This is a genomic window from Micromonospora sonchi (assembly GCF_014646235.1).
Classification (GTDB): domain Bacteria; phylum Actinomycetota; class Actinomycetes; order Mycobacteriales; family Micromonosporaceae; genus Micromonospora; species Micromonospora sonchi.
Genome location: NZ_BMNB01000024.1, coordinates 1 through 56094, shown reverse-complemented (window position 1 = coordinate 56094; position 56094 = coordinate 1). Strand labels below are relative to the sequence as shown.

Annotated in this window: 54 protein-coding genes and 1 pseudogene; 44 read left to right on the top strand and 11 right to left on the bottom strand. The window is 68.9% G+C overall.

The window, feature by feature from the left end; translation table 11 throughout:
- Positions 1 to 621: 621 nt before the first annotated feature.
- A pseudogene (locus IEY61_RS22475) lies at positions 622 to 981 on the top strand (alpha/beta hydrolase family protein); the annotation flags it as partial.
- A 57-nt stretch (positions 982 to 1038) separates the two neighbouring features.
- Here the strand turns inward: IEY61_RS22475 and IEY61_RS22470 are convergent.
- Positions 1039 to 1770 (bottom strand): phosphotransferase enzyme family protein, encoded by a 732-nt coding sequence (locus IEY61_RS22470; RefSeq protein WP_189047520.1) that lies wholly within the window; start codon positions 1768 to 1770, stop codon positions 1039 to 1041.
- A gap of 297 nt (positions 1771 to 2067) precedes the next feature.
- Here IEY61_RS22470 and IEY61_RS22465 point away from each other — a divergent pair, with 297 nt between their 5' ends.
- Entirely contained in the window at positions 2068 to 2487 is a 420-nt protein-coding gene (locus IEY61_RS22465) for an NUDIX domain-containing protein (protein WP_229706332.1), read from the top strand.
- A gap of 99 nt (positions 2488 to 2586) precedes the next feature.
- The gene (locus IEY61_RS22460; RefSeq protein ID WP_189047516.1) at positions 2587 to 3210 is read left to right on the top strand and encodes an AAA family ATPase; all 624 of its coding nucleotides are present in this window, start codon (positions 2587 to 2589) and stop codon (positions 3208 to 3210) included.
- Positions 3211 to 3380: 170 nt separating this feature from the next.
- Here IEY61_RS22460 and IEY61_RS22455 read toward each other — a convergent pair whose 3' ends face one another.
- Entirely contained in the window at positions 3381 to 3758 is a 378-nt protein-coding gene (locus IEY61_RS22455; protein ID WP_229706331.1) for a hypothetical protein, read from the bottom strand.
- Between the two features lie 404 nt (positions 3759 to 4162).
- Here IEY61_RS22455 and IEY61_RS22450 point away from each other — a divergent pair, with 404 nt between their 5' ends.
- From IEY61_RS22450 to IEY61_RS22435, 4 genes are all read left to right on the top strand, one after another.
- Positions 4163 to 4795 carry a cyclase family protein gene (locus tag IEY61_RS22450; RefSeq protein WP_229706330.1) on the top strand — a complete coding sequence of 211 codons (633 nt, stop codon included), beginning with the start codon at positions 4163 to 4165 and terminating at the stop codon, positions 4793 to 4795.
- Positions 4796 to 5066: 271 nt separating this feature from the next.
- Entirely contained in the window at positions 5067 to 5330 is a 264-nt protein-coding gene (locus tag IEY61_RS22445; protein ID WP_189047514.1) for a hypothetical protein, read from the top strand.
- A 10-nt stretch (positions 5331 to 5340) separates the two neighbouring features.
- Positions 5341 to 6498 (top strand): acyl-CoA dehydrogenase family protein, encoded by a 1158-nt coding sequence (locus IEY61_RS22440; RefSeq protein WP_229706329.1) that lies wholly within the window; start codon positions 5341 to 5343, stop codon positions 6496 to 6498.
- Positions 6495 to 7211: an enoyl-CoA hydratase/isomerase family protein gene (locus IEY61_RS22435; RefSeq protein WP_189047510.1), complete on the top strand. Its 717-nt coding sequence runs from the start codon at positions 6495 to 6497 to the stop codon at positions 7209 to 7211. The genes IEY61_RS22440 and IEY61_RS22435 overlap by 4 nt, the downstream gene beginning before the upstream one ends.
- 193 nt (positions 7212 to 7404) lie before the next feature.
- On the opposite strand, the gene IEY61_RS22430 is transcribed toward IEY61_RS22435, so the two are convergent.
- The 4 genes from IEY61_RS22430 to IEY61_RS22415 are packed head-to-tail and all read right to left on the bottom strand — an operon-like array spanning position 7405 to position 12026.
- Positions 7405 to 8778 (bottom strand): amidase, encoded by a 1374-nt coding sequence (locus tag IEY61_RS22430; RefSeq protein WP_189047508.1) that lies wholly within the window; start codon positions 8776 to 8778, stop codon positions 7405 to 7407.
- Positions 8775 to 9950 carry an MFS transporter gene (locus IEY61_RS22425; RefSeq protein WP_189047506.1) on the bottom strand — a complete coding sequence of 392 codons (1176 nt, stop codon included), beginning with the start codon at positions 9948 to 9950 and terminating at the stop codon, positions 8775 to 8777. The genes IEY61_RS22430 and IEY61_RS22425 overlap by 4 nt, the downstream gene beginning before the upstream one ends.
- Position 9951: 1 nt before the next feature.
- A complete protein-coding gene (locus IEY61_RS22420) occupies positions 9952 to 10860 on the bottom strand; it encodes a VOC family protein (RefSeq protein ID WP_189047504.1) in 909 nt (302 codons plus the stop codon).
- Positions 10860 to 12026 carry an acyl-CoA dehydrogenase family protein gene (locus IEY61_RS22415; RefSeq protein WP_268240682.1) on the bottom strand — a complete coding sequence of 389 codons (1167 nt, stop codon included), beginning with the start codon at positions 12024 to 12026 and terminating at the stop codon, positions 10860 to 10862. The genes IEY61_RS22420 and IEY61_RS22415 overlap by 1 nt, the downstream gene beginning before the upstream one ends.
- Positions 12027 to 12250: 224 nt before the next feature.
- Here IEY61_RS22415 and IEY61_RS22410 point away from each other — a divergent pair, with 224 nt between their 5' ends.
- The 28 genes from IEY61_RS22410 to IEY61_RS22275 all read left to right on the top strand — a co-directional run bounded on the left by IEY61_RS22410 (position 12251) and on the right by IEY61_RS22275 (position 37882).
- The gene (locus IEY61_RS22410) at positions 12251 to 13870 is read left to right on the top strand and encodes an ABC transporter substrate-binding protein (RefSeq protein WP_189047499.1); all 1620 of its coding nucleotides are present in this window, start codon (positions 12251 to 12253) and stop codon (positions 13868 to 13870) included.
- 5 nt (positions 13871 to 13875) lie between these two features.
- The gene (locus tag IEY61_RS22405; RefSeq protein WP_189047497.1) at positions 13876 to 14940 is read left to right on the top strand and encodes an ABC transporter permease; all 1065 of its coding nucleotides are present in this window, start codon (positions 13876 to 13878) and stop codon (positions 14938 to 14940) included.
- Complete coding sequence (locus IEY61_RS22400; RefSeq protein ID WP_229706328.1) at positions 14933 to 15784, top strand: ABC transporter permease; 852 nt, start codon at positions 14933 to 14935, stop codon at positions 15782 to 15784. The genes IEY61_RS22405 and IEY61_RS22400 overlap by 8 nt, the downstream gene beginning before the upstream one ends.
- Positions 15781 to 16611 (top strand): ABC transporter ATP-binding protein, encoded by an 831-nt coding sequence (locus IEY61_RS22395; RefSeq protein WP_189047495.1) that lies wholly within the window; start codon positions 15781 to 15783, stop codon positions 16609 to 16611. Before IEY61_RS22400 ends, IEY61_RS22395 begins: the two co-directional genes overlap by 4 nt.
- Positions 16598 to 17452 (top strand): ATP-binding cassette domain-containing protein, encoded by an 855-nt coding sequence (locus IEY61_RS22390; RefSeq protein WP_189047493.1) that lies wholly within the window; start codon positions 16598 to 16600, stop codon positions 17450 to 17452. Before IEY61_RS22395 ends, IEY61_RS22390 begins: the two co-directional genes overlap by 14 nt.
- Positions 17449 to 18288 (top strand): cupin domain-containing protein, encoded by an 840-nt coding sequence (locus IEY61_RS22385; RefSeq protein WP_189047491.1) that lies wholly within the window; start codon positions 17449 to 17451, stop codon positions 18286 to 18288. The genes IEY61_RS22390 and IEY61_RS22385 overlap by 4 nt, the downstream gene beginning before the upstream one ends.
- A complete protein-coding gene (locus IEY61_RS22380; RefSeq protein WP_189047489.1) occupies positions 18285 to 19085 on the top strand; it encodes an alpha/beta fold hydrolase in 801 nt (266 codons plus the stop codon). Before IEY61_RS22385 ends, IEY61_RS22380 begins: the two co-directional genes overlap by 4 nt.
- Positions 19082 to 19888, top strand: a complete 807-nt coding sequence (locus IEY61_RS22375; protein WP_189047487.1) for an enoyl-CoA hydratase/isomerase family protein — start codon at positions 19082 to 19084, stop codon at positions 19886 to 19888. The genes IEY61_RS22380 and IEY61_RS22375 overlap by 4 nt, the downstream gene beginning before the upstream one ends.
- Entirely contained in the window at positions 19869 to 20288 is a 420-nt protein-coding gene (locus IEY61_RS22370; RefSeq protein ID WP_189047485.1) for a hypothetical protein, read from the top strand. The genes IEY61_RS22375 and IEY61_RS22370 overlap by 20 nt, the downstream gene beginning before the upstream one ends.
- 3 nt (positions 20289 to 20291) lie before the next feature.
- A complete protein-coding gene (locus tag IEY61_RS22365; RefSeq protein ID WP_229706327.1) occupies positions 20292 to 21854 on the top strand; it encodes a class I adenylate-forming enzyme family protein in 1563 nt (520 codons plus the stop codon).
- The gene (locus IEY61_RS22360) at positions 21851 to 22600 is read left to right on the top strand and encodes a FadR/GntR family transcriptional regulator (RefSeq protein ID WP_189047483.1); all 750 of its coding nucleotides are present in this window, start codon (positions 21851 to 21853) and stop codon (positions 22598 to 22600) included. Before IEY61_RS22365 ends, IEY61_RS22360 begins: the two co-directional genes overlap by 4 nt.
- Positions 22601 to 22777: 177 nt before the next feature.
- Positions 22778 to 23302: a MaoC family dehydratase gene (locus IEY61_RS22355; RefSeq protein ID WP_189047481.1), complete on the top strand. Its 525-nt coding sequence runs from the start codon at positions 22778 to 22780 to the stop codon at positions 23300 to 23302.
- 5 nt (positions 23303 to 23307) lie between these two features.
- On the top strand, positions 23308 to 24342 hold the full coding sequence (locus IEY61_RS22350) for an LLM class flavin-dependent oxidoreductase (RefSeq protein WP_189047478.1): 1035 nt from the start codon (positions 23308 to 23310) through the stop codon (positions 24340 to 24342).
- Positions 24339 to 25589, top strand: coding sequence for a CaiB/BaiF CoA transferase family protein (locus tag IEY61_RS22345; RefSeq protein WP_189047476.1), 1251 nt, complete (start codon positions 24339 to 24341; stop codon positions 25587 to 25589). Before IEY61_RS22350 ends, IEY61_RS22345 begins: the two co-directional genes overlap by 4 nt.
- The gene (locus IEY61_RS22340; RefSeq protein ID WP_189047474.1) at positions 25586 to 26959 is read left to right on the top strand and encodes an MmgE/PrpD family protein; all 1374 of its coding nucleotides are present in this window, start codon (positions 25586 to 25588) and stop codon (positions 26957 to 26959) included. Before IEY61_RS22345 ends, IEY61_RS22340 begins: the two co-directional genes overlap by 4 nt.
- The gene (locus tag IEY61_RS22335) at positions 26956 to 28179 is read left to right on the top strand and encodes a RidA family protein (RefSeq protein WP_189047472.1); all 1224 of its coding nucleotides are present in this window, start codon (positions 26956 to 26958) and stop codon (positions 28177 to 28179) included. Before IEY61_RS22340 ends, IEY61_RS22335 begins: the two co-directional genes overlap by 4 nt.
- Complete coding sequence (locus IEY61_RS22330) at positions 28176 to 28676, top strand: FAS1-like dehydratase domain-containing protein (protein WP_189047470.1); 501 nt, start codon at positions 28176 to 28178, stop codon at positions 28674 to 28676. The genes IEY61_RS22335 and IEY61_RS22330 overlap by 4 nt, the downstream gene beginning before the upstream one ends.
- A complete protein-coding gene (locus IEY61_RS22325) occupies positions 28673 to 29113 on the top strand; it encodes a MaoC family dehydratase (protein WP_189047468.1) in 441 nt (146 codons plus the stop codon). The genes IEY61_RS22330 and IEY61_RS22325 overlap by 4 nt, the downstream gene beginning before the upstream one ends.
- Complete coding sequence (locus IEY61_RS22320) at positions 29110 to 30261, top strand: acetyl-CoA acetyltransferase (RefSeq protein WP_189047466.1); 1152 nt, start codon at positions 29110 to 29112, stop codon at positions 30259 to 30261. Before IEY61_RS22325 ends, IEY61_RS22320 begins: the two co-directional genes overlap by 4 nt.
- A complete protein-coding gene (locus tag IEY61_RS22315) occupies positions 30258 to 30662 on the top strand; it encodes a Zn-ribbon domain-containing OB-fold protein (protein WP_189047464.1) in 405 nt (134 codons plus the stop codon). Before IEY61_RS22320 ends, IEY61_RS22315 begins: the two co-directional genes overlap by 4 nt.
- A 45-nt stretch (positions 30663 to 30707) precedes the next feature.
- The gene (locus IEY61_RS22310) at positions 30708 to 31868 is read left to right on the top strand and encodes an acyl-CoA dehydrogenase family protein (RefSeq protein ID WP_189047462.1); all 1161 of its coding nucleotides are present in this window, start codon (positions 30708 to 30710) and stop codon (positions 31866 to 31868) included.
- Positions 31865 to 32728 (top strand): HpcH/HpaI aldolase/citrate lyase family protein, encoded by an 864-nt coding sequence (locus IEY61_RS22305; protein WP_189047459.1) that lies wholly within the window; start codon positions 31865 to 31867, stop codon positions 32726 to 32728. The genes IEY61_RS22310 and IEY61_RS22305 overlap by 4 nt, the downstream gene beginning before the upstream one ends.
- Complete coding sequence (locus IEY61_RS22300; protein WP_189047457.1) at positions 32728 to 33315, top strand: cupin domain-containing protein; 588 nt, start codon at positions 32728 to 32730, stop codon at positions 33313 to 33315. The genes IEY61_RS22305 and IEY61_RS22300 overlap by 1 nt, the downstream gene beginning before the upstream one ends.
- Positions 33308 to 34057: a thioesterase family protein gene (locus IEY61_RS22295; RefSeq protein WP_189047455.1), complete on the top strand. Its 750-nt coding sequence runs from the start codon at positions 33308 to 33310 to the stop codon at positions 34055 to 34057. Before IEY61_RS22300 ends, IEY61_RS22295 begins: the two co-directional genes overlap by 8 nt.
- A gap of 113 nt (positions 34058 to 34170) precedes the next feature.
- A complete protein-coding gene (locus tag IEY61_RS22290) occupies positions 34171 to 34950 on the top strand; it encodes an electron transfer flavoprotein subunit beta/FixA family protein (RefSeq protein ID WP_189047452.1) in 780 nt (259 codons plus the stop codon).
- 12 nt (positions 34951 to 34962) lie between these two features.
- Positions 34963 to 35922: an electron transfer flavoprotein subunit alpha/FixB family protein gene (locus IEY61_RS22285; RefSeq protein ID WP_189047450.1), complete on the top strand. Its 960-nt coding sequence runs from the start codon at positions 34963 to 34965 to the stop codon at positions 35920 to 35922.
- 71 nt (positions 35923 to 35993) lie between these two features.
- Positions 35994 to 36674, top strand: a complete 681-nt coding sequence (gene npdG, locus IEY61_RS22280; RefSeq protein WP_189047448.1) for an NADPH-dependent F420 reductase — start codon at positions 35994 to 35996, stop codon at positions 36672 to 36674.
- A gap of 245 nt (positions 36675 to 36919) precedes the next feature.
- On the top strand, positions 36920 to 37882 hold the full coding sequence (locus IEY61_RS22275) for a DMT family transporter (RefSeq protein WP_189047446.1): 963 nt from the start codon (positions 36920 to 36922) through the stop codon (positions 37880 to 37882).
- A 231-nt stretch (positions 37883 to 38113) separates the two neighbouring features.
- Here the strand turns inward: IEY61_RS22275 and IEY61_RS22270 are convergent, their stop codons facing one another.
- Positions 38114 to 38701: a GIY-YIG nuclease family protein gene (locus tag IEY61_RS22270; RefSeq protein WP_229706326.1), complete on the bottom strand. Its 588-nt coding sequence runs from the start codon at positions 38699 to 38701 to the stop codon at positions 38114 to 38116.
- Between the two features lie 321 nt (positions 38702 to 39022).
- On the bottom strand, positions 39023 to 40777 hold the full coding sequence (locus tag IEY61_RS22265; protein WP_189047444.1) for a family 43 glycosylhydrolase: 1755 nt from the start codon (positions 40775 to 40777) through the stop codon (positions 39023 to 39025).
- A gap of 531 nt (positions 40778 to 41308) precedes the next feature.
- On the opposite strand from IEY61_RS22265, the gene IEY61_RS22260 reads away from it, so the two are divergent.
- The 4 genes from IEY61_RS22260 to IEY61_RS22245 all read left to right on the top strand — a co-directional run bounded on the left by IEY61_RS22260 (position 41309) and on the right by IEY61_RS22245 (position 46065).
- Positions 41309 to 42100: an SCO2525 family SAM-dependent methyltransferase gene (locus IEY61_RS22260; RefSeq protein WP_189047442.1), complete on the top strand. Its 792-nt coding sequence runs from the start codon at positions 41309 to 41311 to the stop codon at positions 42098 to 42100.
- Between the two features lie 232 nt (positions 42101 to 42332).
- Entirely contained in the window at positions 42333 to 44174 is a 1842-nt protein-coding gene (locus IEY61_RS22255; protein ID WP_189047440.1) for an SCO2524 family protein, read from the top strand.
- The gene (locus IEY61_RS22250) at positions 44174 to 45103 is read left to right on the top strand and encodes an SCO2523 family variant P-loop protein (RefSeq protein WP_189047438.1); all 930 of its coding nucleotides are present in this window, start codon (positions 44174 to 44176) and stop codon (positions 45101 to 45103) included. The genes IEY61_RS22255 and IEY61_RS22250 overlap by 1 nt, the downstream gene beginning before the upstream one ends.
- Entirely contained in the window at positions 45088 to 46065 is a 978-nt protein-coding gene (locus IEY61_RS22245; RefSeq protein ID WP_229706325.1) for an SCO2522 family protein, read from the top strand. The genes IEY61_RS22250 and IEY61_RS22245 overlap by 16 nt, the downstream gene beginning before the upstream one ends.
- On the opposite strand, the gene IEY61_RS22240 is transcribed toward IEY61_RS22245, so the two are convergent.
- The gene (locus IEY61_RS22240; RefSeq protein WP_189047436.1) at positions 46044 to 47027 is read right to left on the bottom strand and encodes an SCO2521 family protein; all 984 of its coding nucleotides are present in this window, start codon (positions 47025 to 47027) and stop codon (positions 46044 to 46046) included. The two genes, IEY61_RS22245 and IEY61_RS22240, sit on opposite strands and share 22 nt — an antisense overlap.
- 278 nt (positions 47028 to 47305) lie before the next feature.
- Between IEY61_RS22240 and IEY61_RS22235 the strand changes: the two genes are divergently transcribed.
- The 3 genes from IEY61_RS22235 to IEY61_RS22225 all read left to right on the top strand — a co-directional run bounded on the left by IEY61_RS22235 (position 47306) and on the right by IEY61_RS22225 (position 53586).
- Positions 47306 to 51523, top strand: coding sequence for a HEAT repeat domain-containing protein (locus IEY61_RS22235; protein ID WP_189047433.1), 4218 nt, complete (start codon positions 47306 to 47308; stop codon positions 51521 to 51523).
- A gap of 135 nt (positions 51524 to 51658) precedes the next feature.
- Positions 51659 to 51928: a hypothetical protein gene (locus IEY61_RS22230; protein ID WP_189047431.1), complete on the top strand. Its 270-nt coding sequence runs from the start codon at positions 51659 to 51661 to the stop codon at positions 51926 to 51928.
- A gap of 749 nt (positions 51929 to 52677) precedes the next feature.
- Positions 52678 to 53586: a DUF6528 family protein gene (locus tag IEY61_RS22225; RefSeq protein ID WP_189047429.1), complete on the top strand. Its 909-nt coding sequence runs from the start codon at positions 52678 to 52680 to the stop codon at positions 53584 to 53586.
- Positions 53587 to 53631: 45 nt separating this feature from the next.
- Here the strand turns inward: IEY61_RS22225 and IEY61_RS22220 are convergent, their stop codons facing one another.
- Complete coding sequence (locus IEY61_RS22220; RefSeq protein ID WP_189047427.1) at positions 53632 to 54072, bottom strand: hypothetical protein; 441 nt, start codon at positions 54070 to 54072, stop codon at positions 53632 to 53634.
- Positions 54073 to 54092: 20 nt separating this feature from the next.
- Between IEY61_RS22220 and IEY61_RS22215 the strand changes: the two genes are divergently transcribed.
- On the top strand, positions 54093 to 54428 hold the full coding sequence (locus tag IEY61_RS22215; RefSeq protein WP_189047425.1) for a hypothetical protein: 336 nt from the start codon (positions 54093 to 54095) through the stop codon (positions 54426 to 54428).
- Between the two features lie 43 nt (positions 54429 to 54471).
- Positions 54472 to 54768, top strand: a complete 297-nt coding sequence (locus IEY61_RS22210) for a DUF4326 domain-containing protein (RefSeq protein ID WP_229706323.1) — start codon at positions 54472 to 54474, stop codon at positions 54766 to 54768.
- Here IEY61_RS22210 and IEY61_RS22205 read toward each other — a convergent pair.
- Positions 54758 to 55651: a DUF8757 domain-containing protein gene (locus IEY61_RS22205; RefSeq protein ID WP_189047423.1), complete on the bottom strand. Its 894-nt coding sequence runs from the start codon at positions 55649 to 55651 to the stop codon at positions 54758 to 54760. The two genes, IEY61_RS22210 and IEY61_RS22205, sit on opposite strands and share 11 nt — an antisense overlap.
- Between the last annotated feature and the right edge of the window lie 443 nt (positions 55652 to 56094).

Below are 56094 nucleotides of genomic sequence, written 5' to 3'. Positions count from 1 at the left end.
GGAGCGGCACGCGAAGAATACCGCGCAGAAGAACAGCAGCCACGCGGCATGCATGATCCCGGTCAGGGTCGGTGTACGCACTCGACAGCCTCTGGCGAGCCGGTCGATGAATGTGCTCATTTGCCGCCAATCGGGCGTCGTGTTGGTGATAGACGCCGGGGCGGGTGGTCGAGACCGGGATAGCCCTGGGAGGGCACCGTAGACATGCTGCGGCGTGTTGCGGCTGCGGTTGGCCGCCGTAGGAGTTGATCGATACTGTGCGTCGGTGGCCCGTACACAGCTCACCGCCCAGTTGGTGGTTGACGGTCGGGTTCCGCAGGCATTGGCGCTGTCGCCGGAGGTAGGTGGGCGGCCTACGTGGTCGCCCCGGTCGGGCGGGTTGGTGATCATCCGGTCAGCGAACTTTGGGTCGTCGCCGTCGACGGGACCGGGTCTCCGCGACGATTGACTTCGGGTGAGGCGTACGATTCGGCGCCCCGGTGGGCCGGGGATTCGCTGTTGATCTATTTTCTCTCCGACCGCGCCGAGCGTGGCACGGCGCAACTGCACCGGGTGGGGCTGGTCGACGGTGTTGTGCAGGCGGTCACGTGCTGGGCCGGTGGTGTGTCCGGGCACCTCCCACTGACCGGCGCCGGAATCAGCGACTGGGGAATGCTCGCCGCAACCGGAGAGCAGGGGCCGTTCGAGGCTGCCCTCGGCGGCAGCAGCGGCTGGGAAGGACCGGATCCACACCGCCACGACCGGCTCAGCCCGATCTCGTACGCCTCAAGGGTCCGCACGCCGATGCTGATCATGCACGGCGAGAACGACACCAACGTTCCGGTATCACAGGCGGAGTTCTTCCACCGCGCGCTACGTAGGTTCGGAGTCGAGCACGAGTACGTCGTCTACCCGCGGGAGAACCACTCGATCCGCGAACGCAACCACCAGCTCGACGTGCTCCGCCGCACCCACGCATGGCTCGACCGGTGGCTCGGATGACCCCAACGTCCGACCGCCACGACCGCTATCGCTGAGCGCGGCAGGCCAGACCACCTGTCAGACCGCTCGAACTTCGGCGAGCCGCCTGACGGCGTACTCGTCGTCCCAGCAGACAGCGGCCTCCCATGCGGCCGACGCTTGCCCGGCGATATCGAGCGCGCCGTCGTCGAGGCCGGCGGCGTTGTCGGGCAGCACGAGGTCGAGGTCGGGAACATCGACATGCGCCTCGTCCGAGTCGATCAGCCCGACCTGGCTCGCGGTCATGCGGATGTTGCCAGGGTTGGGATCGCCGTGCACGACGCATGTCTGACGCCCGGCGAGCCGCGCCCACGCTGCCCGGCATCGAGCAACGCTCTCAGGGGGCATCGCGCCGAGGTCGATCTTCGTCCCGGTCTCGGCGTGCAGGAGGTCGGTCGACGATCGCCAGCCTGGGCGCTGCGGCCAGCCCTGCGTCAGCCGATGCAGCTTGCGGAGCGTGCCGGCCACGCGATGCCAGTCGGCCTGCGTCTCGGGCGGTCCGCCATCCAGGTAGGTCATCACCACCAGACCGTCGGCGAACAGCCGGCCGTCCGTAGTCGGGATCGGGACCGGCGCGGTCAGACCTTCACGGTCGAGGTGTTGGAGAAGCGCTGTCTCCCAGGCAAGATCAGCGTCGCTCCTGGTGCCGAGACGACCGACCGCGAGGTGCCCGTTGACGCGTACGCTCCACACGTCGTTAGCGACTCCGCCAGCGAGCGGTTCGATGCGAGCGACGTCGTCACCCCATTGCCCGAGTGCCTCCCACCCCATTGGCCACATGTTACGGGGCTCCGAACATCACTGTTCTCGGCGCATCCCGCCCACAAGCACACTCGGCAGCAGCGAATCATGGTGCTCGTCTCCGTCTCGCCCTCAGGGCGATGCGTAGTTGATCAGCGGTGCCTATGAGCTGGGATTTGTCACGTACCCGCTGTCAGTCGACGTACCCGGCGGACTCGACACCGCCGCGCGCGTGGCATGGATTGTCTGGCGGGTCGACCCGCTGCTTCCGGGATTGTCCGGCTAACCTCGGCCGGCGTGGCCCTCCCACCTACGCACCCGGTAGACGTGCTGCTCCTGCTCACCCACGCCGATTACATCCTGCTCGCACTCCGCGAGGGCACCGGCTACGCGGATGGGCAGTGGAACCTGCCATCCGGCAAGCTGGAACACGGTGAACATGCCATCACCGCCATCGTCCGCGAGACACGCGAAGAGATCGGCGTGTGCCTCGATCCTTCGGAGCCGCTGATGGTCACGACCGTGCACCACCGCAATTCCGGCGGCCTCGCCCGAATTGGCCTCGCCTTCGCCGTGGCCTTCGACCCGATCCTGCACGGCGAGCCGGTCAATGCCGAGCCGCACAAGTGCGCCCAGATCGAATGGTTTCCCGCTGACCTCCTGCCGTCGAACACCTACCCCTATACCGCCGCCTGCGTACGAGCATTCCGAGACCGGGCACCTTTCGCGCTCAGCGGCTGGTCATAGCCGCACACGTCCCGTTCGGCCCACCGGCATACGCGGCAGCCGGAGCGAATCCGCCGCACCACTGCCCCGACGGACCGCAACCGCCTGAAAGAGCACGCCATGACGACGTCGAATCCAACACGACCGACCTCACCCACGTTGGTCATCCTCAGGGGCAACTCCGCCAGCGGAAAGACCACCGCCGCCCGCGAGGTCCGGCGCCGCTTCGGACGCGGCGCCGCCCTGCTGGAACAGGACTACCTACGCAGAACCCTGCTCCGGGAACACGACAGCGCCCACATCCAACCGGTCGCCCCCGCATTCATCACCGCGGCCGCCCGCACCGCGCTCGACCTCGGTTACCACGTCATCCTCGAAGGCATCCTGCACACCGAACGCTACGGCACCGCCCTGCACCACCTCATCGACAACCACCCCGGGCCGGTCGCCGTGTTCTACCTGGACGTGTCCTTCGACGAAACCGTCAACCGCCACCTCAACCGCAACGAACCCATCCCCGTCACCCCCGACGAGATGCGCACCTGGTACACCCACCGCGACCTGCTCGGCATCCCCAACGAAACCCTCATCAGCGAGACCAGCGCCCTCGAACAGACCGTCACCACCATCCTGCACACCAGCGGCCTCACCACCGTCGACCCGCAGACGCCCTGCCCCCGGCGCTGCCGCCACTGTGCCCGCGAATCCGCACAACCACATGCCGCAGAGGCGACGGTTCCATGACGCCGCAGACAACCCACGTCACGCCGAAGCTCCGGTACTTCAGACCCACTTCCCCTTCGCCTTCAAGCGTGACGGGAACCGGTCACCAGAAAAACGAGGCGCATTGATGAGGAGCACGACACTGTGGGGGCTACCAGTGGGCCGTCCTCGCATACCTCGGCGGGGTGGCGTCAGCCGGCGCGAGTGCCGTTCGGCACGGATCGCTCCGGCACCGCGAGCACTGGGACGACCTTGTCGGCATACCCGATGTCGAACATCATCGCCTCGGATACCTCGCCCATCATTTTCCGAGGTTCGAGGTTGACGACGAAGAGCGCCTGCAGCCCCTCGATCTCCGCTGGGTTGTCGCGTTCCTTCTTCATTCCGACGAGGACGTTTCTTTGGTGGTCGCCGAAATCCACGATGAGGCGCACCAGCTTGTCCGACTTCTCGACGTCTTCCACCTTGGCGATGGTGCCTACCCTGACATCGATCTGCGCCAGCGTTTCGTAGGACATCGTGGGCTTGATTGGCGCCGGGTGGAACATACCTGCTTCGGTCATCGACATTTCGATACTGTACGTGACGACTCGCGGTGCCCGGTCCAACGTTCAGCGATACCCGAGCCGGTCAGGACGGTGGCCTGGCCCAGCAACGGTCGCAGCCGGCTGTTGACCCGCGAGAGCGTGGCCGGCGAACATCCGAATAAGCCTCGATCCGTGGATCGGCTTCGGGTGATCCGGTGATCGATTGGGCGAATTCCGCTCTAACTTGCCGGCTGCCGCTTGCGACTCGTTGCGGCGCATCAGGAACAGGGCCACCACCACCGCTCAAGACAGCCACAGCACCCCGCCGCCTGCCCCAGAACCGGCTGCCACACCCCGCCCAGCAAGACCTCGTCCTCGGGCTCCGGATCCGGATCCACTGCGGCGAGGGAGGCAGGCTCGCTGCGCTATTCCCGGCAGCCTCAACGTTGGCCGGCCAGGAAGCGGTGCGCCGCACCGCCGGCACAATCGAGAACGACGGGTACTACGAGCAGGAATGGCGCATCAACGAGCACGCCGGCACGCATGTCGACGCGCCCGCTCATTTCACGGCGGGCGGCCGCACGGCGCCGGAGCTGCAGCCGTCCGAACTGGTCACCCCGGCCGTGGTCATCGGCATCGCGGTCCGCGCTGCCCGAAACTCCGATGCGGTGGTGACCGTGGATGACATCCGGGCGTTCGAGCGCCAGTACGGACGCATCCCGGACGACGCGGCCGTCCTGATGTACTCCGGCTGGGGTGCCAAGGTCAGTGATCCGGATGCGTATCGGGGCACCGACGCGGCGGGCACGCTGCATTTCCCCGGCTTCGGCCAGGACGCGTGCGAGTGGCTGCTGCGCCATCGCAGGATCCGCAGCCTCGGCGTCGATACGCTCAGCATCGACCCGGGCAACTCGGCGACGTTCGACACGCATCTGATCCTCACCGGCGCCGACCGCTACGGGTTGGAGAACCTCGCCAACCTCGATCGCATTCCACGGAACGGCGCGACGATCTTCGTGGGTCTCATCCCGTACGAGCGCGGTTCCGGTGGTCAGGCCCGCGTGCTCGCCACCTGGTAAAGCCGGCAGAGTCCTGTCGTGACGAGCCGGCTGGCGTGAAGCGCCAGGGCTACGGCAAGCGCTCGCCCCGTACGGATTCGTCAGACCTCTGGTGGCGGGTTAGATTGCCAGCGAAAAGTGGCGGTTGGCGGGATCTTGACTGCCCCAGAGTCAATACATCATACTTTTCGCGGAGGTGACCATCCATGGTCGTGACGACCCCCATCCACGTTGCGGCGCGGTCATGCAGTCGGCCATCCGCATTCGCCCCCACAGCGTGAGGGGCGGCCGCATGGCAGATCTGAAGCACCTCGCGATGCTGAATTCCGACGGCAAGGCCCGTCCGCCGCTCAGGGACCCTGCCGGCGTCAAGACGGCTCTGGTCGACTTGAGGGCGCGCGTGCTCGCCCGAACGCCCTACGACCGGTTGAGTGCCCGGCCACGCACCACCCGCTGGGGCCAAGCCCGCGACCTTGTCGACCTCTGGCTGCGGCACGACACCGCGGCGACCGAATCCGACATCTGTGACGTCTGCGTCATCGGCAAGCATGCCTGAAAGGATCCCCGTGACCGCCACCGCAGGAACCGAGGAGCTCGACGCCCTCCGGGTCGCCGTACGCAGGCTGTGCGAGAAGTACGGCCACGACTACTACCTACGGACCAGCGAGGAGGCGGGGAATGCCCGCGAGTTCTGGGAGGAACTCGGCGACCTCGGTGCGCTGGGCGTCGCGATTCCGGAGGAGTACGGCGGCGGAGGGCAAGGAATCGAGGCCCTCGCCGTCGTCGCCGAGGAGATCGCCGCCTGCGGCCTACCTCTCATGCTCATCGCACTGTCACCAGCGGTGTGCGCGAAGATGTTGATCGACTACGGGTCCGACGAGCAGCGTGCGTTCTGGCTCCCCGGCCTCGCCGACGGTTCCCGCGTGCTCGCGTTTGCCATCACCGAACCTGACGCAGGCTCCAACGCGCACAACATCTCCACGCGCGCCGTTTTCGAGGACGGCGACTGGATCATCACCGGCCAGAAGTACTACGTCTCCCACGTCGACAACGCGGACGCGATGGTAGTCATCGCCAATGCCGCGGGAGGTCCCGACAACCTTCCGCCCGGCCCCAAGGCCTTCCTGGTACCCACTGACGCGCCGAGTTTGGCCCGCACCCCGATCCCTGTGGAGATCATCTCGCCGGAGCGGCAGTACTCCCTGTTCCTTGATGCGGTCCGGGTGCCCGCGGACGCCATCGTTGGAGGCGAGCACGGCCTGCGCGTGCTCTTCACCGGGCTCAACCCCGAGCGCATCCTCAGCGCCGCCCTGCTCAACGGGATCGCGCGTTACGCGATCGACAAGGCCGCCGACTATGCCAGGACGAGAGTCGTCTGGAGCGAGCCGATCGGCACCCACCAAGCCATCGCGCACCCACTGGCACGAGCGGAGACCCGCCTGGCCGCGGCTCGGCTGCTCACCCTCGAGGCGGCACGGGCCGTGGACCGCGGGGAGACCGGCGGCGTCGCGGCCGCGATGGCGAAGGTGGAGGCGTCCGAGACGGCGTCCTACGCCCTCGACGTAGCCATCCAGACGCACGGTGGCAATGGGATGGCCCGGGAGTACGGCCTGGCCACACTCTCCGGCCTGGTCCGACTGTTCCGGATCGCTCCGGTGAGCACGGAGATGCTTCTCAACCACATCGCCCACCGGGCCCTGCAGCTGCCCCGCTCCTACCGATGAGCGGGCTCACCGTCACCACCGTCGGAGCTGTGGTCACTGTCCACTTCGACGGCAGCCGCGGCAATGCTCTGGACCACGAGCGGTACGCCGGCTTACGCGCGGCTGCCGAGTCGGTCACGGCCGACCAGGTGCTGGTCCTGCGTAGCGCTGGCCGGCACTTCTGCACCGGCCAAGACCTCCACCAGCATGAGGCCGCCGTAGCCGAAGGGCGTTTCATCGAGGAGTTGCGACACGGTGCCTCCGCCGTGTTGGCGGTCCTGCGCTGCCGTGGCCCCGTCGTCGTGGCCGCGCAGGGCGCGTGCGTCGGGGCGGGGGCGCTGCTGGTGGCCTGCGCCGACGTGGCGGTGCTCGCGGAGGACGGCTGGCTGCGGCTACCGGAGCTCGAACTCGGGCTCCCACTCGGCGCGGCGGTGGCCGAACGGCTCCTCCCGCCCCCGTTGGTGCGACGGATGATGCTCACCGGCGAACACGTGGAAGCGCGCATGCTCGGCTCGTCCGGCGCTGCCCGCGTCGTGCCGCGAAGCGACCTCGACGCAACCGTCACGCAGGTGGTGGACGCGCTCTGTCACCTCGATCCCGGCCGGAGGGCGGTAGCCCGTCGGCTATGGGGAGACGACGAGCGGGAGCGAGCGGCAAGCGCCTACGAACGCGAGGTGGCGGCGTCTGTGGCGCTGCTGGTCGGCCACGACTCAGCCGGGCGTCGCCGGGTCTGAGCATCCAGGTCGGCCGTGAGCCGGAATCCGAGCGCCGTCTCCTCCTCGTGGTCGATCGGGAAATCGTGAAGCCGCTGCAGCGCCGACCGCAGGGCCCGGTATCCCTTGACCGCTGCCCGGATCTCCTCCTCGGACGGCTGGAGACCAGCGACGGCAAGCAGCGCCCGTACACACTCGTCGGGGTCCGGAAACCTCATCGCTCGTCCTCTGTCAGGTCGGGTGTCCGCAGGTGATGGTCGGTAAGGTCCTGAAAGTGCCGTCCCGCGTCCAGGACCAGCTGGTCGGCGTGCGGGCGGCCGACGATCTGCAGGCCGACCGGCATGCCGTCGGTAAGACCCATGGGCACAGACAGCGCCGGGTTTCCGGTGGCGTTCCAGTACGCCGTCTGCAGCATCGCCACGACCTCGTCGAAGTCGAGCCCGTCGACCAGCGGTGCCGCCCGTGAGGCGGTGGGCGACAACACCAAGTCGATGCCGTCGAACAGGTCGGCCACGGCTCGCACGAGATGGCGGCGTACCCGCTGTACCTGCACGTAGTCGGCCGCCGACAGCAAGGCACCGGTGATGAGCGCCGACCTGGTCGGGCGGCCGTAGTCCTCCCATCGGCGGCGCAGATCGGTGCGATGGTAGGTCAGCGCCTCGGCGGCGAGGCCCAACATCGTGACGTCCACGCCCTCGGCGTAGTGCGGCAGCCTGATCTCGGTGACCACCGCTTCGGCCGCGGCGAACACCTCCGCCGCTTCCCGCGTCAGCCGGCACACCTCGGCTGTCGACATCTCCAGCGGGTCCACCGCCAGCGCGATGCGCAGTCCCCGCAACGGCCGCACCGGTTCAGGTGAGTACGCGAAGCCGTAACCGGTCGTGGTCGGGTCCTGCCCGTCGGGTCCCGCGATCACCGACAGAAGCAGGGCACAGTCTTCCGCGGTCCGCGCCAACGGTCCCACGTGGTCGTAGGTCCAGCCCAGCGGGAAGACACCGGTTCGGGGGACCATTCCGTACGTCGGCTTGTGCCCGGTGACGCCGCACCAGGCAGCAGGCATCCGTACCGATCCCGCGGTGTCGGTGCCTAGCCCGCCGAGGAAGAAGCCGGCGGCAATGCCCGAGCCGGTACCGGAGCTCGACCCACCGGTCCAGCGGCGCGGATCCCACGGGTTGCGTGGCATGGGGAATGGCTTGTCGGGATCGTTGAAGCCGAGCGCGTACTCCATGGTGCTGGTCTTGCCTGTGAGGACGGCACCAGCCGCTCGCAGCCGCGCGACCGTCGGTGCGTCGACTTTCGCATCACGCGCGATGAGGCTCTGTGCGGTCGTGGGAGCGCCGTACGTCGCGATGACGTCCTTGATCCCGAGCGGTATGCCGGCCAGCGGGCCCAGTACTTCACCGCGTTCCCGTCGTGCGTCGACCTGCTCGGCCTCTGCCCGGGCGGCCTGCCCGCTTCGGTACAGGTAAGCGCCCAACGACGAATCCCAGCGGTCGGCCGCGGCCTCGACCTCGTCGAGGAGTGCCACCGCCGTCAGGGCCCCGGACTGAAGGTCGTGGAGCGACTGGGTGATCGTACGGGGTGTCAAGCGAGCTCCTCCGTTGCGATGCGGCGGACGCCGGGAAGCACCCAGGCAGCCACGAGCGACGAGACCACGACAGCCGCGACCAGCACGGCCGCCAGCGGGAACCGGGTCAGCACCGGGCCGGCCGCCAGGGCGGTGCCCGCGAGGGTGCTGAACGCGACGACCAGGTACGCCGAGTAGATCTCTGCTTCTCGGCCCGGTGGGGAGATCACGCCGACGAGTGCGGCGCTCCCGAGCAGGCACAGCCCAGCGCCGAGGCCGAGCAGCGCCGATCCCAGCATCACGGCGACGGGGGAGAGGTTGGCGACACCGGCCGCCGTGGCGCTCCATCCGAGGAGGGCGAGGACCACGCCGAGTGCCATCGCCGCGGACCGCGACAGCCGCCGGCCGCCGAGCTGAGCCGCTATGACCGCGACCAGTGTCAGCGAGACGAGGCGACCGCTCGCGGCCTCCGATGTCCAACCCATCCGGTGCGCGATCTGCGGGCCGAACGCACCGAACAGGCCAAAACACATGTTGGTGGAGAAGACGGCCGCCGCGGCGACGGAGAAGCGACGCAGGAGGAGTCGAGGGACGCGCACGGCCTGCACGACACGTACGGACCCCGGGGCCGTCCGGTCGGTCCGGGAGCGCGCCAGCGGCGCGAGCGGAAGCAGGAGCAGGACGGCGATCACCAGGTAGGGGACCAGGAGCGGGCGATCAGAGGTACTGGCCAGGCTGCCTGCGACGAATGGCCCGATGGCGACCCCGAGCGACACGCACAATGTGTTGACGAAGGAGCCCCGGTCCGGACCGTCGGGATGGGACTCCATCAGAGCGGCCGCCGCCGAGCTGACCAGTAGTCCGGCGCCTGCGCCCTGGACAAGGCGGCCACTGATCAGGGCGACCAGGTTGCTGGCGAACCCGAGGACGAGCATGGCGGCAAGCAGCACCGCCAGTCCGAGCAGGAGCGTATCGCGGCGTCCGAGTCGGTCCGAGAGGCCGCCGAGGCCGATGAGCACCAGCACCACCCCGATGGGATAGCCGGCGAACACCAGGCCCACCTGGTCGTCTCCGATGCCCCACTCCGCTTGGTACCTGGGGTAGAGCGGGGTTGGTGTGAGGCTGGCCATCATCGCGATGACCAGCAAGAGGCAGGCTGCCCACAGCAGGGGATCCCGCCGCGCCGAAGCCACGTCAGAGCGGTTCGAAGAAGTCGAACGCGGCACCGTAGGACGAGGCGAGGCCCAGGTGGCGTACGCCGTCGACGGTGACCGGACCGATGGTCTCACCGTGATCGCCGCTCTTCACCAGGGTGTGCAGTGCGTCGAGGTCGGGCACAGCGCACGTGGCGACGACCCTCCGCACCAGGTCGGTGCGGGGTTCGCCGTCCGGTAGTACCTCAGCGAACTCGAGGCGCGCGTTGCGCGAGCCCGGGCCGCGGAAGAGCGCCGCCGCGAACCCCTCCCCGGGTGCCATACCGAGCATCTGTTCGACGGCCGGCCCGTCGAACCTGCCGGTGAAGTACTGCCGTGCGCCGAGCACGTCGCGGGCGAATGCCGTGGCCTCCTCGAACCGGTCGGTCATGAAGACCACGGCGACGACCTCGCTGGTGTCCTCCTGCCGGTCCTGGTCGATGACGCACCTGGTGCCGCGCGGGCGATACTGCACGACCGCGTGCAGTAGCCCGGAGAGGGGTTGATCGAGCATCCGCTCCCGTACCGGGATGTCGGTTCCTGGGAGGTTGTAGTACACCGCAGGTGTCCGGAACTCCCAGCCTCCTTCCTCGATCCGCTGTTCCACGGCGTCTGCATCCCGCAGGTAGAAGTCGAGCGCGTAGGGCCCGACCCGGTTCGGGCGCCGGGCCGGCGACGCAGGGGGCAGCCCGGGTACCTCGACGAGCCGGATCCAGCCCCCCGCGCTGCGCGGCTTGCCGAGCATCACGGATCGTGTCGGAGGAGCCGGGAGTTGCCACAGTTGCTGCCAGGCGGGATCGGGGTCGTCGTCCACTGCGACTTCGGTGAACCCGAAAAGTTCGACGTAGAGCCGGCGCAGCGGCTCGACGTCGGCGGCCGGCAGCACCACGTGGTCGATTCCGTCGAACATCAGTAGCTCCTCGGCAGGCCCAGCGATTCGCCCAGCAGGTTGCGAACCATCTCGTTGCTGATCGGGCTGAACAGTTGCAGCCGAGCATCGCGGAAGTACATCTGCATGGCCGACTCGTCAGCGAGGCCCATCGCGCCCATCGCGCGCATCCCTCGGTCGACGATGCGCGCCGCCGTCTCCGCCGTGAACAGCTTGGCCATGGCGGAGTACGCCAGTGCATCCTGTCCGGCCTCGATCATCGCTACGGTGGAGTTGATCAGCGCGCGGGCCGCCGAGAGCTCGGCGATGCTGTCGGCCGCGGGATGTTGGATTGCCTGGAAGGCCCCAATCGGTGTGCCGAACGCCTCCCGCTCCCGTGCGTAGGCGATGTGCAGGTCCAGCGCCCCCCGTGCGAGGCCGAGGCTGATCGCCGCGGCCATCACCCGCTCCACGTCGAGCGCCTTGGACAGCACCTGCATGCCACGGCCTCGTGCGCCGACGAGGTTCGCCAGGGGCGCAACGGCGTCGTCGAGGAAGACCTCGTATGTCATCGCTGCGCGCATGCCCGCGAGGCGGACGCGTCGCACGGCGACGCCAGGCTGGTCGGTCGGTACGGCGATGAGGCTCAGGCCGCGGGACCGTCGTCCCTTCTCGGCAGGGTCCGTTCGGCAGAGCACGAACACCTGATCGGCTTCGCCGGCCAGCGAGATCCACGTCTTCTGGCCGCTCACCCGCCACTCGCCGTCGACCTCGGTGGCCCGGGCGCGCAGGGCGAGTAGGTCGGTGCCACCGCCGGGCTCGCTGAGTCCGTACGAGCAGATCATGCGCCCGGCGGCCACCTCCGGGAGCCAGTCCGCGACCGGTCCGCAGTCCGGCTCCGCGAGCATCCGCATGGCCATGCCGCTGAGCACGTAGTCCACAGCGAGGCTGGGCAGCACCCGGGCCAGTTCCTCGGTCACCGCGACGGCGTCGCCGACGGTGCCGCCGCTGCCGCCGACCCGCTCCTCGGCGCCGATTCCGAGCAGGCCTGCCTCGCCGAGCCGGAGCCACAGCGAGCGGTCGAAGCTGCCCTCCCGGTCCGTAATCAGCGCCTGCTCCGTCGGCAGGTGCCTGCCGAGGAGCCCAGCGGTCATCTCGCGTAGCTCTCGCCGCGTGTCGGGCTCATTGATCGGACCCGTGCCGAGCATCTGCATCGCACCTGCCACACAAACGTCTGTGGATTGAAGCCCCGCCCCTGCGCCGGAGGTCGGCAACGGGTGGCGGCGCGCTGTTCGCACAGGCTAGCCGCCGGTCAGGCGATAGGCCAGGGTAAGACTTGCCGCTTCGGCTCTTGCGGGTGTGAGGGCCCTCACCTACCGTTGTCTGACGTATTGGCCTGGCCGTCAGGTCGGTGGACATGGCAGGAGACGAGATGCGTTCGCGAATTGCGCGCCGGGTCGCGGCAGTGACCGCAGCATCCGCGCTAGCGCTGGGATTTGCAGGCTGCGGTGGCGGTGGGGGAGCCAGCGGCAAGGGCTCGGCGTCGTCGGCGACCCTGCGGATCGCCTGGGCGTCCACGCCCACCCAGCTGGACCCCAATGAGTTCACCGGGCTCACTTGGGTCTACGGTCTGGACGGGTTCATGGAGACGCTGCTGGACTACGACACCAGCAAGGCTTCGGATGACCGAGCCCTCGGTGTGGACGCGCTGAAGCCCGCGCTCGCGGAGTCCTTCGAGGCCAACGGGGACAAGACGCAGTACACCTTCAAGCTGCGGCAGGGCGTCAAGAGCGAGTGGGGTAACGAGCTCGACGCGGACGACGTCATCTGGTCCTTCCAGCGGATGTACACGAACCCGCGGTCCCTGCAGGCGGGCGTGCTGCTCCCGGCCGCGAACGTCGACAAGCAGGAGCCGTGGACAAAGATCGACAAGTACACGGTCCGTTACAACCTCACCAGCCCGTCGGCGGTGAGCCTGTCGGTCCTGGCCTACCCGATTGACGGGATCATCGACTCCGACGAGGCGAAGAAGCACGCCACGAAGGAGGACCCCTGGGCCGCCGAGTGGCTGAAGACGAACAGCGCCAGCTTCGGCGCCTACAAGCTGAAGTCCCTCGACCCGGGCCGGGAGCTGCGCCTGGAGTACAACCCGAACTACTGGGGGCCGAGGCCGGCGTTCGAGGAGATCGTGATCAAGGCGGTCCCCGACGCGTCGTCCCGCGCCCAGCTGCTGATCTCCGGTGACGTGGATATGATCTCCGAGCCGCCGATCGACCAGCTCAAGAAGATCGACGAGAGCGCCAACGCGGCCGTGTCGCGCCAGCCCGACTCCAACCGGCACAACCTGTCGGTGAACGTGAAGGACCCGGCGTTGGGCAAGCCCAAGGTGCGGCAGGCGATCAGCCACGCGATCAACCGCGAGGCCATCGTCAACTCCATCTACCAGGGTTACGCGCAGTCCGCGCTGAGCCCGCAGGCGAGCGCGCTGCTCGCCGACCAGCCGAAGACCGGAAGCTACGACCCCGACCGGGCCAAGCAACTGCTGGCCGAGGCCGGGCACCCCAACGGCTTCGACATGACCGTGGCGTTCAACACCGCGCGGCCGGGCCCGTTCGCGGAGAACCTCGGCCGGCTGATCCAGTCCGACCTCCAGAAGGTCGGGATCAACGTCAACCTCAAGGCGATCCCGTCGGCCGCGGACTTCGAGGCCGCGGTGTCGAAGCAGGAGTACCAGGCCTACCTGTACAGCGAGCGCCCCTCGCAGCCGGACCCGGGCTTCTCGCTGTTCCTGTACCTCTACAGCGATTCGGCGCTGAACAAGAGCGGGTACAACAACGCCGAGTTCGACCGGCTGGTCACCGCCGCGCTCAAGCAGTCGGCCGGGCCGCAGCGCGATCAGGTCGTTAACCAGGCAATCGAGTTCCTGGTCGGGGAGGAGCCGATCATCTCGCTGGTCGAGGTGCCGGACCTGGTCGGTGTCGCCGAGAGCGTCAAGGGCTACGTCGCGTTGCCGACCGGTGGCGTGAAGTTCGACGAGCTGAAGCGGAGCTGAATTCCATGACCCTGAGCGCCACGCCCGGTTTGCCGGTCCGCAAGGCCCGCAAGGCCCGTGGACCCGTCAGGCTGGTCCTGGAGCGCCTCGGGTTCCTCATCGCCGCGACGTTCGGGGTGGTGACGCTGTCCTTCCTGCTGGTCAGCGTCACCCCCGGCGATCCGGCGAGGTTGATCGCCGGGCCGATGGCCAGCAACTCGCAGGTCGAGGCCATCTCGCAGGAGCTGGGGCTCGACAAACCGATCCTGGAGCGGTACGTCGACTACATGGGCGGACTCCTGCGGGGCGACCTCGGCGAGTCCTACTACTCCAAGCGTCCCGTGGCCACCGAGATCCTCGAGAAGCTGCCGGCGACGCTGGAGCTGATCATCCTGGCGGTCCTCTTCGCGGCGATGGTCGGCATCGCCTTCGGAGCGATCGCCGCCTACTTTCGGGGCCGGGCGCCCGACTGGATCAGCCGGCTGTTCACGGGGGTCTTTCAGGCGATCCCCGACTTCTTCCTCGGACTGCTGCTGATCTATGTCGTGTTCTTCCTGCTCGGCTGGGCGCCGGCGCCTGCGGGGCAGATCGGGTTCACGGAGAGCACGCCACCGAAGGTCACCGGGTTCATCCCGATCGACGCCCTGATCGCCGGTGACCCGGCGCTGGCCGGCTCCGCCCTCCAGCACCTGGCGCTGCCTGTGCTCACCCTGGGGCTGGTCTACGCGGCGTACTTCGCCAAGACCGCGCGGGCGACCCTGGGGCGGGCCCTCCACTCCCAGCAGGTCTTCTTCGCCCGGGCCATGGGCCTGCCGGAGCGGACCGTGCTGCGGTACGCGCTCGTCGAGTCCCGCACCACGATCGTGACCTACGCCGGCGTGATCTTCGCGTCGCTGCTCGGCGGCGAGGCGATCGTCGAACGGGTCTTCGCCTGGGACGGACTGGGGGCCTGGGCGCTGCAGGGCATCCTGCGGCTCGACGTCCCCGTGGTCCAAGGGATGGTGCTCATCGCCGGCGCCATCACGCTCATCACGTACACGCTGCTCGACATCGTCGTCGGGCTCCTCGACCCCAGGATCTCGCATGCATGACGACGTCTTTGCAGCACGGCGGGGCGTCCAGATGCGCCGGATGCTCCGGCAGCACCCGGGAGCGGCGCTCGGCGTGCTCTTCATCCTGGTCCTGCTGCTGGCCAGCCTCTTCGCGCCCCTGCCATACGACCCGATGGGCATCGACGGCGGGGCCACCCTGCGGTCGCCCGGCGGCGAGCACTGGTTCGGCACCGACGGCGCCGGCGGCGACGTCTTCTCCCGCGTCATCTACGCGGCGCGGGTGGACCTGTCGCTCGCCCTGGCCGGCACGGTGCTGTCGCTGGTCGTGGGCGTCCTGCTCGGCCTGGCCGCCAGCAGCAAGGGCAAGGGCAGCGAGCGGCTGGTCCGGGGGCTGGACGCCTTCCAGGCCTTCCCGCTGCTGATCCTGGCGCTCGCCCTGGTCTCCCTGTCGGGCAACAAGCTCTACATGGTCGTCGTGGCGATCGCGCTGATCAACGTGCCCCGGTTCATGCGGCTGCTGCGCAGCGAGGTGCTCTCGCTGCGCGAATCGCGGTTCATCGAGGCCGCGACCGCCACGGGCGCCTCGCCCCGGCGGATCATCTTCCGGCACCTGCTCCCGAACGTCTGGGGCATCGTGCTGGTGCAGACCTCGCTGACCGTCGCCAACGCCATCGTGGTGATCGCCTCGCTGTCGTTCCTGGGCATCGGCGTGAGCCCGCCGACCCCCTCGTGGGGCTCGATGATCCGCGACGGCGCCGGGAACATGAGTTCGGGCGAGTGGTGGATCGCCGGGTTCGCCGGCCTGGCCGTCGTGCTCTGTGTCCTGGCTTTCAACCAGCTCGCCGACGCGATCGGCGACCGCACCGCAAGGACCTACCGATGAACGCGCAGTCCGAAGAGCTGGCGCTGGAGGTGCGCAACCTCGCCGTCAGCATCAAGACTCCCCACGGCGTGGTCCACCCGGTCAAGGGCGTCGACCTCACCGTGCACAAGGGAGAGATCGTCGGCATCGTCGGCGAGTCCGGTTGCGGCAAGTCGACCACGATCAAGGGTCTGCTCCGGCTGCTTCCGGCCAACAGCACCGTCACCGCCGACAAGGCGCAGCTCGCCGGTTACGGCGACCTGCTCGCCACGCCGGTGCGGCGGATGCGCGAGGTGCGCGGGGCCAAGATCGGCTTCGTCGCGCAGAACCCCTTCGGGTCCCTCAACCCGATCTACAAGATCGAGCGGCAGTTCTACGAGCTGCAGAAGGCCCACAAGACCAAAGTCTCCCGCAAGGAGTCGCGGGAGATCGCGCTGCGAATGCTGGACGGGGTCGGCATCGTCAACCCGGCCCGGGTGCTCGACGGCTACGCCCACCAGCTCTCCGGCGGCATGGCCCAGCGGGTCGTGATCGCCCTGGCGACCACCCTGTCGCCACAGCTGTTGATCGCCGACGAGCCGACAACCGGGCTCGACGCCACGGTGCAGGCCCAGATCCTCGACCTGATCTCCGGGTTTGTCCATCAGGAGGGACGGTCGATGGTCCTGGTCACCCACGACCTGGGCGTCATCGCCCAGTACTGCCAGCGGGTGGTCGTGATGTACGACGGCCAGGTGGTCGAGCACGGATCCGTCATGGACGTGATGGTCGAGCCGCAGCACCCGTACACGCAGCGTCTGATCGCCTCCGTGCCGAAGCCAGGGGAGAAGCTCGATGTCTCTCGTTGAGATCGAAGATGTCCACAAGGTCTTCCCCGCGCGCCAGCGCGGAGGCGAGCCGGTCCACGCCCTCAAGGGGGTCTCCCTCCACGTCAACGAGGGCGAGACGCTGGCGGTGATCGGCGAGAGCGGCTCCGGCAAGTCGACGCTGGGCCGGGTCGCCCTGCGGCTGATCGACGTCGACTCGGGCGCGGTCCGCATCGACGGCAAGGACCTCGGGGCGATGGACGCCAACACGCTGCGCCGGCAGCGCGCGGACATGCAGCTCGTGTTCCAGGAGCCGTTCGAGTCGCTGAACCCGCGGATGGCGATCGGGGCGATCGTCGCCGAGCCGCTGCAGATCCACCAGCCGCAGCTCGGCACGACGGAGATCCGCCGGCAGGTGCTGAGCACCCTCGAACACGTCGGTCTGCCGCAGTCGTTCGCCGACCGGCTCCCCGGTGAGCTCTCCGGCGGCCAGCAGCAGCGGGTGGGCATCGCCCGGGCGATCATCAGTCGGCCGCGGTTCGTCGTGCTCGACGAGCCGACGTCGTCGCTGGACCTGTCGATCCGCGCCCAGATCCTCGCCCTCCTCGCGGAGCTGCAGCGCGAGTACTCGATGGCGTACCTGTTCGTCTCGCACGACATGCACACGGTCGAGTGGGTGAGCGACCGCATCGCGGTGATGTACCTGGGCGAGATCGTCGAGACGAAGCCGACCCGGGAGCTGTTCGACGCGCCGGAGCACCCGTACACGCAGACGCTGCTCTCCGCCCGGCTGTCGCCCGACCCCCGGGAACCCCACGCCTACAAGGCGTTTGCCGGCCATAAAACCGTGCGCGACGCCGTCGAGAACCAGGAGCCCGCATGAGTGCCAGTGCCAGTGTCGTGGACGGGTCGAGCCTGCCGTGGGTCAACGGGCGGTCCGTCTGGGAGAGCATGGAGCCGGCGTTCCGGGAGAACATCGGCAGCAGCCAGGAGGCCGCGCTCGACCTGTTGTCCCGCTACCACATGCGCAACCTGTGGCTCGATCCGGAGACCTCGCGCCGCATCGACCACATCCGCACCGACGCCGGCTACCGCGACCTGAGCGAGGCCTACCACGACAGCGTGGAGGAGGCCTACTTCATGGGCGGCGAGGTGGACCTCACCGCCGAGGGGCGGTTCGTGGCCGGTGACTACTTCTGGCGGCCGCCCGGCTGGGTGCACTCGGCCGCCTCCCCGGTCGGCTTCGAAGCCATCCTGATGATGGAGGGCGAGGACGCCGACGAGGGCAGCGACCGGGTCTCCCGGGTGGTGCGCCCGGACGAGGAGGCCGGGCGGCAAGCCCGGGCGGGCGACGTCGGGACGGTCGGCCCCCGCGGCTACGTCCGGCGCGCCGAGACGCGGTTCATGGTCTGGCGCCCGCACGACGATTCGGTCACCCGGCTCGGTGGGTCCGGCCCGCTCCGGTCCAAGGTGCTCAGCGAGAACGTGGACACCCGGTCGGCCTCGGTGCTCGTGCGCTCCGTGGCGGCCGACTGGGTCGCCCGGCCGGAGACGGTGGATCGGGAGCGGTTCATCATCAACGTCTCGGGCGCCGTGGTCGTCGACGGCCGGACGCTGGCGCAGCCCAGCCTGGTGCGCATCCCCGCCGGCGCCGGCGGACCACAGATAGCCGTCGCGAGCGAGACCGAGCTGCTGGTGAAGGTGGGAGGCCCGCGATGAGGGTGCGTGGCGGCTACGTCGAGTCCGACTGGGGACAGGTGCACTACCTCACCGCCGGCACGAGCGGACCCTGGGTGGCGCTGTTCCACGAGTCCCCGCTGTCCAGCCGCGTCTATCAGCAGGTGCTGCCGATTCTGGGACGGCACGCCCGGGTGGTCGCCTTCGACACCCCGGGGTACGGCGCCTCGGACCCGCCCCCGCGTAACGGCTTCGAGATTCCCGAGTACGCCGCGGTGCTGGCCCGGGCGGCGTCCGCGCTGGGCATGGCGGATGTCGTCTTCGGCGGCGTGCACACCGGCGCCTCGCTGGCCATCGAGGCCGCCCACGTGTTCGACCGCGGGGCCCGGGCGGTGGTGCTCTCCGGTGTCGCTCTGTTCACGCCCGAGGAGCGCGCGGACTTCCTGGCCAACTGGACGCCCCAGGCGCCGTACGACGTCGAGGGAGGCCAGTTCGCCTGGGCGGTCGAGCGGTACCGACGAATCTGGCCGAATCTGACCACGGACATGTTGCAGCTCGCCGTCACCGAGCTGATGCGTGTCGTCGACCGCTACGACTGGGGGTACCAGGCGGCGTTCCGCCACGACCCGGGCCTGCCGTTGGCCGCCCTCGACATCCCGGTGTTGCTGCTCGACGCCGAGTTCGACCTGCTGGCCGACAAGGACCCGGTCGCCCTGGAACTGGCGAAGCAGGCGCGCCTGGTGACGCTGCCGGGGCTGCCCGGCCAACCCCACCTGCGGGCGCCGGCGGAGTACGCCCACCAGATCGCCGAGTTTCTCCGGGAGGTGGCGGCGCGATGACCGCGGTGCACGTACGCACGGAGAACCAGGTGATGTATCTCCTGCTCGACGGCGGGGCCACGATGAACAGCCTGATCCCGTCGACCCTGGACGACTTCGAGCGGGCGCTGGACGCGGCGGAGGTGGACGAGGACCTGCGGGCGGTGGTGGTCACCGGCGCCGGCGAGAAGGCGTTCAGCGTCGGCATGGACATCACCTTTCTGGAGTCCTGCTTCGCCGACGTGCACGGGGTGTTCCTGCCGTTCCTCGACCGGCTGCACGCCCTGCTGCGCCGGATCGAGCTGCTTCCGGTGCCGGTGATCGCGCGGGTGAACGGTCTGGCCCGCGCCGGCGGCTTCGAGCTGCTGCTCGCCTGCGACCTCGTGGTCGCCGCCGAGAACGCGCGCGTGGGCGACATCCACCTTCAGTTCGGCGTCCCACCGGGGGCAGGCGCCAGTCAGCGGGCGGCGCGCAAGCTCGGCGACCAGAAGGCCAAGGCGCTCCTGCTGACCTCGTTGTGGCTGGACGGTCCCACCATGGTCGAGTGGGGACTGGCGTTCTCGGCTGTCCCCCGCGAACGGCTGGACGACGAGGTCGAGCGCCTGGTGGCCGCGGTGCGGGGGCGGTCGCGCCCGGCCATCGCGGTGACCAAGCTGGCGGTCGGGGCGGCGCAGAACCTGACGCTCGAGGAGGGGCTGCGCTACGAGCGTGAGCTTTTCGAGAAGATGCAGGTCAGCGCGGCGGACGCCGACGAGGGTTTTCGCGCGTACGTCGAGCGGCGCGATCCGCACTGGGGGAGTGCCGATGTCCGACAGCTACGTTGAGACCCCGGCCGTCGAGGTCACCGACGAGCTGATCAGGACGATCGTGTCGAGCGGCGGATACACGCATCCGCTGTTCAACCCGACGCCCTGGCAGCGCGCCGAGGGCGTCGACGCGCCGCTGCCGGGCCAGGGCGTGCTGCTGCTGGCCGGCGGCCTCGTCGAGCAGTCGGGGATTCTCGACCGCGCCATCGCCCTGCTCGAGCTGCGGTCGGTGGTGTTCCACTCGATGGTGCGTGCCGGTGCGTGGCTTCGCGTTCGGCTCACCCCCGGGCCGGTGCGGCACACCCGCAGCGGCAAGGCGATCCAGGAGTTCGCCTGGCAGGTCGTCGACGGGGCGGGGGCGGCGGTGGCCGAGGCGACGGCAGTGATGTTGATGGCTGACCCGGTGAAGGAACGGTAACTGGTGGGCACCGAACTGAACATGGCAAACGGCGTCCGGGAGTTCGCCCGGTCCGCTCCGAACCGCGTCGCCGTCGTGGACGGCGACCGTAGCCTCACATTCGCGGGGCTGCACGAGCGATCCAGCCGGCTGGCCGCCGGCCTGCTCGCCTCGGGCCTGCGCCCGGGCGACGCCGTCGCCGTGCTGTCGGCGAATCGCATGGAGTATTTCGAGGTCGCCACGGGGCTGGCCAAGGCCGGCCTACCGATGGTGCCGTTGAACTCGAAGAACGCCGCCGCGGACAACGAGTACATCGTCGGGCACTCGGGAGCGCGGGCCCTGATCATGGACTCCGCGCTGCACGGCAACATCGAGTCGATCGTGGATGGACTGGACCTCGTGCTCAGCTTCGACGGCCAGGTCGGGCGCGACTACGAGGCGTTCCTCGATCGGGCTGCCGCCCGTGACCCGCGGGTGGCCGTGGGCGAGCGGGACACCTTTTGCATCACCTACACGTCCGGCACGACGGGCGTGCCCAAGGGGGTCGTGCTGACCCACCGTGGGCGGGTGCTGACGGCGTACGGCACCGCGATCGAGTACGGGCTGGGACCCTCGCGGGTGACCATGGCCGTGGCGCCCCTGTACCACGGCGCAGGATTCTCGTTCGGCTACGCCGGCCCGCAGTTGGGTGGAGAGACGTGGGTGCTGCGCAAGTGGGACCCGGAGGAGTTCCTGCGTATGCTCGAACGGTCCCGCACCAGCACGGTGTTCCTGGTCCCCACGCACGCCCAGCAGATCCGGCGGCTCGTCGCCGAGCCCGCCGGGGCCTACGATCTGTCCGCCCTGCGGACCCTCTACTTCAACGCGGCCGCGCTGCCGGTCGAGCTGAAGGAGTGGGTGCACGAAGCCTTCCCTGGGGTCGGGGTCCACGAACTGTACGGTTCGACGGAGTGCTCGATCGTGACGAACCTCAGGCCGGAGGACTCGATGCGCAAGGCTGGCAGCGTGGGGCATCCGTGGTTCATGAACGACGTGCGGTTGCTCGACGACGAGGGCCGAGAGGTCCCGCCCGGCGTGCCCGGTGAGCTGTTCGCGCGCTCGCCGATGCTCATGGCCGGCTACCTCGGCGACGAGGCCGCCACCCGGCAGGCGACCACCACGGACGGCTTCATCACGGTGGGTGACATCGCGGTGCGTGACGACGAGGGCTTCATCTCCATTGTGGACCGCAAGAAGGATATGATCATCGCCGGCGGCGTGAATATCTTCCCACGGGAGATCGAAGAGGTGGTCGTCCGACACCACGACGTCAACGAGGTCGCCGTCATCGGTGTGCCGGACGAGACGTACGGCGAGCGGATCGCGGCGTTCGTGGTGCCCGCCGGGGGGCGCGAGGTGGACCTCGACTCCCTGGAGACGCACGTGCGGGCCAGCGTGGCGCGGTACAAGGTTCCGCGCGAGTGGCATGTAATCGACAACCTCCCCCGCAACGCGGGCGGCAAGATTCTCAAGCGGCAGCTACGCGACGAGTACGTCGCCCGCGCCGGAACACGGGCGTCAACGGCGAAGGAGAAGGGTCAGCCATGACCGGTAATCCCCTGAAAGAGATCCAGGGCGCCCGGGGCGGCTCCGGCAACCTGCCGGTGAGCAGGGTGCGGACCGCCTACCAGCAGGTGGCCGACCAACTGCGGGAGCTGATCCTCACGGGCTCCCTCTCCGCAGGGGACCGATTGCCGTCCGAGGCGGAGCTCGCCGCGACGTTCGGCGTCAGCCGGAGCACGGTGCGGGAGGCACTGCGGGTCCTGGCCTCGCGGGACCTCATCCGCACGACGCGGGGCACCACCGGCGGGACCTTCGTGAGCACGGTGAACTTCGAGCAGGTCAGCGACTATCTCGAAACCAGCATCGGGCTGATGTCCGGCAGCGCCTCGGTCACCGTCGGCGAGATGCTCGAGGCGCGCGAGGTGCTGGAGGTGCCCGCGGCGCGGCTGGCCGCGCTGCGCCGCGGGGACGACCATCTCAAGGCGCTGCGCGAGGCGATCGAGCGGGAGATGCTTACCCGGGGCCGCGGGGGCCGGTTCCGCGAGCACCGCAACTTCCACGCCATCATCGTCGAGGCCGCGGGCAACCGCCTGTTGAGCATGATGACCGAGCCAGTCTTCCGAGTGCTCCAAGCGAAGTTCCTCTCGCCGAGCGTCCCCGACGAGTTCTGGGCCGGCGTGGACCACGAGCACGAGGCGATCCTCGCCGCGATCGAGAACGGTGACGGTGAGGCGGCGGCGGCCGAGATGCTGAAGCATCTGATTGCCCTGCGCGAAGCGTACAGCGATTAGGCCCGCCGAAACGTCTGACATATAGCAGCGAGACCTCGCGTGCGGATTGTTCAGCGGGCGCTCATCCCTGCTCTCACCTGCTTAGACGAACCGCGTGGAACGCCCTTCCGGTGGTTGACATTCAAACGTCTGAGGTTTAACCTCGGGCCTACGGGATGATCGCTTGAGAGGCGCGGTATGACAGTCAAGCCGGGGTGGACGGGTCGCTTCTACGAGGACTTCGAGTTGGGTGACGTCTACAAGCACCCGCTGGGCCGCACAGTCACCGAGAACGACAACATCTGGTTCTCGCTGTTGACCATGAACACCAACCAGATGCACTTCAACTCCCTCTACGCGTCGCAGTCGGAGTTCAAGAAACCACTGGTGGTCTCCACGCTGACCGTGGCGATTGCGGTCGGCCAGAGCGTCACGGACATCACCCAGAACGCCTTCGCCAACCTCGGCTGGGACGAGATCCGGATGACCCACCCGGTCTTCGCCGGCGACACGTTGTTCAGCGAGTCGATCGTGCTGGAGAAGCGGGAGTCGGGCAGCCGCCCGCACGCCGGCATCGTCACCGTTCGCACCCGCACGCTGAACCAGCACGGCGACGAGGTCTGCTCGTTCAAGCGGACGTTCTACGTCTACAAGCGGGGGGCCGAGCAGATCGAAGGAATCTTCCCCGAGGGCAAGGCACCGTTGACGCTGGACCAGGAGTGAGTCGGATGCGCATCACCTACCAGCCCTGGGGCGAAACCCTCGAGGAGTTCGTCAACGCGGGGCGGCGCGCGGAGGAGGCCGGCGCCGAGGTCCTGTGGGTCTCGGAGCTGCACCGCAGCGCCACGATCACCGCGGCGGCGCTGGCGCAGGGCACCAGCCGCGCGAAGATCGGCACCTCGATCGCCCTGGCGTTCACCCGCAGCCCGATGATCACCGCCCTTGAGGCGTTGGATATCGACGAACTGTCGGACGGGCGTTTCGTGCTCGGGCTGGGGTCCGGTGTGCAGCGACTCAACGAGCAGTGGCACAACGCACGCTTCGGCAAGGCGGTGCCGCACATGCGGGAGACGGTCCGCAACATCCGGCACTTCTGGCGGACCTGCACCTCCGGCGAGCAGATCGCCCTCGACGGCGAGTACGAGCCGATGCACATCCGCGGCTACGAGCGGCCGTTCCCGGTCCTGCGGCAGCAGATCCCGGTCTACCTCGCCGCGATGGGGCCGGCAATGACGCGGCTGACCGGTCAAATCGGCGACGGCTGGATCAGCCACGAGCTCTGCTCGCCGCGCTACCTCGTCGAGCGAATCCTGCCCGAGCTGGAGGCCGGGATCGCCCGCACCGAGGGCAAGACGCGCCCCGACGTTGACGTCGTCGTCTCGGCCTGCTGCTCGGTGGACCCCGATCCCGTGCAGGCGCGCCGGAGGGTGGCGGGCCTGGTCGGCTTCTACGCCAGCGTGCGCACCTACGCCGACTTCTTCGACTTCCACGGGCTGAGCGAGCAGCAGCAGGCGGTGATCGACGCGTTCCGCGCCGGTCAGGGCGCGGACTACCTGGCCGACCAGGTCAGCGACGAGATGGTCGACGCGCTCACCCTCGCCGGCGACCGCGACCACGTGGCCGCGCGGATCGCCGCGTACGAGGGGAAGGCCGACTCGGTGAAGCTCAGCCCGCCCACCCACGGCATCGGCGCCGAGGACGTCCGCGTGGCGCAGAACGAGATTCTGGCCTTGATCGCAGAACTGACCGGAGGCAAGGCATGAGACCGCTGGAGGACGTGCGGATCATCTCGCTCGAGCAGTACGGGGCCGGCCCCTTCGGCAGCGTGCACCTGGCCGATCTCGGGGCCGAGGTCGTCAAGATCGAGGATCCCCGGGTCGGCGGAGACGTCGGCCGCTACGTTCCGCCGTACGCCGAGGGCGAGGACTCGCTCTTCTTCGAGACCTTCAACCGCAACAAGAAGAGCATCTCTCTCGACCTGACCACGCGCGCCGGCCGCGAGGTCTTCGAGGAGCTGGTGAAGGTCTCCGACGCCGTCTACTCCAACCTGCGCGGGGACGTGCCGGAGAAGATCGGCATCACCTACGACCAGCTCAAGCACCTCAACCCGGCGATCGTCTGCTGCTCGCTGACCGGGTTCGGCATGACCGGGCCGCGGAAGAACGAGCCCGGCTACGACTACGTGCTGCAGGGCCTGGCCGGCTGGATGGACCTCACCGGTGAGCCGGACGGTCCGCCGACCAAGTCGGGCCTGTCCCTGGTCGACTTCTCCGGTGGCTACGTCGCGGCGATCGCCCTGCTGGCGGGGCTGCACGCGGCGCGCCGGGACGGCGTGGGCATGGACTGCGACGTGAGCCTCTACGACACCGCGATCGCGATGTTGACCTACCCCGCGGCGTGGCACCTCAACGCCGGCTACCAGCCGGCCAGGACCCGCCACTCGGCGCACCCCTCGCTGGTGCCGTTCCAGGCGTTCCAGGCCAGCGACGGCTGGCTCGTGGTCGGCTGCGCGAAGGAGAAGTTCTGGGCCCGCCTGGCGGAGGTGATCGGCCACCCCGAGTGGGCGGCGCACGGGTCGCCGTACGCCAACTTCTCCGGGCGTCAGCAGCACCGTGAGGAGTTGCTGGCCAAGCTGGAGGAGATCTTCCGGCAGCGCACGGTCGACGAGTGGCTGTCGGTGCTCTACCCCGCGAGTATCCCCTGCGGCCCGATCAACGACGTGCCGGCGGCGCTCAAGGAGGCGCACACCCTCGCCCGCAACCTGGTCGTGACGACCGAGCACCCGCGGTTCGGCACCGTCCAGCAGGTCGCCTCGCCGGTGCGCGTCGGGGCGGAGCTCCCACAGTACCGCCGGGCGCCGCTGCGCAACGAGCACTTCGACGAGGTGCTGCGCGACATCGCCGGCCTCGACGACGGGAAGATCGCCGAGCTGCGCCGCGACGGCGCGTTCGGTGCCGAACCGGCGACCGGCCAGTCCGACGCCCCCGGCCCGGAGACCGGCTCCCGATGATCGCTCAAACGCTGGCCGAATGGGGACTCTCGGCCCGGGCCTTCCCGGCGGAGGTTCGCCGGGCGGCGCAGCGGCACCTGTTCGACGGGCTGGCCAACGTGGCCGGCGCGGTGCGCACCGGCGCGGTGTCGGCGGCGGTCACCGTGGCCGCGGAGCTGGGCGGCCCGCAGGGGGCGACGATCCTGGGCCGCGGGCTGCGGGTCTCCGCGCCCGCGGCGGCCCTCGCGAACGGGTCGCTCGTGCACGCCCTGGACTTCGACGACACCCACGCCGGCGGCCTCATCCACGCCACCGCGGTGGTGCTGCCGGCAGCCCTGGCCGTCGGCGAGCAGACCGCCGCGTCGGGCCCGGCGGTGCTCGACGCGGCGATCGTCGGGTATGAGGCCGCCTGCCGGATCGCGGCCGCGGTACCACACGGGTTCCACGCCCGCGGCCTGCACGCGACGATGGTGGCCGGTGTCTTCTCGTCGGCCCTGGTGGCAGCACGCCTGTCCGGGCTGGATGCCGAGCGCACCACCCACGCGCTCGGCATCGCCGGCAGCCAGGCGGGCGGGCTGCTCGCCTTCCTGGGCACCGGCGCCTCCACCAAGCAGCTGCACCCCGGCTTCGCCTCGCACGCCGGCATCCTCGCCGCCCGGCTCGCCGCCGCCGGGGCGACCGGACCCGAAACGGTGTTCGATGGTCCACACGGCATCTACGACGCGCTCGCGGAGGGGCACGCCGACCGGGCCTCAATCGTGCGCGACCTGGGGCAGCGGTGGGAGACCACCCGCATCGGGATCAAGCCGTACCCGGCCTGCCAGTTGTCCCACGCCACGCTCGACGCGACCGCGGCGGCGCTGGCGACGCGGCCGTTCCGGCCCGGCGACGTTGACCACATCGTGGCGCGCGTGCACCCGGATTCGGCTTCGGTGGTCTGCGACACCAGCCGCGACCTGACCCGCCCGGCGAGCGACTACGCCGCCAAGTTCTCGCTGCCGTGGAGCGTGGCGGCGCTGGTCGTCGACGGCCGGCTCGGGCTGGACACCTTCGAGCCGGACTCCATCCGCCGCCCGGAGGTCGCCGAGCTCGCGGGCCGGGTCCACGTCGAGATCAGCCCGAGCGACGGCGTCGCCGCCGACGCTCCCGGCGCAGTGCGGGTCGTCCTGCGCGACGGCGCCGAGATCCACGGGTCGGTGCCCCGCAGCGCGGGCGGACCCGACAACCCGCTCACCGACGAAGGCCTGGTCGCCAAGGCGACGGGGCTGGCCGGCCGGGATGCCACGCCCCTGTTCGACGCGGTACGGGAACTCGACCGGCACCCCGACCTGGCCCCCCTGCTCGACGCCCTGGCCCTCCTCCTGCCCAGCTCTGCGAAGGAACGCCCATGACATTGCACGCCATCAAGCCTGAATCCTTCCCGTGGTTCCCCTACGAGGGCTTCACCTTCTGCCTCGGCCTGGCGGAGGGGGACGTGGCCTGGACCTCCGGCCACACCGCGGCGGCGCACGACGCGGCGGTCGGCAAGATGGTGGTCAAGGGCAGCATGGAGGAGCAGGCCCGGACCGCTTACCAGAAGGTGCTCACCATCCTCGAGGGCGCCGGTCTCAGCACCGCGGACGTCACCCGGATCAGCGAGAACGTCACGCTCTCCGGCCTGCCCGAATACGAGGCGGCCGCCGCGGTGCGCCGGGAGCTCTTCGGTGAGCACACGCCCACCGTCCGCACGGTCGTCGTGGAGCGCCTGGTCCGGCGTACCGCGTTCCTCGAGGTCGAGCTGCACGCGGTCGGCGGCGGTGGCAAGCAGCTGCGGATCGCCAGCGAGGCGCGCGAGGCCGGCACCTGGCGGCGCTCCCCTGTGACCGAGGGCTACGACGGCGTCGTCTACCTGCCCACGATCGTGCCGATCGATGAGAACGGCGACGTCATCCACCCCGGCGACTTCGTCGGCCAGTACGCCTACTGCCTCGACCGGGCGGGCCAGCTCCTCGAGCAGGCCGGGCTGTCGTTGGACAACGCTGTCACCACCTACGACTACTCGACCCCCGAGACCCGCGACGTCTACCGCAAGAGCCACCGGATCCGTAAGGAGCGGCTCGGCGGGGCTGGCGTGTACCCGGGCGCGGGCGGCATCCTGATGAGCCGGCTGCACCTCCCCGAGCAGCTGGTCGCCATCGACGTCACTGCCTCCCGGCACTCCCTGGAGCTGGTGAACCCGGGCTGGAAGCGCTACGACACGTTGACCTACTCGCCGGGGATCAAGGCCGGCCGGATGCTGTTCATGTCCGGCTTCGCCGCGCTCGACATGGTGTCTCAGGAGGCCCTGCACCCGGGGGACATCGGCGCCCAGGCCGAGGTGACGTACGGCTCGATCCTGACGCTGCTGAAGCACGCCGGGCTCGGCCCGGCGGACCTGCTGGAAACCACGGAGTACTGCGTGGAGTCGGCGCTGCCGGACTACCGCGCGGTGGCCGCCGTGCGCGAGCGGCTGCTCAGCCCGCCGTGGCCGGCGTCCACCGGGGCGATCTGCAAGGGACTGCTGCGTCCGGAGTTCCTGCTGGAGGTCCTCCCGACGGCGCTGTACCCGGCCGAGACGGAGGGGCGGACATGAGCCTGCTGACCGAGAAGGTCCGCGCGCTGGAGGGGCGGACGAGGGTCTACACCGCGCCCGAGCCGTTCGGCGCCGCCGCTGGCCGCTACTTCGGCCTGGCCATCGGTGACGACAATCCGCTCTACTTCGACGCCGAGTACGCGCGGGCGCAGGGCCTCGCGGGGGTGACCCTGCCGCTGACGCTGGTGTGCGAGACCAACCAGTACGCCGGCCTGCCGATGGACCACGAGGGGTACCCCGGCCACACCTGGGGCCTGGACATCCCGGGGACCCGGCAGGTGCGGGGCGGCAACTCGTACGTCTTCCACCGGCGGATCCGACCGGAGGACGTGGTGACGGCCACCTGGCGTATCGAGGGCGTGACCGAGAAGGTCACCGGCTCGGGGCACGCGATGCTCATCGTCAGGTCCAAGGCCAGCTACACCAACCAGGACGGCGAGCTGCTCGCCGAGAACGAGGAGAGCCTCATCTTCGTGGCACTGGAGAAGTCGTCATGAGCATCACGGTCGGGCAGGTCGTGCCGCCCCTGGAGCGCACCATCCGGCTCACGGACATGGTCGCCTACGCCGGCGCCACCTGGGACTGGCACCGGCTCCACTACGACCCCGAGTACGTCGCGGAGAAGAAGCTGCCCGGGCCCGTCGTGGACGGTCAGGTCTTCGGGGCGCTGCTGGTCGAGCAGCTGCAGGACTGGCTGGGTCCGAAGTCGTTCGTGCACCGCCTCGACTTCACCTTCCGCAACCTCGTCTTCGCCGGCGAGACCGTGCGTTGCGAGGGCACGGTCACCGAAGCCGGCGACGAGCGGATCGTGTGCGACCTGAGGGTCGTCGTGGTCGGCGAGGGCACCTCCGTAGCCCGCACCGCGGTGGCGCCGGCCTCGGCGACCGTCCTGCTCGGACAGGCCGACGGCCCAGGAGCGGAGGCGGCGCGATGAACGGCACCGGTGTCGCTGTCGTCGGGGTCGCCGAGTCCGACCTCGGGGTGACCGATCAGCCCATCCTCGGCCTGCAGACCCAGGCGATCACCCGGGCCCTCGACGACGCCGGGCTCGCCCTGCGCGACGTCGACGGGCTGGCCACCACCGGCATCTCCCGGTTCTCCGCCACCCAACTGGCCGACTGGCTGGGCATCCAGCCGAAGTGGACCGACTCGACCTTCGCCGGCGGCTCGGCGTACGAGATGTACGTCGCCCGCGCGGCGCAGGCGATCCGGGCCGGGCAGGCCGAGACCGTGCTGGTCAGTTTCGCGTCGAACCAGCGTTCGGCGCGGTCCCGCTCGCTCGGCGGTGTGGTGGAGGCCCATACGCCCGAGGCGCAGTTCGAGACGCCGTACGCCCCGCTGTACCCGCTGTCCTACTACGCGATGGCGGCGCAGCGGTACCTGCACGAATTCGGCGCCACGCGCGATCAGCTGGCCGAGATCGCCGTGGCGGCCCGGGAGTGGGCGCTGCTCAACCCGAAGGCCTTCCGGTACGGCGCCGGCCCGCTGACGGTCGAGGACGTGCTCGCGTCCCCGATGATCTCCAGCCCGCTCACCACCGCGGACTGCTGCCTGGTCACCGACGGAGGCGGGGCCGTGGTGCTCACCTCCAGCGAGCGGGCCCGCGACCTGCGTAGAACGCCGGTCGAGGTGCTCGGTTACGGCGAGCGGACTACCAACACCTCGATGACCGCGGTGGACGACCTGACGCTCACGGGGGCGGTGGGTTCCTCGGCCGACGCCCTGGTCCGTGCCGGCCTTTCGATCTCCGACATCGACGTCATTGAGGTCTACGACTCGTTCACGATCACGGTGGCGCTGACGCTCGAGGCGCTCGGGGTCTGCGGTCGGGGCGAGGCGCTGGACTTCATCCAGGACGGCCGGATCCGCCCCGGCGGGCAGTTGCCGCTGAACACCAACGGCGGCGGCCTGTCCTACTGCCATCCCGGTCAGTACGGGGTGCTGCTGCTCGTCGAGGCCGTTCGTCAGCTGCGCGGCGAATGCGGGCCCCGCCAGGTGGCCGGCGCACGCACCGCGCTGGCGCACGGCACCGGGGGGATTCTGTCCACGCACGCGACTGTGATCTTGGGGGTCGACCGATGAAGGCGCCATCCGTGCCCCCCGCCGACGTCGTCACGGCCGGCTGGTGGGATGCGACCCGCGAGCACCGACTCACGGTGCAGCGGTGCGTGGAGTGTTCCGGCGTGCAGCACCCTCCGCGTTCGTTGTGTATCCACTGCGGACGCACCGACACGCTCCGGTTCGACACCGCCGCCGGCACCGGGGTCGTCGACTCGTTCACGGTCGTGTACCGCTCGCCGGTCCCCGACACGGACGTCCCCTACGTCATCGCCCGGGTCCGGCTGGACGAAGGCGTCATCTGCCTGACCCGGCTCGAGAACGCCGAGCCCGATGCCTGGCGCATCGGTGACCGCGTCGCCGTGGACTGGGTCGAGCTCGACGACGGGCGAGCGCTGCCGGTCTTCGTACCCGCTCCCCGCTAGCCGGCGCCACGCCGACCCCCTTGCCAGCACAGAGAGGCATTGCACGTGGACTTCAAGCTCAACGAGGAACAGCGCGAATTCCGTGCTCTCCTACGCCAATTCGTGGACCGGGAGGTCGTCCCCGTCGCGCGGGAGTGGGAGCAGTCCGGCCGATACCCGACGGAGATCGTCAAGGGCATGGCCGACATGGGCCTGTTCGGCATCACCGTGCCCGAGGAGTACGGCGGCCTCGACCTCGACCCGGTCTCCTTCGCTCTCGTCTTCGAGGAGATCGCCCGCGGCTGGATGGGTATCGCCGGCATCCTCGGTAGCCACTCGCTGGCCTGCCGATTGATCGCCATGCACGGTACGGAGGAGCAGAAGCAGAAGTACCTGCCCGACCTGGCGACCGGTGTGCGGCGTACCGGTATCGGGCTGACGGAGCCCGACGCCGGCACCGACCTGCAGGGAATCCGCACGACTGCCCGGCTTGACGGCGATCACTATGTCGTCAACGGCTCCAAGATGTGGATCACCAACGCCCGGTACGCCGACCCGCTGCCGGTTCTTGTCAAGACCGACCCCGGCGCTTCGCCAGCGCACAAGGGGATGAGTGTGTTGCTCATCGAGGCGGACACCCCCGGCTTCGAGGTCACCAAGGACATCCCGAAGCTCGGCTACAACGGCACCGAGTCCTGCGAAATCTCACTGCAGGACGTGCGGGTGCACCGTGACCAGTTGGTCGGCGGCGTCGAGGGCAAGGGCATGCAGCAGGTGCTGTCGGCCCTCGAGTGGGGCCGGGTGAACATCGCGGCCCGCTCGGTTGGGATCGCCCAGCGTGCCCATGACGAGGCCCTCGCCTACGCCAAGCAGCGCAAGGCGTTCGGCCGGCCGATCTCGGACTTCCAGGCGATCCAGCTCAAGCTGGGGCAGCTCGGCACCCAGGTACAGGCCGCCCGCCTGATGGCGTACTGGGCCGCCGACGCCGTCCGGCAGGGGCGCGCGGACGGCCCGACCGGCATGGCGAAGATCTTCTGCTCCGAGGTGGCCCTCGAGGCGGCGATCGACTCGATGAAGGTGCACGGAGGGTACGGCTACTCCACGGAGTTCGAGGTGGAACGCCTCTACCGCGATGCCATGCTGATGAGCATCGGCGAGGGCACCAACGACATCTTGCGGATGGTTGTGGCCAAGTCGCTCATCAGCGGAGAGACGGTGGTGGGATGAGCGTCACCGACCTCCCACGCACCTACCTCTACGTCCCGGGTAACGCCCCGGAGAAGCTCGACAAAGCGCTCGACCGCGGCGCGGACGCACTGATCGTCGACCTCGAGGACGCCGTACCGGTCGCCGAGAAGGACCCTGCCCTCGCCGCGGTACAGGACTGGCTGCGCGCGCAGCCGACCGACCTCCGCACCGAGCTGTGGGTCCGGATCAACGGCGGGAACCGGCGGTCCGGCGAGGTGGCCGCGCTGGCGGGCATCCCCACCCTGCGCGGACTGGCCCTCGCCAAGGTGGAGTCCGCGCAGGACGTCCGCGAAGTGGCCGACCAGCTCGCGTCGCTCGGTGACCACGACAGCGTGCTGATGCCGCTGGTCGAGTCGGCGGTCGCGATGCTGCAGGTGGCGGCGATCGCCGCGGGACCACGTGTGCACCAGATGCAGATCGGTGAGGTGGACCTGGCCGGTGACACCGGACTCGAACCCGGCCAGGACGAGGCCGAGCTTGCCGGCATCCGCATGATGGTGGTGCTGGCCAGCGCAGCTGCGGGCATCAACCCACCGGTGGGTCCCGTCTCGCGGATCACCAAGGACGCCAAGGCCCTCGCCGAGTCCACCCGCCGGGTGCGTCGCCAAGGTTTCCTCGGCCGCGCATGCATCCACCCGGCTCAGGTCCCCGTGGTGCACGAAGTGTTCACCCCCAGTCGAGAGGAAGCCGAGGAGGCTCGGACGGTGATCAGCCGGCTGGCGGCGGCAGAGGCCGAGGGGAGCGGTGTGCTGCTCGACGACCAGGGCCGCCTCGTGGACGGCGCCGTGCTCAGGAACGCGCACAAGATCCTGGCCCTCGCGGCTCGCGCGGAGCCCTGATGCCTCGGCCACGCGCGATCGACCTCACCGCGGACAGCATCCCCTGGCGCAGGGTCCCGATGCTGGGGGCCGAGCTTGGCCTGGATCTCGTGCCACTGGAGTCAGACGGTGACACCTTCACGCTCCTGGCCCGGTTTCCCGTCGGCTTCGTCCGCGACACCCCGGGTGGCTACCTGGCCGCCGAGGAGTTCTTCGTGCTCGACGGCCACCTCGAGTTCGAGGGAGAGGTCCACGGCCCGGGTGAGCTGACACACGTCCCAGCGCGGTTCCTGCGAACCAGAATGCAGGCGCCGCAGGGGTGCACAGCGCTGGCGTGGTTCGGCGGTCCGGCGATCTTCCGGACTCCGGAGGAGATCAGCCCGACCGCCGCTGAACCGATCATCTCCGTCGATGCTCGCTCCGGCCGGCGCGGCGAGGTGTTGCTGACGTCGGAGACCCGCTGGCGGATCACCACGGTCGACGACTGGCCCGAGGGAGCGGAGGCATTCGACCTCGCTGGCACGCGCTGGGCCCGCGCCGCCGCCGACTGGCCGGGAGAACCTCCCTCGGGTGACATCATGGTGCGGGAACGGGTGGCTCGTGGCTGACCGCGCGCACTTCGTCGAGGAATGGCGCGGCTTCGACGGCGTCTTCGGGGGTCGCGTGATCGCCGCGCTCGGTGAGGCCGCTCAGTGCATCCCGGGGTTCGAGGTGCTGTCCCTGGCGGTCGAGTTCAGCGGCTCAGTGGGCCTCGGCGATGCGGATCTGCTCGTCTCCCCCCGGCACCAGGGCGGACGGACCGCGTGCGTTGAGGTCTCGCTGCTCCAGGGCCACCCCCGGGCCCGCGCCGTAGCGAAGCTGGCCCGCGTCCGGGGCACCGAGATCCTCAGAGCGCCGATCGACCTGGCCGGCATACCCACGCCGGAGCAGACCCCCAGGTACGACCCGCCGTACCGCGACCAGCCGTGGAGCCGACTGCTCGAGCTACGGCTGATCCCCGACACGGGCGCCGGGACGGCCACGCGCGCCTGGATGAGGCTGAACGAGTCGGCTCGGCCGGTGGCCACGCTCGGCGCACTCGGCCGCTCGGCGGTACTTATCGACGCGGTACCGCCCGGACTCTTCCTCAGCCCGCGTGTGCCGGCGTTCGTCCCCACCATCGACTTTACGCTTCACCTTCGGCCGCAGCCGCCCGCTCCTCGCGACGGGTGGTACCTCGCGGTGTCGTCCACGGCCTGGGCCCGCGACGACTTCTGTATGGACGACACCTCTCTATACACCTCGATGGGCGAAATGATCGCCCAGGCGCGCCAGAACCGTCGGGTCGTCTGGCCGGCCGACGTCGACTGATAGCCCCGCCCGCCACGAAGGGAACCAGCATGACCGAGATTGATGCCCCACCGGGACGTGTTATGGAGCTGGCTGGGCCGGCAGATTACGTAGTGGGAGGTCGTTGAAGCGCGATGAATATCGTCGTACTCGTCAAGCAGGTGCCTGATTCGGGGGCGGACCGCAGCCTGCGTTCTGACGACAACACTGTCGATCGTGGTTCGACGGACAACGTCATCAACGAGATGGATGAGTATGCCATCGAGGAGGCGTTGAAGATCAAGGAGGCGCACGGCGGCGAGGTGACGATCCTGACCATGGGTCCGGATCGGGCGTCCGAGTCGGTCCGTAAGGCGTTGTCGATGGGGCCGGACAAGGCGGTGCATGTGGTGGACGACGCCCTGCACGGCTCGTGCGCGGTGGCGACGTCGAAGGTCCTCGCCGCCGCTCTCGGCCAGCTGGGCGCGGATCTGATCATCTGTGGTGCGGAGTCGACGGACGGGCGGGTGCAGGTGATCCCACACATGATCGCCGAGCGGCTGGGTGTGGCCGCCCTGACCGGTGCGCGGAAGCTCACCGTCGACGGGTCGACGCTGACCGTCGAGCGGCAGACCGAGGAGGGCTACGAGGTGGTCACCGCCTCGACGCCGGCTGTGGTTTCCGTGTGGGACACCATCAACGAGCCGCGGTACCCGTCGTTCAAGGGCATCATGGCCGCGAAGAAGAAGCCGGTGCAGACCCTGGCCCTGGCCGACCTGGGCATCGCCGCCGCTGAGGTGGGTTTCGACGGGGCGACCAGCACGGTGTTGGAGCACGCCAAGCGCCCGCCGCGGTCGGCCGGCGTGAAGGTCACCGATGAGGGCGACGGCGGCGTGAAGCTGGTGGAGTTCCTCGCCACCGAGAAGTTCGTGTGAGGGGTGCGGGTCATGTCTGAGATTCTCGTCGTCGTCGAAGCCACCGGGGAGTTCGGCGTCAAGAAGGTCACCCTGGAGATGCTCACCCTCGCCCGGCAGTTGGGCACCCCCGCCGCGGTCGTGCTCGGCGGTCCCGGCGCCGCCGACGCGCTGAGCCCGAAGCTGGGTGAGTACGGCGCGGCGAAGGTTTATGCCGCGGAGGGAGAGGAGATCGACGGCTACCTGGTGGCCCCGAAGGCCACCGTGCTGGCCGATCTGGTGAAGCGGGTGCGCCCGGGTGCGGTGCTGCTGGCCTCGTCGCAGGAGGGCAAGGAGATCGCCGCCCGCCTGGCGGTGAAGCTGGACAACGGCATCCTGACCGACGTGACCGACCTGGCTGCGGACGGCACCGCGACCCAGGTGGTGTTCGCCGGTTCCACCATCGTGAAGTCGAAGGTCACTCGTGGCCTGCCGCTGGTTACCGTCCGCCCGAACTCGCTGTCCCCGACCCCGGCTCCGGCCAGCCAGGAGGTGGAGCAACTCACCGTCACCGTCAGCGACACGGACAAGCTGGCCCGGGTGGTGCAGCGGGTCGCCGAGCAGAAGGGCTCCCGCCCGGAGCTGACCGAAGCCTCCGTCGTCGTGTCCGGTGGTCGTGGTGTCGGTAACGCCGACAACTTCAAGCTCGTCGAGGAACTGGCCGACCTGCTCGGCGGTGCGGTGGGCGCGTCCCGGGCGGCGGTGGATTCGGGCTTCTACCCGCACCAGTTCCAGGTCGGGCAGACCGGCAAGACGGTCTCCCCCCAGCTGTACATCGCCCTGGGTATCTCCGGGGCGATCCAGCACCGGGCCGGGATGCAGACCTCCAAGACCATCGTCACGGTCAACAAGGACGCCGAAGCACCGATCTTCGAACTGGCCGACTTCGGCGTGGTCGGCGACCTGTTCAAGGTCGTACCGCAGGCCGTCGAGGAGATCCGCAAGCGCACGTGATGGGCGAGTCAACCAGCTCGTGTCCCGTTAGCGAAGCTGACTACAGACTGACCAGAAGGAGTTAAGGCATCATGACAGATCTCCTGCCCGAGTCGCTTGTCGGCAAGAGCATCGCGGTCCTGGGTGGTACGGGCCCGCAGGGTCGGGGCCTGGCGCGGCGATTCGCGGCCGCCGGGCTGGCGGTGGTCATCGGCAGCCGCGACCCGGGGCGGGCTGCCGGCACCGCCACCGAGCTGGCCCGGGCGACGGGCGGTGCCGTGTCTGGCATGGACAACACCGGTGCGGCCGTTGCCGGGGACATTGTGGTGATCGCCGTTCCCTGGGAAGGGCATGCTGACCTGCTGAAAGGGTTGGCGGCCAGCCTGGCTGGCAAGGTGGTGGTCGACTGTGTCAACCCGCTCGGCTTCGACAAGCAGGGTGCCTATGCGCTCCCGGTTGAGGAGGGATCGGCGACCCAACAGGCGCAGGCGCTGCTGCCGGACAGCATCGTGGTCGGCGCGTTCCACAACGTGAGCGCGGTCACGCTCGACGACCCGGAGGCCGCCTCGGTCGACACTGACGTTCTGGTGTTGGCAGATGTGCGGGAGGCGGTCGACCTGGTGCGGGATCTGGCCAGCTGCATCCCGGGCGTGCGAGGCGTGTACGGGGGGCGGCTGCGCAACGCACACCAGGTCGAGGCACTTACCGCGAATCTCATCAGCGTGAACCGCCGGTACAAGGCGCATGCAGGGATCCGGATCACCGACATCTGACGGGGCCGCCGCACCTCCTGGGCCGCGGCTCGGGACGAGAGTTCACCGCCGCCGGTTTCCACGACCTGTCGGTGACCGGCTCCGGGCTGCGCCGCGTCGTCGGCACCGTGGCACAACTGGCCTCGTTGAAGATCGAAAGCGGGGGAGCGGTCACCGCTCGTGGATCACCTCAACCCTGATGGCGACGAACTGATGTGTCCGGCGGGCCATCGTGTTGCCTGCACACCTGTGGAAAGAGATGCGCGATGTCCCACCCTGCCACCGGTCGTAGTGGTGACCGCACCTGGCTCGTCGCCGTCGCCGCCAGTTTCTGGGGTTTCTCCAGCCTGTTGCGAGAACCCCTCTCCCGGCAACTGCCGGTGTTGAGTGTCGTCCTCGTCGAGCACATCGTCCTCGTACTTCTCGTCTCGCCCTGGTTGATCCCCGCGCTGCGTTCCCTCGCCCGGTGTAGTCGGCGCACCAAGGTGGGTGTGCTGGTCATCGGTGCGGGATCATCGGCGCTGGCGACCACACTCTTCACCGCAGCTTTCCGGCTAGGCGATCCGATCACGCCGCAGGTGCTGCAGAAGTTGCAGCCGGTACTCGCCCTCGTGCTGGCTGCCGCCCTGCTCGGCGAGCGCGTAACCCGGCGGTTTCCCTTGTTCGCGCTGCCTGCGTTGGTCGGGGCCTGGCTGCTGGCCTTCCCTGATCCATTCGGTGTGACCGTCGGTGGCGCGGGTGCGGCGGCGCTCGCGGTCGGCGCGGCCCTGCTGTGGGCTGCCGGGACTGTGCTGGGACGAATGGTCAGTCATGAGCTGTCCTTTGTGCACGTCACCACGTTGCGGTTCGCCGTCGGCCTGGTCACGCTTGCTGGCTTCGCCGCGGCGACACGCACGCCGGTCGCCGTACCGCCAGCGCTGCTGCCCCGGCTGGTGGTGCTCGCGGCCGTACCGGGCCTGCTGGCCCTGCTGCTGTACTACCACGCCCTGCAAAACACCCCCGCCTCCCGCGCGACCCTGGCCGAGCTTGCCTTCCCGCTGTCAGCCGCGCTCGTCGGACTCACCCTGCTCAACGGCCGGCTCAACCCCAGTCAATGGGTTGGCCTCGTCCTGGTCCTGGGCTCGGTCGTCCTGCTCTCGCTACACGAACACCGCAGCACCCGTCCCGCCGTGACACTGCCGCAACCCGGCTCCGAGCAGCGAATACCCAGCACGACGTCACAGCGGTGACGCCACCGACACCGGCGCGGTCGCACGCCCGCCACGGGCACACTCCGTTCAGGCAATGGCGGGCTGAAGGCTACACGTGGCGTGGGATCGCTGCAGCCGCCGACCAGGCGTGGGGTACCGAGTCCCGAGGCAACCAACTCTTCGGGAGAGACTCGTGCCTGGAATGCGCGCGGATGCTCGGTGAGAATCCGGATGCCCATGAGCGCGCACCGGTACGTGTCGGGCAGACGGTTACGGCGTTTGCGAGGGCTCGTCCGGGCGGCTGCTGGCGTTGTATGAGTTCTTGGCGGCGACCACGGCCGCCTGGATGTGCTCGGGGTCGACGCCGTGTACGTTGAGCGGCGGGTGTAAACGCCGGACAAGTTCGGCCTCGATGGTCGTCGGCTCCGCGTCCTCCGCCCACGTCAAACGCAGGTGCGCGGACATCCACGCGGTCAGCCGCGCCTCGTCCTCGGGGACCAGGACGACACGATCGGTCCAGGTCGTCCGGTATCCCTCGGACACCAGAAGCCCGGCCAGGGTACGGCGCAGAGTCGAGCTGCCCGAACGCCTCAGATGGTTGCGCAGGATCCGGCCCCGCAGGCTGGTTGCCCGTCCGAGATACAGCAGCCGTAGCGACGGGATGCTGTCATTCGGTGGCCCGGGGAGGTCGGGAAGGATCGAAGGACCAGCCCACCAGGCGTAGACACCGCTGCCACGGCTGAGCCGCTTGACGGCGACATCGACTTCGACCGGCGCGCCGGAGAGCAGCCGCAGGGCCTCTTCGACCCGGGCTCCGTCGGTGGGGGCGCCGTCGGGTCGGGTTTCGGGAATGGTCATCGAGACCATCCTAGGCGTCCCCGGCGGATCGACGTTCGGCTGGCGGTCCAGCCGGTCGACGGACTGTTGGACCATGGCCACGCGGACCGGAAGCGGAGCTGCCGGAATGTCGATGAGATCGTGACGCCAGGCCCACATCTGGGCCCGTCGAGCCAGTCGACCACGGGGAGAACGGGAAGGCCGAGCCGGGGTGCCACGACGTCGTTCGCCTCGGCCATCCAGCAGATCATCCGCCGAGGCGTGCTGAGATGCGCTACATGAAGGAGCGGGCGAAATCGGTTGATTTCGCCCGCTCCTTACTGCGCCGCCCCAGCAACCGGACTACTTGGTGATCATGCCCTTCGAGGCGACCAGGTGGTAGTTCTCGCCGAACACGTTGAGTTCGTGGACTCCGACCTTCACGTTCTCGGTCGTACCCAGGATCTTCAGCCTGACCGCGTTCGTCAGCACCCGGTCGAAGGTGACGTAGTCAGCCGTGTACGCGGTGGTGTTCGTGCTCTTGTCGACCAGCGTCCGCCACGTGTTGGTCGGAATGTCCTTGTACTCCAGCGTGTACTGCACGGCGTTGTCCTTCGTGAACGTCCGTCCGAGCTCCTTCCACTGGATCTGGGCAGCGGAGATGTGGAAGACGGTCCCGAAGCCCCTGATGTAGGTGGGCGCGTTGTCGTTGTCAGCCGGCTCCCACCAGGTGGATAGTGATCGGTCCCCGCCGTAGTACGGGTTGCGCCCGGGGGCATAGCTGCTCGCCCAGTAGACCTGGCTGTTGGTGGCCACATTGTAGAGCCCGACGTCGTCCCTGCCCGCGATCTTCTTGCCGGGGGCCAGTTGCGGCGTGTTGGACAACTCGCAATCGATCGCTCCCTTCTGCGGACCAGTGGAAATCACGTTGCAGATGTCCATTCCCAGCCGTCGCTCGAAGAACTCCTCGTATGCGATGACGTAGGTGTAGAAGAACACCAGGTTACCGGAATCGTCGAGTACGAAACTGCCGTGCCCGGCGTTCGGATATACCGCACTGGGGTGGTTGTTCCCGTAGCCGATCGGGTTCTGCTGCGTTTCCTTGAATCCTGAAAGCGGTTTTTTCGACGTCATGACGCCCGTCGCGTACGTGGTGTACTCGGTGCCACCGGACGCGACCGAGAGGTAATAGGTCTTCCCCACCTTGAACAGCTGTGCGCCCTCCACGTACCCATGCGTGTAGGTCGCCTTGTTGTCACCGATGTGCTGCCATTCCTGGCGCGGGTCGAAGGTCCAGAGCACGACCGGGTCGCTGATGAGCTGCCGAGGATTGTTCGGGTCGAGTTCGGCGCCCATGATCGGCGAGCCGATGTTGTACGTCAAGTACAGCCGGCCGTCCGTGTCAAGGAAGAACTGCACGTCGCCGACGCTCAGGGTCTGGCCGGTCGGGCGCAGGAAGTTCCCCATGCTGGTCCACGGCCCGGTGGGCGAGTCCGCCTGATAGACCGGCGTGTTGTTGCCGGCCATGTAGAACTTGTTGCCGATCTGCACGACGGTTGGTGCGACCAAGCCCAGGTTCATCTCATGGGGCGTCCACGTGAGGTAGTCGGTGGTGGACCAGACGGTGCGGTTGTTGTTCGGCGCGCTCTGCATGGCACCGGATGCGTAGAGATAGATGGTCCCGTCGACGTTCACCGCGGACCAGTCCGCCCCGGTCCGTGCCGAGTTCTCCGAAATCCTGGTGAAACCGACGGTGGATCGGCTCGCGAGAGTCCGCCCGGACGCTGCCGTCCACGTCTCCAGGTTCAAACTGGCTGGAATTTGCGATGTGTTTGCGACATTCGCGTCCGTGGGCGGCATCGTCCCTACGATGTTGCGCACCGCCATCCCGGGCAGATTGATCGGGTTCACATATGTCTGCGCCATGTCGACACCGCTCAGCGGCACCTTGGCGGACGGGGTCTGGGGTTTGTGGCCCGGCGCCGCCGGCTGCGCGGGCTTGTCCGCCGAGGCTGGCCCGATCGGTGTCAGTTGGCCTATCCCTACTCCTACCAGGAGAGCAAGGCCAATAGCCGCTAAACCTTGACGTCGCTTTCCAGCGGATTTCTCGATAGCCATCAGGTCATAGCCTTCCGTCTGGGCTGCGTTAGCGCTAACAACGGGGCGGAAGTGTCGGATTTCCGGTGTAACCGGCGTGTTGTTCGTTGGTTGATGGTGTGGCGGTCCTCGAAGGTGATCGCGAGGGTGTTGAAGGGCGGACTTCCAGCGCACGGGTCCATTTTGACTCGGCCTCGGCCGGTGCGGGGCCAATGAACTGAGCTTCCCTGTTAGCGTTAACAATGTTGCGGTGATGTTAACGCTACAATCTGGAGTGTGTCAAGAGGGTCGATGGCCGCCTGAGAGCAACTTGATCATGATGTTGAGCTGGGGATTCCAAGGTCGTAGGCCGCCGAGGGGGAGCGGGCACCGTGACGGGGTCAGCCCTGCGTATCGGGGGAAGGCGGGGCCGTGCCAGGTTGCCGCTCCTTGTCTGCGGTGACGTGCCGTCACTTGCGAGCAGGCAACAGGTTCGATGCACAATGTTCGATGTACTGACCGCGCCGGAGCGGCAACCGAGTGTGATCCGCCGAGACCGATGGAGGCACGTCCATGGCGTTGACCCCGGCGGCCGGCGGTTGTGGCGAGTCGCCCGCGTCATCCGTGCCGATCCAGTCCCCGAGGCCGGTGAACACCGAGGTCGAGTGGGACGGTTTCGACCCGCAGGCCTATGTCCGGCACAACTACGCGGACCTGCGCTCCGACGACCGGGAGCTGCTCCGCCGAACCCGAGACTTCTTCGCCGGAGCGAAGCTGGCCGACGCACGCTGTGTCGACGTTGGATCGGGTGCGAACCTCTACCCGGCCCTGACGCTCCTGCCGTTCGCGTACACCATCGATCTGTGTGAGTGGTCCACGTCGAATGTGCGCTGGCTGCGTACGCAGGTCGACGGCTACGACGAACTCTGGGACCCGTACTGGCAGGTCTGCGTGGAGCACCCGGCGTACGCGGCGCTGCCCGATCCGCGACGGCGTCTGGCACAGGTCGGCCGAGTCTGCAGGACCAGCGTTTTCGACCTGCCGCAGCACACCTGGGACGCGGGCACGATGTTCTTCGTGGCCTGCTCCATCTCGGCCGACCGGGCGGAGGCCGAACACGCCGTCGCCCGGTTCCTGCGGGCGCTGCGCCCCGGCTCACCCTTCGCCGTGGCCGTCATGCTCGGGTCCGCCGGCTACCGCGTCGGCCCGCGCTTCTTCCCGGCCGTGGCGCTGCAACGCGCTGAGGTGGTGGCTGGCATCGCGGCCGGCGCGTACGACGTGACCGTCCACGAGGAGCGCCCCCGACCGTCGTTGCGCGACGGATACCTGAGCATGCTGCTGGCCACCGGCCGCACCCGCGGATAGTGCCGGTGCGTATCATCGTCGCCGCCGAGTGGACGCCCCCGGCCTGCCGGGCGGACATCCTGCATCAAGGCCCGGGGGACTCGCCGACGTGCGGCAGGCAGAGCGTCTCCGGTGGCACTCGACCGGCCCGCTACCATGACATGGCACATCGGTGCCAGTCATCGTGGATCATCGTGCGCACGGCAAGACCAGCGGTTCCGAGTCGGCGACTACATGCAGACGGCGGTGGATCATGCGAATACAGCCGCGCCAGGAGATCCTCGACATCTGGCGGGCCACGATGCGGAGTTGTTGGGAGAAGGGTGAATGGCACTGGGGCGGCCGAAGCGGTAGCAATTCCATCAGTGATGCCGAGCAACTACTGATCCTGCTTCTTCCCATGGCCAAGGTCCCCGTGCTGTCGCTCGATGACCCCGACAGCGCCGACGACGAGGTGGTCGAGGCCCTCAGCCCCATCGGCGGTGCGATCGAGATTCCCCGCCGGCTGGTCGGCGTCATGATCGATTACTTCAGGCGGTACACCGCCGAGGACGGCACGCCCATCTTCAGCGGCGGCGGCTACCTGAACCCGGTGGAGGGCGGCCCGGATCTCACCGACGAACAACGGTCCCTGGACGTCGTCGACTCGTTCGCCGTCTCCGTCACCCTCACGTTGGCGACGATCGGTTTCGTCAAGGTCTACCGCAGAGCCACCGAGCGACGGGACCTGCTCGCGCAACTGGACGACCTGGAGGCGATGGCCGGCATCCGGCTCACCGCCGCCATGGTGGGCCTGCTGCGCAGCTTCAGCACCTTTGTCTTCACCTCCACCGACGAGTACGGCCGCCGGCTGTGCGACATGGTCAACCAGGACGAGCTTCCGCGCCGCGAACTCGTCACGGCGCTGCGCGGACAATTGCGGGACACCATGGCCAGCCTGCGCAGCGTGATCATCGGGTCGGGCCGGGTCACCGAAGACCTCGACAACAGGGACATGCTCTTCGAATGCGGCTGGTCGTGGGGCATCATCGCCGGCGCCGAGGAAGTCCCCACCAGCGAGCCGATCGGCCGGCAACGCGAAGGCTCGGCCGAGAACGCCCCCTACCTCTACTTCACGGTCATCGCGATGGACGCCATCGAAGACCTGAACTCCGAACGTACCCGCCTGCTCGGCCTGCTCAACGAGGAACAACAGCGGCTGTCCCGGGCACTGCAACTACGCTGGGAGCTGACCCGGACCTACTGGGCGACGGTGGCGACCTTCGGCAACCGGCGGCGATGGCCCATCGAGGACATCCCGTGGCGCACGACCGACGGCGACCGCACCGACTACTACACCCTCCAAACGACGTCGCTGGCAGTCAAGGGACTGCTCGCGGTCGGACGCGGCGGCGACGAGGAACTCGGCCGCATCGCCGCGGTGCTCGTGGAACTGGCGCAGCGGGCACGCGTCACCCGACGCGCATCGCCCGGCGAGTCTGCGCTGGTCGTGCACACTCCCGGTAAGCGGGTCACCCTCAACGACGACACGCCCAAGCCGATCATGACGTGGAACGTGAACGAGTTCTCCACCGTGCTGCTCCAGCGGGCGATCACCGTCGCCGGCCTGCTGAGCAACGCCCGGCGGCGCAGCGAACTGCTCGAGTTGGCCGACGAGGTGTGGGACCATCTGCTGCTGCGCCGCATCCCCGACGGCCGGCACCGAGAGCTGTGGGACCATGCCGGCGGTGCCTTTCCCGGGCTGGCCCCCAAACCGGACGCGCCCTCCTGGTACCTGACCGAGCGGGTGGTGCACGCGCTGGTCAACGCCGGTCAACTGCTCTGGGAACGTCCCTTCCCGCGCGCCGGCCGGCTCGCCGCGTACGCACAGGACCTGATCGACGAGGCGGAATACCTGTTCGACCGCGAGCTGATGCGCGGCACGTTCGCCGGCAAGGCGATGCAACGCAGCATGCACAGCATCCGGGCCAGCCTGCACCGGGCGCAGCTGCTGGTGGACGAACGTCCGGGCACGGCGGCCGCCCTGGCGAACACGCTGCTGCTCCTGCTCAACGACGTCACCACCGGGCAGCAGAAAGCCAGCGAGGGGATCTGATGCTGGTCTTCGTCACGTCGCACAAGGGTGGCACCGGTCGCTCGGTGACCGCCGCGAACATCGCCTACCGCAGCGCCCTGTCCGGCCGCCCCACCTGCTACCTGGACTACGACTTCGGCTCGCCGACCGCTGGCATCACGTTCCAGATCCCGCACGCCGTCGACGGGGTGGAGGGCGCCGGGCCCAACAGCGGCGGCTTGCACCGCTACCTGCGGGGCGAGATCCCATTTCCCGAACAGATGGACGTCTGGGGCACCTCGGAACAGGTCGGCCTGCGCCAGCGACCCATCGGCGCGGGCCCGCTGGTGCTGCTACCCGGCCAGCGCAACGGCAGCGAATTCGGCTTCACCAACGACATCGCCAAACGCTGCGCCGAACTCTTCCTCCGGCTGGAAGAGGAGTTCGACCTGACCCTCGTGGACCTCAGCGCCGGCCGCTCGTACGCCAGCCAGATCGCGCTGGCCGCCACGGCAACCCCCACTCTACGCAAGGTGACCGCGCGCTGGTTGGTCTTCCACCGCTGGACTCCCCAGCACGTCACCGCAGCGGCAGATCTCGCCTTCGAGGCGGGCGGCATCCTCGCCATGGGCAAGGAATACGGCCACGAGCCGGAGCGGCTGCAGGAGTCGCTGCGCTTCATCCGCACGGCGGTGATCGACTCCCGCGGCCCCGAGGTCGGCTACCTCGACCTCGCGCAGCAGGCATTCCTGCGCGGGTGCGACACGGAACTGTCGGATCTGGCCCGCCGCCGAGGCGTCGGGCGCACGACGCTGCTCGGCACGGTGCCGCTGGACCCGCTGTTGCAGTGGCGGGAACAGCTCATCTCGGACCACGACGTACAAGCCAAGATCGCGAATGTGAAGACGGTGGACGCCATCGTAAATCTGACCGAAAAGCTCTTCGACGAGACCGCATGGGAAACCGTGTGATCGACGTGGATGTCAGGTTCCAGGAGGCAGCTGCGGTGCGTCGGACAGAGAGCGTGGCGTACTCACACCTGTCGGTCGAGTTGGGGCACTTCTACGCGGAGGACTTCGGCGCCGGCTGCCAGGAGCTGCGGCGCAGGTTCGCGCGCATCGCCGACTGGTCACCGGCGATCCCGGCCCTGGCCCGCCAGGGACTGCCGACACACCGCCAGCCGCGGATCAGCACCTGCTTCATGGTGGACGACTACTTCCACCGATTCGGCTCACCACGCGAGGTGATCCCTCAGGTGCAGGGCGCCGCGGCGGAGCTCGGCCTGGTGTTGGACTACGTGGCCCGGGAATCCAGCTTCGCCCGCCACGGCGGCGTCGAGCTCGCCCAGATGGTGGTCGACACCCTCGTGGTGGAACCACCCCGGCACACCACCGGAAGCCGGCCCCCGCTCAGTGAATCCGGGTGGCTGTCCAACGGCATGCGCTCACCCGGGCACGTTGACGCGCCGGCGATGACCCTGCCTCGCCCCTGGTCCCCGCCGGTGCAGTCCGGCGACCCCCGGCACTCCATCTTCGTGGACATCGAGCTGTGGTCCGACGAACCGAACACCCGGGTGTGGGCGTGTGCGCTGCTCGCATCGGTCTGGCAGATGACCCGGCTGGGCGTGCTGCGGCACCGCGGGCAGACCCTGATGCAACCGAGCCGGCTCACCGGCGAGCTACCCGTCGACTGGGACGAGCTGCCGGCGGTCGTGCAGCTCAACCCGACCGCCGCGCCGTTCTGCGCGTACCGCACACTGACCCTCATGGACACCCAGTACCTGCCGGTCGAGCTGGCGGTACGGACCATCCTCGGCCAGGTGGCGGTACCGCCGTCGGTCGCGCAACAGGTCGCCCGGCGCGCCGATGGTGAAGGCCTGCACCTGCCCAGCGAGCTCGTCGACCGACTGAGTTACGTGTTCATCGGCGGGTGAGTGTGGTCAGCGCCCGCACGGCTGGTCGACCGCATGCGGCCCGCCAGGTCACGCAGCAGCGCCATGTTGCCCACGCTGATCTGATCCCGGATCCAGTTCACCGATGAGTTCCACTGCCGGCTGAATCCGGGCACCTGCTCCAACCGGTCCCAGATCGACCGCAGCCGCGGGTTGACCCGCGCGCCCGGCAACCACAGATGCAGCAGGTGCTCCAGCACGGGACGCAACCGCTCGACGTGCTCCTGCCCGGAGGCCGACCGGGTGACAGCGGCCTCCATCAGGGAGGAGAGCATGGTCAGTAGCCAGTCGTGCAACGCGAGATCCTCGCAGAGACCGGCCACGGCCGCCGGCACGTCCTGCGGGGCGAGCACCAGTTCAACCGTACGCAGGGTCGGGGAGTCCACGGTGACGACGGCCGAGACCTCCCGGTCCGGCTGTTGGCCCACCTGCGCGGTCCAGCGCAGCCGGGTACGCGCCGCGCGCAGTGGCGGACGCCGATCCAGCAGGTCGGACATCTGCACCCCGTCGAGCACCCGTCCGGTGATCGCCTCCAGGTTCAGCACGTCCGCGTCGTTGCCGTGCAGGAAACCCGCGGTCAGGTCGGCGCTGTTCAGCTTGCCGACCGTCTCCAGGACGCCCGGGTTGGCCAGATAGTGCGACCACGGCTGGCGACGTTCGCCGGCGACGACCTGGATGACCGACGACGCCTGCACGATTCGGCCACCGGTGATGATGGCCCGGGTGACCACCGCGCCCACCCCCCGTAGCTGCCGCCGCCTGGCGCTGGGCAGCCAGCAGTCCACGCCGGTGCGCACATCGGGCGAGACCGCATAGAGCGACGGACGGCGGGAGGTCAGCACGGCCTCGCCTTCGACCAGGCTGAGCACCTCCGAACTCTGCTCCTGAGCCAGCGCCGTGCTGTGCTGCAGCAGGTTGGTGTGCACCTCACCGACCGTGATCATAGCTTCCTCCGCATCGCCGTCCGCCCGCAATCATCCTGCGGAATGCGACCCCGCTGATGCACCCTCGCCGTGACCCGCGCCGACACCGACCCTGGTGAGGCAACGGGACCCCGCGACATCGGGAACCGACCCGCGGATCGGTATCTGCCCTGAGGGACATCGTAAGCCCGACCTCGACGGGAATCCCATGGTGGCGAAGCGATCACCGGCCGCACGGACGTGACGACGGCTGATAGTTTCAATAGTGCGGTCGCCAGCTACCCCTGGAGTTGCCGTTTATGAAGGTCTACATTTCGGCCACTCAAAAAGACCTGCTGGAATATCGCGCTGCCGTACACGCAGTGGCACGTCGCCTGGAGATCGAGGACGTCGCCATGGAAGCGTACGGTGCCGACGTCCGACGACCGCTCGACCGCTGCCTGGCCGACGTCCGCCGCTGCGACCTCTACATCGGACTGTTTGCCTGGCGCTACGGATTCCGCCCGCCCGGTCAGGAATCCTCCATCACCGAACTGGAGTACCGCGAGGCACTCGCGGCCGGAAAACCCTGCCTGGTCTTCCTCCTCGCCGAGGAGACCCCCTGGCCGGTCGACCAGGTCGACCGGGGCACCGACGGGGAACGGATCGTCGAACTGCGCCGGGAGCTCAAGGAACGACACCTGTGCGCCTTCTTCACCAGCGTCGACGACCTCACCGCCAAGGTCACCGCGGCGCTGGCCGACGTACGCAGCGGGCGGTCCCCCGCACGCGGACCCGCCGACCCGGACACCCACCTACCCGAAGCCGTACGCGGCCACTACTACAAGCAACTGGCGCTCAGGTACCACGCCGTCCCGGTCGACGCTGTCTCACCACGTCCCACCATCGGCTACCTCACCGTCGGGCTGCCGAAAGTGTTCGTCGAGCCCCGGGTGCACGAGGATGCCCGCCCGGAAATGCCACTGGCCTGGTGGCGGTGGGCCGGCGCCAGACCGGGCGGCGACACCGGCGGACTACCCGGCGTGGTGAACCCGGAAGAGCTCGAACGACTCTGGGAGGAGTACGCGGCCAAGGACGCGCTCTCGTTGTTCGACGTGGTCTGCGACCCCGGCCGCCGGACGATCGTCCTGCTCGGCGACCCCGGCTCCGGCAAGTCAGCGGCCGCACGGTACCTGGCACTGGCACTGGCCGGAGTCTGCGACGAACCCCGACTCGCGGCGCTGAACCGGTACCTGCCCGTGCTGATCGAACTGCGCTCCTACGCCGCGCACCGCCGCGACGGGCGCTGCAACGGCTTGCTCGACTACGTCGGCCGCTGCCACGAACAGGGACTGACCGGAATCGACCAGGAGGTGCTGGAGCCATACCTGCGCCAGGGCGGCCAGGCCCTCTTTCTCTTCGATGGCCTCGACGAGGTGTTCGACCCGGTCCAACGCGAAGAGGTGGCCGCGCAGATCGCCACCTTCGCCAACGAGTACCCGGGAGTGCTGTCGGTGGTCACCTCACGGGCGGCCGGCTACCAGCGACAGACCTTCGCCAACGCCGGTTTCGACCACTTCACCCTCGAAGACCTCGACGACGAACAGATCACCGAGTTCCTCGACAACTGGTACCGCTACGTGATGCCCACCCCGGCTGTCGAAGCACAACGGCAACGACGACAGCTCCTCGACATGCTGCGCGACTCCCGAGCGATGCACGAGATCGCCGGCAACCCACTGCTGCTGATGCTCATGGCGATCGTCGGCCGCAGCCACCCCCTGCCCCGCAACCGACGCCGACTGTACGCGCACGTCACCGACGTCCTCATCTCCGAGTGGGACGTGACCAAACAACTGCGGGAGAGCCACGGCGACGTACCCTCGCTGGACCTGCACGCGAAGCGCCGACTCCTGCGCCACCTGGCATTCCGCATGCAGTTCCGGGGGGAGCCAGAAACGGCCGGCAACTACATCGACCCCGACGAACTGGCCCGCGTCTTCCGCGACCACCTCGTCGCGTTCTACGGTTTCGAGAACGAGCGGGCGCTCGCCATGGCCAACTCGATGATCGACAAACTGCGCCAGCGAAGCTTCATCCTGGAACGATACGGACTGCGACTGTTCGGGTTCGTGCACCGCGCGTTCCTGGAATTCTTCTGCGCCGAGGAGATCGTGGACAGGATCGAGAACGACCCCGGCGCCTGGGACCTCGACCGGCTCCGCGCCCTCTTCCGCGAACACTGGGCCGACCCGTCCTGGCGAGAGGTGCTCCGGCTCGTCGCCGGCGCCCTACCCGCCCGGATCGCCAACGACCTGATCACCCTGCTCGCCACCGAGACCACCCAACCCTGGCCGCCGCTGAACCTGACCGCCCCGCCCTGGAACCTCGTGCTGGCCGCGCAATGCGTGGCCGAAACCCCACAGCCCTCCGAACTGACCGACGCGGGCAATGCCGTGCTGCGCCAGGTCGTGCTGCTGATCGAACACGGCATCTCCGCCGACGACCCCAACCTGGCCGATCTCACCGAACAGGAACTGCTTTCCGCGGTCCGGGCACTCGGGCCGAACTGGCCCAGCCGGCGCACCTTCCTGAACTGGTACCGCCGCCGCGGCGTACGGACCAGCTGGCGCTCCGGCTCCGCCTTCGCCACCCGGATCGCCGCAGCGCTGTCCACCACCGAGGAACACCTGGAGGAACTGCTCGTCCGGGAACTCCAGCAGGGCCGCGAGCGGCAAGCCCACCTCACCCTGGTCGCCGGGCTCGCCGAAGCCGCCGGCCGGCTGGATGCCACCGACGGCGACCACCGTCGCTACCGGGACATCCTGATCGCCCAGGCCCGAGCCGCGGTCTCCACCGCCGTCCGGCAGGCCGCCGTACGGGCCCTGATCACCCACTTCGGCGCCGACCCCGACCTCACCGACGAGCTCCGCGACCTCGCCGACTCACCCGACCCCGCGGTCCGCGCGCTGGCCGTACAGTCCCTCGGCGGTCGCGCCGAACTCAGCGACGACATCCGCCACGCCCTGCTCCGGGCCACCGAGGACACCGCCACCACAGTACGGCGAGCCGCCGTCGCCGTGCTCACCGCGCGCTGCACCGACCTGCCGGACGCACCCGGCACCCTCCAGCGACTACTGGCCACCGACCCCGATCCCGCAGTCGTGCAGGACGCGCTGGCAGCCCTGCTGGCCCTGCCCGAGCACGCCGAGACCGCCCGCAGCCGCGCGCTGCAGCGAGTGACCGGCGACTCCCCGGACGAGGTGCGGCGCTGCCTGGTTACCAGGCTGCTGCCGGGCCGGCCCGGCCCGGAGGAGACCGACCTGTTGCTGAAGCTGGCCAGCTCGGACGGCTCCGCCCGGCTCCGCGCCACCGCCGTGCAGCGGCTGGCGCTCGTACCGGACCCGGACGGACGCTGCCGGAGCAGGCTGATCGACCAGATCGAACAGGACGACGACGCCTCCGTGCGGGCTGCCGCCGTGACCGCGCTGATCGACCGGGACAGCACCGACGACACCTGCTGGACCGTGGTGGCGCACGCGGCTCGCGTCGACGAGGACGCCACGGTGCGCCTCGCCGCGGTACGCGCCCTGGCCGAGGCCCACCCGGACCCCCGCATCGGAGAACTGCTGCTGGACAGCGCCCGACGCGACCCGACCGCGAGCGTCCGGCTCACCGCCGTCGACCTGCTCACCGGCCGGCAACTGTTCGGCCACGCCACCCGCGACCTGCTCATCAGCCGAGCCCTCCAAGAGCGGGACGCGCTCGTCCGGCTGCGGGTCACCCGCAGCCTGGCCTGTCTCGCCGAACCGCCCGACCCCGCCGTGCGGGAGTGCCTGGCTGAACAGGTCAGCCGAGATCCCGACCCCAACGTGCTGCGCGCGGCCGCCGACACGCTCGCCCGGCACGGCGAGGTCGAGGGCCTCGTGGAAACACTGTGCCGGCGGGCCCGCCGGGACAGCTACGTCGGCATCCGGCTGGCTGCCGTGCAGACGCTCTGCCGGTACGGCAGCCCCGACGTGATGACCGACGTGCTGCTGGAATGCGTCGAGTCGGACACCGACCCGACCGTGTTCGACGCCGCAGTCTGCTGCCTGACCGAGCGGGGAACCGCCTCCATGGCGGTGACCCTGCGGCTGATGCGCCGCCTGGCCGACCCGGACCCGGCGATCCGCGCCCGCATCGCCGCCGCGCTCGGCGAGCACTTCGACGCCGACCCCGAAGTTCAGGTGCTGCTCGTCGGACTGGTCCGCGACGACCCGGCCCTGGAGGTCCGGCGCCGAGCGGTGGAACAACTCGGCGCGACCCTGGCCGGCCGCGCCGGAGTGCCGGAGCTGCTGCTCGGGCTGGCCGACGACGACGACTGGGAGATCCGTCGGACCGCGTTGCTCGCGCTGACCCGACACCACTACCGAGACACCCGGACCCGAGAGCTGCTCATCCGGCTCAGCCGACAGGAAGACGACGACACCGTACGGCGGCTGGCCGGGCAACTACTGGCCACGCTGCCCGACATCACGCCCGACGACTTCCCGTGATCGAGCCCGACCCACCCCCAGGCTCGGGTCCCACCAGCGGCGGGTCCGCCGCGGCTGTTCCCGGCACCCGGCCGGGTCCGGGTAAATGTGCTGGCGACTTGCCTTCAATTCGACTTGAACCCGCATGCTGGGGGCATGGATGCTTTCGGGACTCCGTCCGGGGTGGCCGGCCGGATCTGGCAGCGGGTGTCCAGGAGCTGCGTCGGGTCACCCACCGCGCCCGGTGGGCGGATGGTGGTGGCGGTGCACAGCAGCCGTTCCAAGGCTCGGGGAGCGCGTCACCTGGGGTTCAGCGCGGAGCAGTTGGCCGTACTGGATGGCCTGCTGCGGGCAAACTTCGACGTGGTGGAACAGCACGATCTGGACTACGCCGACGCCTTCACTGTGGACGCGCGCCCGGCGTAGGCACGTCAACCGGCTGGCCTGACCAGGCGCCAGGTTGGCGCCGCCAATGGCAGATGGTCGACATCGGCGACTGCCGCGAGGTGCTGGCGGTGAGCGACGGCCGGGGATGTGCACGGCCGCCGTGCCCGCGATGCAGATGCGGAGCCTGGACCAGGGGTGGGCGAGGTTGGCTGGACCAACCGCTCGCGGCCTGATCCCACGTGGTACGACTACGCGTCGTGAACGAGCGGCTGGCGGCGGGCCTGCGGCATCCCGGCGGATTCACCACGGCGTTCGGTTTCGCGGCTGCCTGGCCTGCGACCAGCTTGCCATCGTCAAGGACGACGACTTCATCCGCGCCGCGTGCGGCGGGATGAAAGTGGCACGGGGCGGCTACCTCGCTGAGCTGCGCCGGGCAATGGCCACGCCCACGCCGATCAGGTTAAGCATCCTGACCAAATTCTGTCGGTGACGCTGTGGTTAGCGGCAGCGCTGCCGGTCCGGTCTTCACCTGTGTTGCCGCCGTGGGGCCGGCGCTTCCCTCTCGACCAACCGGTGGTCGCCCGTTAGCGACGAACTGACGTTCTGTCGCCCATCCAACGCCGTCATTGCCGGCCGGTCACCACTCGCATACGTTCGAACACCATGAGTCGTGGTGCAGGCCGGCGTTTCGGGGGCCGCACCCGTCAACGCCCCCCGACGGGGCTCGTCACACGGGAGGTTTCATGGCGATGATGCGATCGGCAGACAGGGCGCGACGGGGGTGGCGCGTGATCGGCGCAGCCCTCGGCGCGGCGGCGGTGGGCATGGTGGGAGTGCTGGTCGCGCCGACCGGCGCGCAGGCGGCCAGTGACCGGGTCGCGGTGGTCGACCAGCGGTACGGGGTCAGGATCTTCAGCGCCGGCGCCAGCCGGTGGACGGCTGGTTCGGCCCAGTGGTCGTGGAAGCGCCCCGCTGGCAGCGGCTGGAAGAACCTCTCCGACGTCAAGTTCCGCAAGCAGGGCTCGCGGAATGTGGTCCTGGTGGCCGCGTCCGGTGGCCGGGCCGGGATTGTCGACTACGCCACCCGCAAGGTGCGGTACCAGGTGACGCCAGGCGGCAACCCGCACGCCATCGAGCTGCTGCCCAACGGCGCTGTCGTGGTCGCCTCTTCCGATCCCGGCAAGCTCACCCTCTACGGCAAGGGCCGGACCAGCCCGGCCGCCACGAAGGCGTTCGCCAAGGCGCACGCCGTCTACTGGGACAGCGCCATCAAGCGCCTCTGGGCCGCCGGCGGCACCCGGCTGTGCAGCTACAAGGTGAGCGGCACGGCCACCGCTCCTAAACTCACCAACGCCGCCTGCCGAACGGTCACCGGAAACGTGCACGACCTGTCACCGGTCTACGGCACCTCCGCCAACCTGTGGATGAGCAACACCAGCCACGTTTACCGGTATGACATCAACCGCAACCGATTCCAGCGGGCACCCGGGTCCATCGACACAAACAAGATCAAGAGCATCGGTAACCACTCCGGCGGGCTGGTCTTCACCACCAAGGTCGCCGGCGCGAACAGCGACGGCACCTACGGCAACGGCAACGTCTGGCTGTACCGGCTGAACGGTTCCTACGTCGGCAACCGCTACCTCTCCGGAGCGGCGATCTACAAGGCCCGGCCAGTGGTCTGGAGCTACCGGTAGCCGGACCGTACCGGCCTAGATCGGCGGGCGGATGAGCTGCCCCCGCTACTCGTCGGCCGTGACCTTGCCGAGGCGCAGCCGGGCGAGCACGTCGGCGACTTCCCGGGTCTCCTCGTGCTGTGGGCCGTAGACGACGCAGAGGTCGTCGTGCAGCGGCCGCAGCTCGTCCAGAGCCTCCTCCGCCTTACCTTCGGTGAGCAGCAGCATGCCGATGTTGCGGCGTAGGTCCAGGGCGGCGGGGGAGGCGTCGCCGGAGGCGGCGCGTACGTGGGTGAGCACCTGCCGGAATTGGCGCAGGGCGGTGGTGGCGTGGCCGATTTCGACTCGGCAGTGGGCGGCCTGCCGCAGGCACTCCAGCGCGTCTTCGCTGGTGGGGCCGGCGGTGCGGGCGTACGCGGCGGCGAGGGCGTCGAACTCGGGCAGCGCCTGCCGGAAGTCCCCGCCGATGACGAGGATGGCTGCTCGTCGTGACCGCAGGGCCAGCACGCGGGGACTTTCGGCGCCGAGTGCGGCGCTGGCGGGGCGGAGCCGGGCAGGGGCAGGAACGGCAGCAGCCGTTCGTAGACGTCGTAGGCTTCTGCGGGCCGGTCCTCGGGGGCCTTGGCCAGCAGGTCGAGGACCAGATCCTCGATCTCTGGGGGCACGTCGGGGCGGAGCGTACGCAGGGGTGGTGGCGGCTCGATGACGTGCTGGCGCCACAGTTCGAAGTCGCTGCCGCTGGCGAAGACCCGTCGCCCGGCGAGGAGTTCGTGCAGGACGCAGCCGAGGACGTACAGGTCGCTCTGCGGACCAGCTCGGAAGCCATTGGACTGGGCCGGCGTGTCCTGGACGCGATGCACTGATGAGCACCCGCCAGAGCCCGTCGTCGGCAGTTACGCTGACCGCGTGGTGGTCCAGTCCCGGGTTCGTGTGCAGGGGGATCTCTACCATCCGGTGGTGCCGTCCGGTGCCGTCTATGTCGGGCGGCAGGGGTTCGGGTTGCGGCGTTCTCCCTGGGCCAATCCGTTCAGTCTTCGCAAGCATGATCGGGCTGAGGCGTTGCGCCTGTATCGGCAGTGGCTGGTGGGGCAGCCGGCGCTTGTCGAGCGGGCGCGTCGGGAGCTCGCCGGGAAACAGTTGGCGTGCTGGTGCCGCGTTGAGGATGCCTGTCACGCCGATGTGCTGGCCGAGGTCATCGGCTGACGTGTAGTCGGTATCGAGCGGTAGGTCGCCTGGGTGCGTAGACGCCGCCGATGCTGAAGGACTGCGGTCTTGCCGCCTGGTTGCCCACGTAGAAGGCGACGTCGCGGTCGGACGCGCAGAGCTGGGTGAGGAACTTGTGCCTGAGTTGATCCGTGGCCTCCGCATCGGTGAGCTGCGTGAGGTGACGTTGTAGGGCGACGAACTCCCAGTCCCAGAGTGTCTGCTGGTGTCCGCGGCAACGGCGGTCTGCGCATCGGTAGCGGTAGGAGCCGGTGAATCGTGGTGCCTGAAAAGGGATGGGCTTGGAGGGCGTCAGTAGGTCGAGCTGGTTGAGGTAGCCCGCGATCTTTCTGCGGTCTTCCGCCGACCAGCCGGGATGGCGCTTGATCTGCATGGACGAGACATCGGCGACGCGGATCAGGGCGATCGATCGTGCGCTCGGAGCGTCGCGTGCCTGCTCGTTGAGACGGCACATGGAGTCCTCGACGAGTGGATCGAGGAGATTTCGGCGGGACTGCTGGTTGGCTGCAAGATGCTGCTCGGTGGTGATGGTGTCCACGATCGGCGTCCAGCTCTCGCGGCGGACGTCTTTTCTGGCCGGCACTGCCTGGAGGCGGACGATGTCATACTTGCGGAACTTGCTGTCGTCGGCCAGTTCGCGAAAATGGATCGGGTAGAGGCGCATCCAACCCGTCCAGGGGGGGTCCAGGCTGAGCGCGCCGACGCAGACTGTCTCTCCATAGCGGGCGGAGGGGTTGGGCGCCGCCTTCACGGTGATCAGGAGGCGAAGCGTTGCTGGTTGGGTCAGTACTGGCTTCGACGGCGGATGCTCGTCCGCGCTCGGTCCCCACAACGGAAGTTGTTCCAACAGAACCACCATCATCGCTGAACGTGGCTTCCTGTGCACTTCTCGTTACATAGACAGCTTCGCATCTAAGTCGGTGGGGCGCCAGTCATCGGGAACGACCTGCCGAGGACGGCGCGACACGCCGCCGCCTAGCAGGCGCAGTATCGCCGGCGGGTGAGGTTCAGTTTCGATGTCGGGGCGCGGGAGCGCCATCAGGTGACGGCGGCCCCGTCGTGTAGGGGCGTGATGTCCACGGAGGCATCTCGTTCGGCGGCGACCTGCCACACCGGTGATCCCTTGAGCGGAGTGAATCTTGGACCCGGAAGGCCCCTTTGGGGCTCGCAGAGTAATAAGAGGGCATCTCGATCATGTGTGTTGTGGTGTGTCTGTTTCGGGTTGATCGTCTCGCCAGGACGGGGTGGTTTCGTGGGTGAGGCGTCGACTCATGTTGTCGATCATGGCCCAGTGGATGTGGGCCC

What these genes read in the sequence shown, in the direction of transcription:
- IEY61_RS22470 (WP_189047520.1), bottom strand. Translation starts at nt 1,770, where the DNA reads ATGGGGTGGGAGGCACTCGGGCAATGGGGTGACGACGTCGCTCGCATC.
- IEY61_RS22460 (WP_189047516.1), top strand. Translation starts at nt 2,587, where the DNA reads ATGACGACGTCGAATCCAACACGACCGACCTCACCCACGTTGGTCATC.
- IEY61_RS22455 (WP_229706331.1), bottom strand. Translation starts at nt 3,758, where the DNA reads ATGTCGATGACCGAAGCAGGTATGTTCCACCCGGCGCCAATCAAGCCC.
- IEY61_RS22445 (WP_189047514.1), top strand. Translation starts at nt 5,067, where the DNA reads ATGGCAGATCTGAAGCACCTCGCGATGCTGAATTCCGACGGCAAGGCC.
- IEY61_RS22435 (WP_189047510.1), top strand. Translation starts at nt 6,495, where the DNA reads ATGAGCGGGCTCACCGTCACCACCGTCGGAGCTGTGGTCACTGTCCAC.
- IEY61_RS22420 (WP_189047504.1), bottom strand. Translation starts at nt 10,860, where the DNA reads ATGTTCGACGGAATCGACCACGTGGTGCTGCCGGCCGCCGACGTCGAG.
- IEY61_RS22415 (WP_268240682.1), bottom strand. Translation starts at nt 12,026, where the DNA reads ATGCTCGGCACGGGTCCGATCAATGAGCCCGACACGCGGCGAGAGCTA.
- IEY61_RS22410 (WP_189047499.1), top strand. Translation starts at nt 12,251, where the DNA reads ATGCGTTCGCGAATTGCGCGCCGGGTCGCGGCAGTGACCGCAGCATCC.
- IEY61_RS22405 (WP_189047497.1), top strand. Translation starts at nt 13,876, where the DNA reads ATGACCCTGAGCGCCACGCCCGGTTTGCCGGTCCGCAAGGCCCGCAAG.
- IEY61_RS22400 (WP_229706328.1), top strand. Translation starts at nt 14,933, where the DNA reads ATGCATGACGACGTCTTTGCAGCACGGCGGGGCGTCCAGATGCGCCGG.
- IEY61_RS22395 (WP_189047495.1), top strand. Translation starts at nt 15,781, where the DNA reads ATGAACGCGCAGTCCGAAGAGCTGGCGCTGGAGGTGCGCAACCTCGCC.
- IEY61_RS22390 (WP_189047493.1), top strand. Translation starts at nt 16,598, where the DNA reads ATGTCTCTCGTTGAGATCGAAGATGTCCACAAGGTCTTCCCCGCGCGC.
- IEY61_RS22385 (WP_189047491.1), top strand. Translation starts at nt 17,449, where the DNA reads ATGAGTGCCAGTGCCAGTGTCGTGGACGGGTCGAGCCTGCCGTGGGTC.
- IEY61_RS22380 (WP_189047489.1), top strand. Translation starts at nt 18,285, where the DNA reads ATGAGGGTGCGTGGCGGCTACGTCGAGTCCGACTGGGGACAGGTGCAC.
- IEY61_RS22375 (WP_189047487.1), top strand. Translation starts at nt 19,082, where the DNA reads ATGACCGCGGTGCACGTACGCACGGAGAACCAGGTGATGTATCTCCTG.
- IEY61_RS22370 (WP_189047485.1), top strand. Translation starts at nt 19,869, where the DNA reads ATGTCCGACAGCTACGTTGAGACCCCGGCCGTCGAGGTCACCGACGAG.
- IEY61_RS22360 (WP_189047483.1), top strand. Translation starts at nt 21,851, where the DNA reads ATGACCGGTAATCCCCTGAAAGAGATCCAGGGCGCCCGGGGCGGCTCC.
- IEY61_RS22355 (WP_189047481.1), top strand. Translation starts at nt 22,778, where the DNA reads ATGACAGTCAAGCCGGGGTGGACGGGTCGCTTCTACGAGGACTTCGAG.
- IEY61_RS22350 (WP_189047478.1), top strand. Translation starts at nt 23,308, where the DNA reads ATGCGCATCACCTACCAGCCCTGGGGCGAAACCCTCGAGGAGTTCGTC.
- IEY61_RS22345 (WP_189047476.1), top strand. Translation starts at nt 24,339, where the DNA reads ATGAGACCGCTGGAGGACGTGCGGATCATCTCGCTCGAGCAGTACGGG.
- IEY61_RS22340 (WP_189047474.1), top strand. Translation starts at nt 25,586, where the DNA reads ATGATCGCTCAAACGCTGGCCGAATGGGGACTCTCGGCCCGGGCCTTC.
- IEY61_RS22335 (WP_189047472.1), top strand. Translation starts at nt 26,956, where the DNA reads ATGACATTGCACGCCATCAAGCCTGAATCCTTCCCGTGGTTCCCCTAC.
- IEY61_RS22330 (WP_189047470.1), top strand. Translation starts at nt 28,176, where the DNA reads ATGAGCCTGCTGACCGAGAAGGTCCGCGCGCTGGAGGGGCGGACGAGG.
- IEY61_RS22325 (WP_189047468.1), top strand. Translation starts at nt 28,673, where the DNA reads ATGAGCATCACGGTCGGGCAGGTCGTGCCGCCCCTGGAGCGCACCATC.
- IEY61_RS22320 (WP_189047466.1), top strand. Translation starts at nt 29,110, where the DNA reads ATGAACGGCACCGGTGTCGCTGTCGTCGGGGTCGCCGAGTCCGACCTC.
- IEY61_RS22315 (WP_189047464.1), top strand. Translation starts at nt 30,258, where the DNA reads ATGAAGGCGCCATCCGTGCCCCCCGCCGACGTCGTCACGGCCGGCTGG.
- IEY61_RS22305 (WP_189047459.1), top strand. Translation starts at nt 31,865, where the DNA reads ATGAGCGTCACCGACCTCCCACGCACCTACCTCTACGTCCCGGGTAAC.
- IEY61_RS22300 (WP_189047457.1), top strand. Translation starts at nt 32,728, where the DNA reads ATGCCTCGGCCACGCGCGATCGACCTCACCGCGGACAGCATCCCCTGG.
- IEY61_RS22290 (WP_189047452.1), top strand. Translation starts at nt 34,171, where the DNA reads ATGAATATCGTCGTACTCGTCAAGCAGGTGCCTGATTCGGGGGCGGAC.
- IEY61_RS22285 (WP_189047450.1), top strand. Translation starts at nt 34,963, where the DNA reads ATGTCTGAGATTCTCGTCGTCGTCGAAGCCACCGGGGAGTTCGGCGTC.
- npdG (WP_189047448.1), top strand. Translation starts at nt 35,994, where the DNA reads ATGACAGATCTCCTGCCCGAGTCGCTTGTCGGCAAGAGCATCGCGGTC.
- IEY61_RS22275 (WP_189047446.1), top strand. Translation starts at nt 36,920, where the DNA reads ATGTCCCACCCTGCCACCGGTCGTAGTGGTGACCGCACCTGGCTCGTC.
- IEY61_RS22270 (WP_229706326.1), bottom strand. Translation starts at nt 38,701, where the DNA reads ATGACCATTCCCGAAACCCGACCCGACGGCGCCCCCACCGACGGAGCC.
- IEY61_RS22265 (WP_189047444.1), bottom strand. Translation starts at nt 40,777, where the DNA reads ATGGCTATCGAGAAATCCGCTGGAAAGCGACGTCAAGGTTTAGCGGCT.
- IEY61_RS22260 (WP_189047442.1), top strand. Translation starts at nt 41,309, where the DNA reads ATGGCGTTGACCCCGGCGGCCGGCGGTTGTGGCGAGTCGCCCGCGTCA.
- IEY61_RS22255 (WP_189047440.1), top strand. Translation starts at nt 42,333, where the DNA reads ATGCGAATACAGCCGCGCCAGGAGATCCTCGACATCTGGCGGGCCACG.
- IEY61_RS22250 (WP_189047438.1), top strand. Translation starts at nt 44,174, where the DNA reads ATGCTGGTCTTCGTCACGTCGCACAAGGGTGGCACCGGTCGCTCGGTG.
- IEY61_RS22245 (WP_229706325.1), top strand. Translation starts at nt 45,088, where the DNA reads ATGGGAAACCGTGTGATCGACGTGGATGTCAGGTTCCAGGAGGCAGCT.
- IEY61_RS22240 (WP_189047436.1), bottom strand. Translation starts at nt 47,027, where the DNA reads ATGATCACGGTCGGTGAGGTGCACACCAACCTGCTGCAGCACAGCACG.
- IEY61_RS22235 (WP_189047433.1), top strand. Translation starts at nt 47,306, where the DNA reads ATGAAGGTCTACATTTCGGCCACTCAAAAAGACCTGCTGGAATATCGC.
- IEY61_RS22230 (WP_189047431.1), top strand. Translation starts at nt 51,659, where the DNA reads ATGGATGCTTTCGGGACTCCGTCCGGGGTGGCCGGCCGGATCTGGCAG.
- IEY61_RS22205 (WP_189047423.1), bottom strand. Translation starts at nt 55,651, where the DNA reads ATGATGGTGGTTCTGTTGGAACAACTTCCGTTGTGGGGACCGAGCGCG.